Source organism: Pelagicoccus enzymogenes, from assembly GCF_014803405.1.
GTDB classification, from domain to species: Bacteria; Verrucomicrobiota; Verrucomicrobiia; order Opitutales; family Opitutaceae; genus Pelagicoccus; species Pelagicoccus enzymogenes.
The window spans coordinates 115,344-172,443 of sequence record NZ_JACYFG010000013.1 but is presented as its reverse complement, the minus strand read 5'-3'; the positions used below and the strand labels follow the sequence as shown (position 1 = coordinate 172,443).

Here is a 57,100-nt window from a genome sequence, read left to right as displayed (position 1 = left end):
TACGAGATAGTCGGTGCCTTCCTGCATGGAGCGGGCGAGGGTAAGGCGAATTTGGTTTTGGTTTTCGCCGACGAGTTCGGGAACTTCCGCAAGTGCCCACTGCACGTTGCTTCGATCCTCTCGGACTTCCAAGTTGCTTTCCCCCGCTTCGTTCAGGAGCGACCCCGGGTCGATCGTTTCGGTAAAGTTTAAGGTGATAGTGTAAGGTCCCGATGGAGTGTCATCGTCCAAGGCGACAATTCCATTGTCTCCGATGGATGTGTCGAGAGTTGGTCCAACGGTGTCTCGATTCGCTATGAAAGTTGCCAGGGCGCCTATGAGGGCCACGCCCGCTGCGGCAATCCCTACAGGAATCCAGATGCTGGGCTTCAAGCTCGCCAAGCGGCTGGCGACTGTGGGCTGATCGTTAAGGGTAGCGGGAATCTTGGGATCCTCGCAAAGATGGATACAGTTCTCTTCCTTCTCCTTTTCCGAGAGGGACACCAGCAGAGATGTTTGTCCGTCTTGCTTGCACAGGAAATACGCGTTTTGGCTATACTTAGGGTCGGGGAGCTTGAACTGGCTGCGCCATTCTCTCTCGGAGTTGCTGGAGCAATTTCCATCGTGAGCTCGACGATAGAAGTCCTCCGCTGCCGCTCGGAAAGCGCTGGCTAGCTTAGGTGGAAAACGTTTTGCCGGTTTCGTGTCTTCGATCGGTATCCGTTTTCCCGCTACAAGGAAGCCATTGGAAGTCGGACGCGCTACGAATTTGCTCAGCGGTTCGCCCGTCTCTTGGATGCGTTCGATGACTCGGTCCTGCGCGAGTCCCCAAGGAAGGCGACAGTTTCGTTCGAGGTGGCTGATAACCGTGTCGAGCGTGACCGACGTTTCCGGTTCGTACTCCACGCCGTGAAGGATGAGAAGCTTGCGGTCTTTTTTGGGACCGTAAGTCCAGTACGCGTCTTTCTCTTTTACTGGATCAGGGAGTCGAAAGTGTTCTCGCAGCTCGCGTTCGTAGGACGAAACGGTTGCTGCGTTGGCGTCGCGCAGGAGAAAAGCGTCAACCGCAGCGGTAAAGGCTTCGATCTCCGCGTCAGAGATGTATTTGAGGGGTGCGGGATCCTCGAGATCCAGTTCCGAGAAATCGTAGACCAAGGCGGGTTCTTGCTGGTCGCTCGGAGCGCGGGCGTCCGGCTTGCCGACCACTTCGGCTCTCGGTAGAAAGCGTGAAATCGGATCGGTGGAGTGGAAGACGGCCCTTACGATCTCGTATCGGAAGTAGTGGTTTCTTCCGTCGGAGGTTCGCAGCAGGAAATAGGGACGCTTGAGGGGGCGTTGGCTGGGGATTTCAATTGAGTCGGACATTTTAGGATAAGCTCGTGGGAAAGCTTCAGACGCTTGCTATTTCGAGGGATGGGTCGTCGAGCCAGAAGCTCTCCTCCAGTAGGGTGTTGAGCAGGAAGCGAACAGCGGCAGGATCGATTTCCGGGAAACGAGTGCTCGGGCTGACTTTAACGAGCTCGATGTATTCGCCTTTTCCTCTCTCCGAAACCCATCTGAGAGTCACGTCGGCGGTGTAAGGCTGCGCTCCCGGGTAGCGGCTTGGGTCTAGGCTGACTTCGTATACGGGATCGGGCTGGAGATCGCGCATGGTCTCGATCTGACGCCCGATGCGAATGTTGAGTGGAAAGTCGGCGAATGACTTCTCGAACTCAACTCGATCCTGCCCGCTTTGAGGGCGAGGTAACTCCGAAGGGCGGAAAAGTAGATTGTTCGAGTTGAAGAAATCACGAGGCAACATGTTCCGGCGAGCGAAGCCCCAACAAAATCTCCTCGAAAGTTCGGAACGATCCGCAGGCCTTATCGTAAATGTATTGAGGTTGCCATTACAAATATCCTGGAAGAGCGCAGCTCCAACGACGGTGCAGGTTTTCGCGTCGGTGATGCGATCCGAACCGAGACGCTTGAATGGATACCAATGTCCGGCGGGGAAAGACTTAACGTGTATGATCCGCTGGGGCAGGAGCGGGAACTTGCGCAACATCAATTCCCGGATCCGGGGCAGCTCGGATGGCTTTCCTGATACGATGACAAGATCGCAGCGGTGACGTCCAGCCAAGTCCGAGAGGGTATCCAGCAGACCGGAAAAGGTCCTGTCGATACAGCGGACCAGAGCGTCGCGGTCGATGGTGAGGCGAGCCCCCTCGACTGGAAAGGCGGGACCGCGCCAAAGGCGGCCGTTCACGCTTTTCACTTTGACCAGCCGGTCTACGAGCTTGTTGAAGTCTTCGACGAAACGAGGTTCGATGATGTCCTCGACGATCAGCGGACCCCAACCGTCCGTCTCTTTCGCTTCGGACAAGCGACCGAGCAGGGCATTCGCGAGCGGAATGAGGCAGAGGCGTAGGAAGCGAACCAGCTTGGACATCGCCTTCGCGTCCACGCCCATCAGATTGGCGTCGGTCGGCGTTTGGAACAGGTACCGAATCAGCTGTTCCGCATCGGTTATCTTTTCAAAGGCTTGGCTGCTGGAGTTCCGTAACCACGCTGGCACTACAAGCTCTTCGATTATGGTTTTGACCAGCATGTCGCCGGCGATGCGGCTGCCATGCCTGAAGCGAAGGTCTGGGATGAGCTCGAATTTCTGCTGCTGTCCAATGCCTGCAGGATGGTTTTCCGCGCGGTAGCGGTTGATCGCCATATCGGTGGTGCCTCCTCCGATATCGACGTTCATCACGGTTACGACGCGACCGTTTCCGTAGAGGTGGAGCCAGTCGCTGCAAGAGTTGCCGAGCGACGAGATGTCGGAATAAATGATGGGAAGCTGGCTGCATACCGCCTCGTCGAGTGGGGGATCGGCCAGTATGGGACGATCTCCTCCTTTTTCTCCGGTCCGTTCGGCGATCGGGTCCAGATTCTCGAAGCGAATCAGGCTAAAGAGATTGAGGGCTCGCTGCCATTGTTCGAGATAGCGGCTGCGTTCCTCGTCGGTCCAACCTGCTGGGTAGGAGACGCGAACTTTGCGAAGGCGTCGCGGACGCGGTTCGCGCTGGGAGGTGTGAATATAGCCCGGCGCATTGATCTGCCGGTATGCGGCTTCGATCACGGAGAGGGCGAACCAGCAAATTGCATCGCGACGCGGATAGGTCGGCGCCGTGCCTAAAAGGGGAACGCCGCGGAACCGTTCTTCGTCGGGAGGCGTTTCAACATTCCAGTCGAACTGGGACCCCTCCGGGTGCATGAAGCAACGAATCAAGCCGTTGAGTTCCTGGAAGCTGTTGTAGCCGTCCTCGGCTCCGTATCCGTTGGGAATTTGCATCCACACGGTTCCACCTCTTTCGGACAAGGGAACGCTGTCCCACGCGTACCGTTTGGGAGAGCTGAGGAAGAACTTTGCCATGCGGTCCAGATTCGCCCGAGCCAGTATTTGCTCGGCACCGTCAGAGTGTCGAGCGCCTCCGATAATGGCAGGAGAGAGTTCCGCGAAACCATGCGGAATGTAGACCTTCTTGACGTAGCCTTTCTTGCCGTTCCGGTTGGCGGGCGCCCAATAGACGGAAGTCTTTTTGGATTGGTCTTCAGGTTGTATCTTGGCGAACGGAGGCTCTGGCTCGAGATCTTGGAACAGGGTCTCGTGCAATATCATCCACGAATTGATGATTGCGTAGGGATCGTCGAGCAGTCCGCCTTGGTTGTCGATTTGGTACTCGTATGGCATGCCCCGCGGAGTGAAGCGCAGAGGGCGAACGCGGCGCTCGAAAGGCATTTCGAGGCCGGGATCCGGCGTTTCCAAGAGGAGCCCAACCGTGCGGGAATTGCCAAGATCGACGATCAGGTCGACATCGATGGGAAGCCGGCCGTGGCTTCTTTCCCACTGGACGACGAGATTGATGGGCAAGTCGAGGCCCTGCTGGTTCGGGAGCGATAGGAGAGGGATCTCGCGTCTGTTTCCGTACTCCTCTTCGATACTGAATTCGTCGTATGCCGCGTAGAAGGGGATGAATTCCTCTTCGTCGGGGGCGGATTCGTAGAGACGATCTTCCACGTCCACAAGGAGGCCCCGATAGGGCTCCCCGAGATTAGTCTCGACGGCAACGAACAGGACGGGCGTGTCGTTCTCGAAATCGAAGCGGTAGCGTATCCAAGGCGTAATCTCGGCCCATGGCTGCCAGCCTGCTCGGTTTTTTTCTACGAGCCGCGTAAGGAAGTCGTCAGGTCTCTCAGGAAGCAGCTCCTTGAGTGGTAGAACGCAGGTTTGAGGCCCTGTGTTGGGAAAGATCTCGATGCGGGTGGGAGCTTTGTCAGCCATTTGAGGGATTGGATTACCGAGCTGCTAGAGGAGGAGTTAAGATAGCCAGAAGTTCGGAGTCTCCTGGCTGGTCTGGCCGCGTTATGGGGATTAGGTCTCGCATGGCCAGTTGCTCGAGCACGCCACCTTTCCCCGCAAAAGGCTTGAGGAAAACGTGGTAGCGGGGGATGTCCCGACCCTTCAGATTCCACACGGCGCTGGGGCGCCCTTCGTCAAGGAGCGCGTCCATGGTCTCCGGTTCCTCGTCGAACTCAGCGAACGGGTCATTCGAGCGAATGCGTGTGAACAGGTTAGATAGAGCCACAGCGAGAAAACGTCGCAGGTCGACGGCAGTATCGCCGGCTTGCTGGTGCTGAACCATGTCGGACATCCAGCTTGTGAGTTCTCCGAGCTCGGTCTCAATTGACGCGACAAGCGCTTGCAGAAACTCGTTGCGCTCATCGCTTTGAGACAGTGAAACGGCCTTGAGTCCCTCCCGGGCCTCTTCGGGGAAGGTGCTGAGAGGGCGACTGGACTGGGTTCTAATCCATGCCTGAACCTGGTCGATGACGGTATCGAAGGTGATGATCTGCCCGTTGTTGTGGATGGGACGCAGCGCCTTGTTCTCGACGTCTAGGAGGAAGCGCAAGGCGGCCTCCATCGCCTCGATGGTGCTGGGCGACGCACCCTCTACGTTTCGTTCGATACGATCTCGAACGTCTAGGAGCACTCGTCTTCGGTCATCGGACTCTCGAACCTCAGGAACCAAGTCGGTAGTATTGACCAAGCTTTCCACTGCCTTGCGATAGCGGGCCAGCGTTTCGTTGAGGGTGAGTAAGCGAGGAGTGGATTCGGAATTTTCCGCTACGTCCTTGGCCTGGAGCGCCAGCTGGTGGAAAAAATACTCAGCACCGCCGGTTGCGATATCGTCCAGCATCGACTCGAAAGATGCGGAGCTAATCGGATTGGAAGCGAATTGGCGGGCGAAGGCGTTTTCCGCTTTCAGGAACTCGATCTGCGATGGGATCGAGTCGCGGGTGGCCTCGTTCATTTCGCCTCGCTTCGGGATGTAATAGTAGTTCATCGCGAAGGCAGTCGAAACCTCCGGATTTGATATTTGGCCGACTGGCTCCAGTTTCTTGGAGATGTTGGTGAAATCTTGCCGCGCTGAAAAGAACTCCGACCACCAGAGGAGCACGTAGTTGAGCGGCAGGGGACTTCTTCCCGTTTGGTTGCGGAAATAATCCGGGGCGCTCGCTTGCCACCAAGTGTTTATACCGGTGACCAACTCGTCTCCGTTGGGCTTATCTTTATCAATATCTTGGAAGATGTTGAAGATATCGATGTTCATTCGTTGGGCGTAGGTGCAGACGATTGAGCTCGTCTTGCCTCGCTTGAGCAATTTGCAGAAAAACTGGAAAGGGTCGTGTCCAGTATCGTGCGGCTCGGTTATATATTCGCGCCTCAGCTTTTTTTCGGCCAATATATCGAGATCTATCTTGTCGGCGGGCGATTCCTTGCCACCTCTTTCGACGCCGGGAAAGTCCAAGATGTCAGCAACCTCGACGAAAGACTTGAATGCGTTGTCAGATATGTGGTCCAGGTTTAAGGCGATTACCAGTTCCCAGACGAGTCCTTGTACGATTCCGAAGTCCTCGGGACCGCTCAGAAGCTTGTTAGGCAAAGAGGAGTCAGCTCCAATGACGATACAGTCGCCTCGGTCTCCCCATCGCAGCTCAGAGAGCAGCTGACGATAACGGGTCTCCTTTGGTTTTGGCTTTGCGGATGGGCGGGAGACGTAAATCTTGAAGGTCTCCATGTCCAAGAACAAGGCAGCAACCTCTATAGAACAGAGCACGGGCTTTTCGCCGAACGATTCGTTAAGCGAGTTGAGTCGCTTGTCCATCGCCAACGCGTAGTCGGTGACGACTTGATATCCGTCCCAAAGGACTTCGGCGAGAAAGGCGTTGGCCGCCTCCTCGGAGTAAACCAAGGCGTTTGCTTGCTCTCCGTCAGGTTGGGTTTGGCCGAGTATCCATTCGCAAATTTTGCTCCAAGCAAATTCTCCTGTCGCAAGCTGCCTGTACCGCGGTAGTCCAGCAAAAATCATATCGTTGACGAGACGACATAGCAAGTGAAGCCGCTCGAACGCGGCCCGGCTGATGCCAGGCTCTGTATCCACAACTTGGTTGGCATGCTTCTCGAAGCAGGAAAGGAAGTTGTCTTGGGTCCAAACCGTTTGGTACCGAGGCGCGGGACGGCCTTGGTCATCGACCTCAGGGGTTGGCTTCGGCCCCCAGCACTGGCTGTTGTATCCACGAGCGATGGACATCCAAAGCTCGAAGGACTTTACCAACTGCACTCCGATCGGGTACTGCGGGTCGGCGATGAAGAAGGCGGTGTCGTCTTGAGGGTCTAGGGTTCCTTTGACGAATCGGCTTAGGCATGCAGATGCGTCAAGGCCCGAGTTATAGGGATTTAGGACCAATCTATGCAGATCGCCGGGAGCTGACTTTGTAAGCGAGGGATGAATGAAGTAGGCTGGGGCGCCTCCAGGCCAGTGGAGCGCGGATTTCGTTCCGTCCTCTGCGGGATCGCCTGTATAGACTGCGTTCTGGTCGATGTAGGAGGCGACCGAAGTTGATTTACCAGTCTGTGATGGACCCCAAACCGCCGCGGCTGGGCGTTTCTGTTCGAACGAGGGAAGTATGTTTTCGACGCTGACGCGCAAGTCTCTCAATTCCCTGGCCCATCCGCCGCTCGGTAGTTGGAAGCGTCCTTTGCGCTTGCAGCCGTGTTCCCAATACCAGTTCTCCAAGTCGATGGCGAGGGATGCGAATTTGTGTGGAGATGTCGGAGCTTCCATTCGAGAGGGGTTTTAAAACCAAAATGACTTTTCGATCAAGGGGTAAGTGCTTTTTGTAATTAATTAAAGCCGAGAAGCTTAGGTCGTTGATTGAGGTGTTTTATCTGAGGCTTTATCCTTAACTCTTTCGTTCACGAAAGTTTAGTTCTCAAGAACTGCCGCGTTCGCGTCCAAAGGCTAGGGCTGCCAACCTCGACAAGGACGAGTGAAAGGTTGTCTCGCCCAGCGCGATCGAGCGCCTTGTTCATCAGGGCAAAGCCGAGGTCCTCGATGGTTGCTTGGGCGTACTTATTGAACGTGGACTCTATTTCCTCCCTGTAGAGGGAATCGCTCAAGCCGTCTGAGCATACGAGCCATCTGTCACCGTTTTTAGGATACAGAGCCTCGATGACGGGTTCTATCGGCTTGTCCGTGTTGCCTAGAACCCGGTCGATGTAGCTTCGGTAAGGGTGGATCTGGGCTTCTTCCTCCGATATTTTTCCCTCGGCTACCATTGTGGCAACGGGGGAGTGGTCTTTGCTTATTTGTTCCAAGTGGCCTGCCCTGAAGCGATAGCACCTACTGTCTCCGATGTGAAGCAGGTGCGTTGCGTGCAGGGTAAACAGAATTCCCGTGAAGGTTGTGGCCATTCCATCTTTGGACGGGTTTGCCAAGAATTCCTCGACGATTTTCTTGTGAGCCTCTTCCAGTGATTGAGCTAGCGTTTGCTCGAGCTCGTTTTGATCCCGGAGGCCTGAGCGTGATAACGTTTCCTTGACTGTTTTTATAGCGAGCTCGCTTGCCTCTTCACCGGCGGCGCAGCCTCCGACGCCGTCAGCCACTGCGGCGAGGAATGCGGCTTCTCCTGAGTCCGAGAGGGTTGCCTCCTCGATCTCCTCGAGTGCGAACGGGTTCCCGTTAATAGGGCCCCAGTGCAGAGAATCTTCGTTGTTGGAGCGGTAGTTGCCCTTGTGCGTTATGGCGATGCCGCGCAGTTTGCGATCCATTGTTCGGGGTCAATTCGGGGGACGAAGCACGATGCGAAGCCCGAACTGGTTTGCGTCCTTGTCTGTTTTTGTTCGATCGGACTTTCCGATGAGCCTGTAGGCTGGCCGCGTTGTCGTCGCTTGTTGCTTAAAGGAACCGCCTCTCAGATCTCCTTCGCTCGTCCATTCGAAAACATTGCCCAGCACGTCGTACAAACCCCATTCGTTTGGTGTCTTGCTCGCTACATTTGCGGTCGCAACCGTCATGTAGACCGCAAGCGGGTCTAAGTTGGGGTCCCTGCCTCGTTGAGTTATGTCATTGCCGTTATAGTATGTGCTTTGGGATCCCGCTCGTGCGGCATATTCCCATTCCACGTTGGTTGGCAAATCTGCGGTCCAGCCGTTGTAGCCGTGAGCCTGCAGGTGATCGTTCAACTTCTGGAGGAAGCCTTCAGGCCCTTTTATATCGCGATAGACCACTTGTTCGACGGGCCTGTTGTCTCCTAGGTAAAAGCTCGGGTTTGAGTTCATGATGGCTCGGTACTGAGCCTGCGTTACCTCGGTAACCGAGATATAAAATGCTTGATCGACTTCTATTTGCTTTAGGCTTTCAGCATGGGCAATGCGTCCAATCTCCGTGTCGGGAGAACCGATAGTAGCGATTCCAGGCTCTATATATGTGACTTCGAGTTGGTTGCCATTGGCGAGCGGAATCTGAAGTTTTCTAGGCGCTCTTTGTGCAGGGATCTGGATGACAGGCAGCTGGGATGGGGAGGTTTCTTCCAGAGAGAACTCAGTAGTTTCGTGGCCTGGCAGCTCCAATCTTAGATTCAATCTGCCAAAAGGTTGACTCTCATGGCTCCTGACGAAATCGAAGGTCCTATTGAGAGGGGTTTTTCCGATCGCCTGGTCTTCAAGGAAAACGGTAGCGCCGCTCGGATTGGAATAGATCGTAAACTCGTGCGATTCACGTACCTGAGTTGTCTTGAACCGGACCGGATGCTGTCCCGCATTTCCGGGAATAGTGAAGGTTACGGGTAGGTACTTGGGATGCTCAAACCGCATCGTGTAGTCAGACGAGGAGGAGGGAAGCTGGATCTCCGATGGGTGAGCGTATTCCAATTGGATGCCTTGGGGGCGAGGACTGAGCAAAACTAGCTTGCTGTCCGATGGTATCGAGGTTTCCAGCGAAACCCGTACCAAGGAGTTTGGGAGATTTGTACCGTCAGCTTCTGCCGCGTCGCTGGCCGCCGTGGAGCCTTTTCGCGGTTCTGGCGGCTCGCTTGCAACCTCCGGATTCTGGGCGTGATCGGCGAACTTCTCTCGTGCGCTGTCGATGTATGGCTGGGCGATAGGAAGCCAACTTTCGCTCGTGTAGTACGCGGCGGTGGCGATCGCTGACAGGCATAAAAGCGACAGCAGCGTTCGCATAGGCGTCTTTCGCTTTGGATTTGCGCTGATCTCCCTTATGTCGTTTTCGAGTTCGGCTATATTTTGATAGCGCGAGGAAATCTCGTCGGCTGTACAACGATCGAAAATGCTCTGCCATCGCGGGTCCAGCTCCGGCTTCTCTTTACGTAGAGATCTGACCATGCCGGTGGTGCGGCCCGTCAGCATGTCATATAGCATGATTCCGATCGCGTATATGTCGTTTCGCTTGTCGGATGGTTCTCCGCGAGTCACCTGTGGACTCATGTACCGCACCTTGCCGACAATGTTTGCGGCTCTACGACTGTTTTCGGCTGGCAGCGTTTCGGCGATTCCTACCTGGGACAGGGTGACCGATTTTTGGATCAGGCTTCTTGCGTAGTCTTCGCCAACGACCTCGGAAAGCCCGAAGTCGGAGACTTTCACCTTTCCGTCTTTGGTCAGGAGAATGTTGTTGGGGGAGAGGTCCCTGTGGATAGTCGTCTTGTGAGCTTCCTTTACTGCAGCTGCGATTTCGAGTAGGTAGCGCTGTGCTTCATCGGGAGGGAGGCCATTCGGATTGGCATCGATAACATCTTGGAGATCCCCTCCGTCGATGCATTCCATTACTAGGTAGAAGTCGTTGCCGTCTCTACCGAAGTCATGGGCCTGTACAATGTTCTGGTGCTGCAGGCGTCGCAATTTTCGGGCTTCTTCTCGAAACCTGTTCACGAAAGAAGAATCGTGGGCGAGGTGTTTTGGCAATAGCTTTACCGCAGCAGGCTCCTTCAGCTCCACATTGTGGGCGAGGTAAACCTCTCCCATTCCGCCTTGCCCCAGGAGTTTTGTTAGCTCGTAGTTTCCCAGGCGACGAGGAAGCTCCATCAACTCTTGGTTTCGTCCGAAGATGTCATTCATGGCTGTGATTAAAACTGAGCAGGTGTGGGGGGAATTGCTAACGCGCTACCCTTAGCAGGTCCCGTACTAGTACGGTATGTCAATGCTGATTTGCCCCAATTGCGTCTTGCCCTTGCCGAGGATGTCCTTTTTTCGTTGTTCGAGTCCCTTGAACCAATGAAAAAACTGATCCGGTTTGTCCTCCTCCTCTTGCTACCTGTGTCCGTTTTCGGGCGAGATGTCCTCATCGATACGGTTCCCCGTGGTGCCCGCATCGAGATTATAAATTTGGGTTCTACCCGCATTCGGGCCGGAGCCGTCTACACTGGTCCAGCTGAAATCGACTTTTCTCGTCGTTCGGAATTGTACCAGCTGGAAGTGTCCGCTCCCGGTTATCAAACAGAGCTCGTTACGTACGACTACAACGCTGGCAGCTCGATAAAGAGCATATCAGTCAGCTTGGAAAAGTTAACTGACACGAAGACGTTTCAGTTCAGCAGCGAACCTTCTGGCGCTGCTGTGACCATCGACGGGAAAGCAGTTGGAGTGACGCCCCTCAGCGTGAATCTAGATTTTAATCGCGAGGACAAGGATTCGCCTTGGTCGACCGCTAGGGCCACTATTTCGCTTAGAAACCACGAAACCAAATCGGTGAATTTGAGCGTCGAGAGCACCTCGAGCATTCCTTTGGCCCGCTTGGCTCTCTTAAAAGATAGAGGCACATTTACCATCAAGACAACATCAGGAGGCCGACCATTGCCTGGAGTTCCTCTCACGGTAGACGGCAACGTCGTTGGAGAAACGCCACTGCAGACTACTTTTGATTTTGAAAGATCTGCTGGAACCCAGCCGTGGTCTGTGATTGTAGCCGAACTCGGAATTCCGGAGGAGTTCATCTCCAAATCAATCAACATAACGCGAGACGGAGAGAAGGCTATCTCGGTTGATCTGGATCCAGTTACGGAGGTGCCGGTTACGCTCAATTTCCCGACAACCAGCTTCACGGTTAGAGGCCCGCAGCTATCGTTGGATACGACTCAACGATTGGGAATGCTCAACAGTCGTGATTTGAGCACGCCTTACAGCGATTTGAGAAAGGTGACTAACTTTACTCGCAGCAGCCCGATATTGACCGCTGTGAATTCCTTCGCTCTGACCCCAGATGGGCAGAGCATCATATATGCGGTTACGATGGAAAACGAAGACGGTTCCAATTACTCGAACCTTTTCATGAAGGCTGCGAATGACCAGTCGTTTTCTTTTCTTCAGATAACGAGAGGTAACCAATACTTCGATACGAATCCAAGTACTGGCGTCGATCCCTCGTCCAATCTCGTCGTCTTCCAGTCGAATCGATTAGGACGCAGGAATTCTTGGGATATCTCTGCGGTGCGCGTTCAAGACGGCCGAGTCGTGGGAGGAGTTCTCCAGCTAACGCATGAACCTAGGTTTAACTTCCGACCAACCATCGTCTCTGAGAATCGTCCTGCATTCTTTATTGGATACGACGATTTCCCCTCTGCGGAGCCGTATATCTCATCGATCCGGTTGGACGGCTCCTCGTACACGGTTCTGGGGGAAGTGGCAGAGGAAGTTGTCTACACGCAATCTGGCAAGCTCTTCCTCGTTCGTTCCGCAGCTGACACGGGCATAAAGCAGATATATAGTGTTACCACTGAAGGATTGGTCTTCTCTACGGTTATCAATGATTTCGAGTTTTCTCAGGCTCACTGCTTTAACCCTGCCATCAGTCCAGACGAGAGTAAGATGATCTTCGTCTCGGACTATGCTCGTGACATGCAGGATCGCCAGAACAACAACCTGTTCATTCTGGATTTCGAGTCGGGTCGCATACAGCAGATCACGGACAACGGTTCAGATGACATCGCCCCGCTTTGGTCACCGACGGATCCGAATGTCGTTTTCTTCCTCTCCAATCGGGAAGGGATCTACAACATTTGGCGCATGGAGCTCGTTGTGGGAAACTAGACGACAGCGCCGCATCAGCTTCGCTCCGGAGGTTTGATAACCGCAGTTACGACACGATGTCTCTGCTGCGGCAAAATGCCGTTCTTTCACGGCCTAGAGGCTCGTCATGCGCATCGTTAGTCCCCGAGACTATCGACTCGCAACGGGGTTCATTCCTCGAAGCTTGCTTCGTTGGTAATTCTTGCGATGAGCGTGTTGCTTCGTTCGGGTAAACCAAGCCCCGATACGTTTGTTTGCCGTGACGCCCGACTCGGTCTCTCAAGGATCGGCGGTGTCGACAGCTTGCTGCGGAATGGCAAACAAAGGGCGTGGATATTCTACTTCTGTGCGACTAATTTTCTGAGCTCTTAAAACACACAATTACAGTGTAAGTCCTTGATGATGCCTTTTAAATAAGGGCTCTGGTTTCTTCTGTTAGGGTTTGAAGCCCCACGAGGCTGCCAATTAGTAACTTGGGCCAAAGTCGGAAGTCGTCGCGAGCAGAGGGGGTATCAGGAGCAAGGGGAACAAGGTTTTTTCTGGCGATCAAGCCCAGCTGCTTATGTCTAGGCAGCTGTTCAAGTATGGCTCGCGTTCTGGATTCGCTCGAGGATTTCTTGAGCGGTCTCGTGGAAATTAGAGCTTGCGCGAAGCGTTTCGATAAGTCGGGTCCAAAAGCGAACTGCGGCTTTGGCGGCGGGTTGCCAATAGGGCAGCTCCTCGGGGCGTGGGAGGCGGACTTCGATTGGCTTTGTAGGGAGATCTCCACTACGCTGCGGGGCGTAGCGCATGGGTAGCATGTCGTAGATTGGGCAAAGCTCTAGCGGGAGCTGCGGAGTGAGGAAGACGCTGAGGTTTCCGAGGTGCATGTCCGAGTTGCCGATCAGGTGTCCGAAGTGTTCGTAGGTAGCGGCTCTGTCGGCGTCGGTTTGGCTGAGCCAGCCGTTTCGGACGAGCGCTTGGCAGCTGCGACACCAGCTTTGCTCGAGCTCCCCTCCGAGCCCAGCGATGAGCGAACGCAAGGAAAGGGTGCCGATGCGACCTTGGCGGCTGGAGCGGTCGAAGCGCTCGACCTCGAGGTAGGCGCGTTGCTCGGTTTGGATTAGCTGGGAGTTGGCTGCGGGCAGGCCGATGCGTGACAGCTCCTCCGCTGCGATGGCTTCTGCGGCAAGAAGCTCGCCCCAGCGTCGGCCGGCATCGGTTTGCAATGAGCCGGAAAACTTGACGATGGCGTGTTGGAAGGCTTCGCCGGGAAGGCGAATGCAGGCGGTAAACTTTGGCTGCTCGCCGCCAGCGGAAGAGTTGGGGAGTTCGCCGTTTTCGGTTATATGACGGGCAATCAGGTCGTATTGGGCAGTCCGTTCCGATTCGTCGATGAACTCCGCGCGGCTGCGCCGGTCCAGAAACGCATCGATCGCCTGGCCTCCCAGGATGAAGTTGCCAGGCGTGTCGTCGCCGTGGGCCAGTATCGCCTTGAGCGCTTCGTCGATGGTCCAGTTTTCGGGGTTGGTTCCGATGCCGAGGGCTGGACCGCAGGTATGAGCGAGCAAGCGTCCGAGGTAGCCTTGGGGACGCATGTCCTCGAGAAACCATGGCAGGTCGGGGAAGAGTTGCGGGTGGTCTTCGCCGTTCAGCAGGTAGCTGTAGTGATCGCTTTCCCAGTTCGGCTCGAGAAAGAATTCGCCTTGGTGAAGGGCGTGGAGGGTGCCTGCGACTCGGGCTTGGCCGTTGCTGTCGATTTGGTAGAGCTTCCAGTTGGATTCTTGTCCGTCGAGGGGGCGTGGCAAGGCGTAGCGAGCGCGCCGGGTTTGGCCGATGCGTAGGACCTTCGGGGAGGCGCTTAGCGCTCGGGATACGGTCGGCTGGCTGATGCCTAGTCGTAGAGCGATATCCGCTGCTGACATCGAACCCTGGAAAGCTAGCAGTCTCTCGATGGAATCTGTGTGTTTAGAGCTCAATTGAATAAAAAAATGAATAGTTTAAACTAAACATAGTCAAAGAGAAAAGGAAGGAGAGAGGGATAGGATTGAATAGAATAATAGGGACTTCGGCTCCTACGAAAGAGCATGAGTGGATGCTGGCAAGCGAACCCCACTCTAGCGGGCAAATGCCGGTGCGCGATCAGCGCGATTTGATCGGGGGCATGGAAAAAAATGGTTTTAGATTTTCAAAGGGCGAGGAGACGTAAATTTCTATGGGTTAAAGTCGTTATTCCGCAAAATTTCGTGGTTTAAGCTGGGCAGAGGCCTATCGCCGCCAATGGGATAGCCCGACTGGATGGAGCGAAAAGAAGACAGCTGGGGGCGCCGTCTTCTTCGCGCCTGGCTCATGGAAAGAACAAACCCATTACTTGCGTTTCACGTTGCCTTCGAGGCTGAGCTCGCCCGGTAGCGCGTTGGGTGACGCGACAGGGCGTCCTACGGAGCGAACGTCTTCTACAGTGTAGAAGGGACTTGGATCGAGTTTTCCCAGAAGGGCGACGAGTTTTGGCAGGCGCTTGCGTTCGGAGATGGCGATGACGACCCCGACGGCTCCGCGGGATCCATTCGCGTCGACGGTTGTGATGCCATAGCCGGCGTCGCTGAGCATGCGAGCGATTTCGCTGGCGTTGCCTTGGGCGATGATGCGTACGAGCTGATAGCCTAAGGCAAGGCGTTCTTCGATAACCATGCCCACGTAGGTGCCTGCGGAGAATCCGAAGGCGAATGCGAGGAAGCAGGCGATGTTGTTCAGGTTGTTCATGACCTGACTGATGGCGAGCAGCCAGATCACGACTTCGACGAAAGCGAAAAGAGGCACGATTTTTTTGAGTCCTCGAAAGATAAGGATGTGGCGCAGGGTCGCTAATGATACGTCGGCGAGACGTGCCAAGAATATGAGTAGGGGTATGACAACCCAGACCATGTAGTCGAAGTTTTGCATTTACGTTTTTGTATTGGAAAGTTGATACGAAGAAGGAGCGACTTTGGTGAGTCGCTCCCGTGTGCGTCCATAACGCGTTTCGTTTGCTCGAACCAAGCGTTCGCTTTTAGTCAGCTACGCTCCTTGCTAGGCGGGTAAGAGCTGGCGGAACGCTCGGGGCATTCTCGCGGACCGCCGCAAGCGATGGATGACCCGCTCGCGCTTGTGGCGGGCGAGGCGGACGCGGTGGCGGAGCTGGCGCTCCGCCTTGTCGAAGATCGCGTCCAGCGCTGCGTAGGCGTTTTCGGACTCTGCATTAGCAACGATGTCGGGACCGCGGAGCTCGATCAACGCGCGGGCTTGGAACCGCTTTTCTGAAGCCTTGCCGGAGTCGAGCGTGAGTTCCACACGGATGCGGATCATGTCCTCGTAATGATGGAAGAGTCTGCGAAACTTCATATGAACGAAGGATTTGATGGAGTCTGTAATTTCGAAGTGGTTACAACTGATGATGATTCTATTCATTTCGTTTATCATATGGTTGATGTTTACGGTTGGGTACGCGCAGCCGGCCGCATGCCTTGAACTGCGTACGTTTCGAGGTGATTGCCGTATCCTTAGGGTACGGTGGAAGGCTGGGCGAAATCCGTTTGGACGGTTCGCTTGCTTTGGTCCGGTAGTCTCTTTGCCTATATATAAACGCTGGATCGTGTCCGCCTATAGGGCTACCGGCTTAGCCGAGGTAGATGAGCGGTGTGTTTTGCCCTTTGGGCAATTTCAGTTGTTTATCAACTAATGCGAAACTCATGACGGTGCGAGTTGTACTCCTTGGTTCTAAACTTAGTCAAGGCTAGCGGAAATTGTTCCGTTGAATACGGGGTTTCGAAAATTCAAGTTTGCCCTGCAAAATCAGATTGAGGAGTTCCCGGAGGAGATGGGGCGACGATCGACTTGTGCAGCTCGGGGCTGCGTTCAAGGAAAGCTTTAGCGTAGGAGCAGATTGGGCGGACTTTGGTTCCGATGCTGTCGGAGTAGGCGACTGCCTGTTTCACGAGGTGCGCGGCGAGGCTTTGGCCGCGCAGGTGATCGGGAACGAAAACGTGCTCGATGCGAAGGATATCGCTTTCCCGCGAATACAAGAGGTAGGCTCCGTCGTCGGTGTAGAATTTGCAGGCTGCGGCGTCGTGGAGAACCGGTACGGGTGAGTTGTTCATTGTAGTGCTGTAGCGGGTGCTCTCTTGTTACGAGTGAGTCCTAGGTTTCGATTGCTGCCTTTGCTGTAAGTCCTGGAAAAGGTGGTTGCCGCTTCGACAGGGTGGGGAGGGCTTGAACGGAGGGAAGGCTCGCTTTCTGAGTGAAGAGCCTTCCCTCAATTGGTGAAGAGTTGGGTGAAGGCGTGTTCGGTGATCATGGCGGCGACGGGGTTCTTGACGCGGCGCTCGCCGGTGATGGCGTAGAAGTCGCTGCCGCACTCCTCGACCTTGGCGATGACCTTGAGTCCATAGTGCTTGAGGGCGGCTTGGTCGACTGCGGTGTGCACGGTGGTGAAGCCGAGGTCGCCTGCCGCGGCCACTTCCATGAGGGTGGAGTCTTCGAACTCGCCGACCAGGCGGGGGCGAATCTCATGTTGGTCGAACCAGGTCTCCAGCGCCCAACGCATGCCCATGTTTTCGCTTGGCAGGAGGGCGGGTGCATCGTGAAGCGATTGGGGGAAGTTGCGGGCGAGTTTGGTGGCCAGCTTGGGGCGGGCGCAGAAGGTGATCCCGGAGTGTCCGAGGCGATGGTTATATGTCTTTGCTTTATGGATACTCGTGGCCGGTTCGTCGGCGAGCACGAGATCGAGACGGTGAGCCTGCAACTGGTTTATCAGAACCGAGAGCTCCCCTTGGCGGGCGACGACTTGGGTGGGGCGGGAAAAATGGTAGGCTGGCTTGAGGCATTCGAAGGCGATGAGCTTGGAGAGCGAGTCGGTCATGCCCACGTTGAAGCGGATGGCGCGGTTGGAGGAGTCATTGCCAACCGCGTTCGAAAGTTCTCGGCCGATGGAGAATATCTCGTCCGCGTAGGTGAGGGCCAGTTGCCCTGCTTCGCTTAGGATCAAGTTGCGGCCGCTGCGATGAAACAGCTTCTCGCCTAGCGACTCCTCGAGCAGCCGGATTTGGGCGCTGATCGATGGCTGGGAGACGCCTAGCTCCTCGGCGGCCCGTCGGACGCTGCCGGTTTTCGCGACGGTCCAAAAGTAGCGCAGGTGGTGGTAGTTGAGGAAATCCATAGGATCGAAAATACATAGGATAAAGCTAATAATTCAATCGTTTAATAGACATAGACAAAATGCAGGTAGAAGCGTATCATTCAGAGCGTTTGAGATGAACACGAAGGGTAACATCACAGTTTGCGAGCCGTTCGCTGGGGCCTTTGGTAGGCGGACGGTAGAGCGCCGCGGGGCGGACAGGGGGTCGGCCTCAGGCGCTTCGCTTGTGATGGCTCGAAGGTTTCAGCCGCCGCTCGGACAGGCAAGGGGCTACGTGACTTTGCTGGATGCGGTCGCCTTGCGGATTCCGGGGCATGGGAGCGACGAGAGTCTGAATGACCTGCTTCCGGAAGCGAGCTTGCTATTGCTTGCCCTCACTGGAGTGAAGCTGCCACGGAAGGAACCCACCTAAGTCTCTAGCGCTTTCTTCCGGAGCGAAGCAGTTTAAAGCAGCTTTCGTTGCTTGCGAATGGTCGCAGCACATCCGCGTGAAAGGGCTGTTTTTTAGATCGGACGACCGCGTGCTTTGGGCGCTTAACTGAATTGTATATTTTTAATTGATTAACGGAACGCTATGAATAGTGGAAGAGTGAGGATCGAGGGATACGGAGTACGAGTATCCAGCTTGTTGAGACGTTTTGTGGAAGGGCGCTGCTCTCCCCTGTTCTCGAAAAATCGAAACCTCGGGCAATTGACCATCGAGATCTTCGGCAAGAGCGCGCTTCCGAACCGACCGTATCTTCGGGTTCGCGGCATCGCTTCGTTGAAGGATAAGGAAATTGAAGTCTTCGGCAGTGGAATGACTGCTTACCTTGGGCTCGCTTCCATGTTGAACAAGCTCGACGAGGCCTTGAGGGAGGCCCGTTGGGAGGACGATTTCAGCGCTAGCCGGCTCGCTGGCGCAATGCGCGCGGTTTTGCCTGCGAAAGCTTTCTCGCGCCCTGCGCTCGCTGGAGTTCGTTGAGCTCCTGGGCAAGATGGAGAGGGAATCCGTCTGATGGTTCGCGCAAGGCGAAGAGGCGAGAACGACGTAGGAAGCCAGCTTGATCCGCCATGGTTGGCTGGCTTCTGTCATGTGAAAAACAGTCACCGGTCCTCGGCGAGGACCGGTGACCCTTTTAATACGGAAAAATTTTGAACTTATTAATGCTATAAAGAAATGAAACAGAACCCTAGTATATACTTATCAAAAAGTGATCACGAAGCGTTGTCCTTGTTGCTGCGAGCTATCAAGCATCCGCAGGGGACGGCTTTGAAGCTGAAGGAGGAGATTTCGCGCGCGATCGTGTTGGGAGACTCTCAAGTGCCTACGGATTCGGTAGGGCTCAACAGCTCGGTCCACCTTGAGGATTTGGATTTGAACGAGGTGGAGACCTACGAGTTGACGATGCCAAGTCGGGCCAACCCGGACTTCAATCGCGTGTCGATTCTCGCTCCGTTAGGTGTTGCTTTGCTAGGGGTACGCGCGGGCGAGGACTTTATGTGGAGGACGCCGGGCGGGCTACGGCGCTTGCGAGTGGTGAGCGTTACTCGGGAGTCGAAGTCGAGCAAGGTGCACGGGCCTTACAGCTTGACCCAGTAGAACAATCTAGAAGGGCACACGGCGATGAAGAAGATTCAATACGGACGCACAAACTTGCGTGTTTCTCAACTTTGCCTCGGCACGGGACGGATCGGCTACTTGAGCGATCGGGCCTCTGCTTTCGAGGTGCTCGACACCTATGTCGAGCAGGGGGGGAACTTTATCCAGGCGACCTCGCACGCGTACCTTCCGTCGTTGGAGTGCAATCCCGAAAAATCCGAATCGCTGGTTGGCGAGTGGCTGAACGCGAATTCGAATTGCCGGGAGGAACTCGTAGTTTGCGCGCGAATACGGTGCCCGCAAGGCGCCAGCGGCCTCGAGCTCGAGCACTCAATCAGGGCGCAGATTGAGCTTTCCCTGAAACGTTTGGGAGCGCGCTACCTGGACATCGTACTCTTGGATTGGTCGACCGGCTTTTTTCCTACTTACGAAGTGATGTCAGTGCTGGAACGCCTCTCCGACCGGGGGCTGTTGCGCTACGTGGGATCGATCGGTTTTCCGTGTTGGAGAATCGCTGAATGGTTGGGCAGAGGAGCCCAGCCCTCGCGGATGAGGCTTGAGTCAGCCCACTTGGACGGACCTTTCACCCAATGTTGTTTGGAGGAACTGTCTCGCGAACATCGCGTGTCGTTAGTCGTTCGCTGGCCCTTTACGGATGGATATGAGCCGCTCTTCAGCACCGCCCGTCGGGTTTTTGGCAGGACCTCTTTCCAAGTGGGCATGGCCTGGCTTTTTTCGAAGGAGAGCATCTGTTCAGTCCAGTTCAGTCCCAAGGTGAAGTCGCAGCTAGATTCCGCGATCGAGGCATCCCGGGCTAGCCTGAGTTCCGAGGAGCTTTCGCGAATAGAGGCAGCCTATATAAACTGCGCTTTGCCTCCGCACTGTCCGATGTCCGGCGAGTTTCTGATGGGGGATGACAGCGCAGCGGAGGCTCAGGGCGGAGGCGGTCTGCGCGTTTGCTAGGAGGGAATTACTCATCCAAAAGTTGGGCCTGATTTCTTAAAAGGACATTGACATCCAGTTAGAAAGCGGGAGGCTGGTTTTATTAAGGACAAAGAGGTCCTATTAGAGAAGCTATTGCGTTATGAGTCACGTACCCAATGTATTTTCGCCGGAAGGCACACCGTTAATTGACCGTACGGTCGGGGAACTCGTTGCGGAGCGTCCGGGGCGTTCGCGCATTTTCCAGGGCCTCGGGATGGACTTTTGCTGCCAAGGCAACAAGACGTTGGCGCAGGCTTGCGAGAAGAAGGGCTTGAAGCCGGAGTTTGTCGCTCAATTGCTCGAGGAAGAGGGGAAGCAGAAGGCAAGCGAAGGAAGCAACCCGGCAAGCCTGCCGCCCGCGGAGCTTTGCAACTACATCGTGTCGACGCACCACCAGTTCTTGAGGGACGAGTTGCCGCGTCTGTTTGCGATGTCCCAGCGCGTGGCCCACGTGCACGGAGGGCATACGCCCTCACTTGTGGAGGTGTTCGAAGTGTTTGCGGGTCTGGCCAAGGAATTGGAGGACCACATGGGTAAGGAGGAAAAGGTGCTTTTCCCAGCGGTGGCGAAACTGGCAGCGGGAGAGGGCGCTGGACTTGATTCCCTGGATGGTCCGGTCGAGTGCATGTTGCACGAGCATGACGACGCGGGGGCTGCCTTGCCAAGTTGAGAGAGCTGACCAACGGTTTCACGCCCCCGCCGGAAGCCTGCAATACCTACCGCGCCTTGTTTGCTGGGCTAGCAGATTTGGAGGAGGACATGCACAAGCATATCCATCTGGAGAATTCGGTGCTCTTCCCGCAGGCCCTGCAAATGGCGGGCTAGCGATTTGAAATAGCGCAAAAATCCGGCAAGTTTCCGTTCGATGAATCTCTACGGTCTACTCATCGTTCTGCATCTGCTGGGAGCAAGCGTATGGGTGGGCGGGCACTTGGTGCTCGCCTGTTCTGTATTGCCGAAGGCACTACGAACGCGCGATGCTGACGCAGTGCGTCGCTACGAGGAGGGCTACGAGCGAGTCGGCATCCCCGCCTTGATTGTGCAAGTGTTCACGGGGATTTGGCTTTCCTACATGAAGTTGCCGGATCCCAGCATGTGGTTCGACTTCTCGAATCCCGTTGGACGTTTGATTGGCATTAAACTGATCCTGCTGGCTGCGACCATTGGCTTGGCGCTAGACGCTCGCTTGCGAATCATCCCCAAGCTGAAAAACGACAATCTGGTGTCTCTGGCGTGGCACATCGTCCCTGTGACTTTGGTTGCCGTGCTGTTCTTGGTCGTGGGCGCCTCTTTCCGAATCGGTTGGCTGTATTGAGGGGTGAATACGAGGAATCGCGTCTTCGGTACTGAATTTTTCTCTCCTGAATGTAGGCCTGCCGCTTGCGGCAAGCCGTGTTGCAGGAGAAAAAATGATTCAGATGCTGCGGCGTGCATCGAGCGGCAGCCCTACGATTGGTCCAACGCGGTGGAAGTCGCAACCAAGGGTTTCCTGTCATGCGACGCTCGACGTGTCGCTAGTTGAGGCTGGAGCGGGGAAGCAGGACCTTGTCTTCTGCAAGAATCTGCTCGTGCAGGTTGTCGGCGAGCTCGTCGAGTAGTCGATGGAAGCGGTGTGCGTCGGCGGTACCAGCGACTTCGGTAAGGTGGTTGGTGAGGGATTGGAGGTCGCTCAGCGACTCTTGCAAGGATTGGTGCTGGTATCGCAGGCGGTTGGATGTGGCTTTGTCGATGCGAGACGTACCCAAGGAGTGGTGACATTCACCGTAGACGTCTTCTTCGAGTATGTAGTGTTGCAGTAGCTCACGCACGAAGTCTTGCAGGGCAAGGCTGATTTCGTCGAAGAGAATGAGGGCGCTGGGGTCTATGGTGTAGGGGAGGCGGATGAAGGCTTGCTGCAGGTTCGTCAATTGGTCGTTCTCTAGTAGCCGATGGGCTCGTGTGACGTGTCGCGCCACTTTGTCGAGCGAACTGGTTCTGAGTCGGCGTAGGAGCTTGTGCGCGTTTCTTTGCATGATTGCTCGTGTGCTTGGGTTTAAGAAAGCTGAAGGTTGCCTTGGAACTCGTTCTCCGTCACCTTGCCCAGGGACCAGGAAAGTCGGTCTCCGTATTTTGAATGCAACTGCTGTCCCAGGGGCCCGGGGTGATGGTCGTTCACGAGGATGATCCAGTCGCCCGGCTCGAGAACCGAAAGGCGCTGGAAGACAAGGCAGTGCCGCTGGTCGCAGACGATTTCCCGCAAATCCAAGGTGGTCGTCTTTTGGGTCATGCGTCCAGTTTAGCGTAGGACGGTGCATCCGACTTTGACCTAGATCAAAGTGGGGGCTGTTTGCCGGAATTTAAGCGGTAGCCTGCTTCGGCTTGCGAGGGGCGCGGAGGGGAAGGTCGATTCCGAGGGGAACTGATTTGGAGCGCGTTTTGAGCAAGTCTGCTACCAAGGTGTTTTTGAAGGCGGCTTCGACGGTTTTGACCGCGTCGTTGAGGCCGCGATGCATGGGGCAAAGGCAGGTGCCGTGCTCCTTGAGCCCGAGGGGGCAGGAGTGAATGCGTTGGATCGGATCGACTGCGTTGATGACATCCAAGACGGTGAGCCCGTCAGGGGAGACGTTGAGACGAATGCCACCGCCGGTGCCGCGCTGGCTCTTGGTGATGCCGGACTTGGCGAGCAGTTGGAGCACTTTTGACTGGTAGTCGAGAGGGGTGCGAGTGCCTTCCGCTATCTGCCGGGTCGTTTGGGATTCGTCGGGAGTCTGCACCAGCCAGACGACGGCTCTGAGCGCATACTCGGCAGTATCGGAAATCACTTTCATAGTTGAAGTAAGTGGATGAGAATGTCCTGTTCGGCAAGTTATACTTTCGGGAGGCGGATTATGCCTTCGCCTCAATACGGAATGCAAGCTCCCGTCAGGGCGATGGGAAGGTAGCGAATGGTAGCGAAGAAGAGCCGCTTTGAGCTCTGCTCGCTTTTGCTACGACAGAAACGGAAGGCGGCGAGGGTGAGGTCGCTGCCAGCCAAGGTGGCGGCGATGAGCAGCGGCAGAGCGGCTAGCCCGAATCCATAGAGCACGATAGGGAGAGCGAGCAGGGCTAACGAATAGCCAAGGGTCCAGCGGGCAGTTTTGCGGCCGTCGTAGTCGCGGGTGGAAAGCAGCCGGAAGCCGGCGTTGCGGTAGTCAGCCCGGTAGCGCCAACCGATGGCGTAGAAGTGCGGCATTTGCCAGATGAGTATGATCAAGAACAGTGAAGTTCCGATGGGCGCCGTGGGATTGCCTGTGGCAGCAGTGCCGATCAGGGGCGGCAAGGCTCCTGAGAGGGCGCCGATCTCGGTGGCCCAGCGAGTGCGCCGTTTGAGGGGCGTGTATACGAAACCGTAGACCAGAATAGTGGTGAGGGCTAGGAAGGCGGAAATGGGCGAAACCATCGTGCCCAAAGTTAGGATACCGATGAATGACAAGCTGGCGCTGAACAATAGAGCTGAGCGGGGGCTGACCTGGCGGGCTGGCAGCGGACGTTGGCAAGTGCGTTCCATGCGGGCGTCGAGTTTGCGCTCGAGCCACTGATTGAGCGACAAGGCTCCGCCTGCGGAGCAGCTTACGCCGAAGAGAGTGACGCAGGCGTGCAGCAGTCCATGTCCATCGGCGGTGGCAACATAGGTGGCGATGGCGGTGAGTATTGTGAAAAAGGCGAGGCGCGGTTTGGTTAACGCGAAAAGGGCGCGTGCCGTTGCCGTCGCTTCGGCGGCGGAGCGTTTCGCTAGCGGAGCAACGGCTTGTTGAACGTAGTCGGGCTTCATGGATCCATTGTAGGCTAGGTCGGCCTGGTTTGCTTTGATGTACATCAAGTTAAGAGCGAGCCAGGTTTCGAGCGGTTTCTTTGACAAAGATCAAGGAACTCGATCCCGGACGCGTGTAAAGTTCCGCCGTTATGAGTTCGTTGCGCGCCGATTCCGTCCCTGCATCCGTCGAATTGAAAGCTGAAGCCATGGTTCAGGCTGACTGCGGTTGCGTGAACGCGGACGCGAGGCGGTGGAGCAGCTTAGCGGTTGGGAGCCTCGTGCTGGCGGGATTGCTGTCCTTGGCTGTAGTGGTAGGGAGACTACCGTTTATATCAAACTGGATAGCGGATCCCTTGTTCTTCAAGCGTTGCCTAGTCGTGCACGTGGACCTTTCGCTTTCCGTGTGGTTTTATGGGTTCATCGCGAGCCTGCTGGCGTTGCGGTTTCGCCGCGATAGCGGAATCCTTGGGCGGATCGGCTTCTACGTGGCGTCGCTGGGCGTAGCGGGTATGATTGCCGGTGGTTTGGCAAAAGGAGCCGAGCCGGTGCTTTCCAACTACATACCCGTGATCGACCATCCCCTTTTCCTAGGCGGTTTGGCAGCCTTCTTCGTAGGAGTGCTGTTTTGCTTCGGCTTGGAGCTCAGCCGATCAGGAAAAGATGCCGAGGGACCGATGACGCGGTCGGCTCGCATCGGGCTGCAAGCATCTGCCCTGCTCGTGACCGCGGCGGCGGTTACATGGGTTTCTGCGGTGTCAGGCATGCCGAAGGGAGTGGACACGACCACCTTTTACGAATTCAGCATCTGGGGGGCAGGGCATGTGCTGCAGGTGGCGAATGCAGCGGCCATGATGGCGGTTTGGCTATGGGTATTGGAAAAGGCGACGGGGCAGGCTCCATTGAGTCTTAAAGGCGTTACCGTCCTATTTTCGATTTTAGCGGTTCCTCACTTTTCGCTGCCTCTGCTAACTTATCGAGGCACCATGGACACTCTTTACCATGCGGGCGCCACGCAGCTGATGCGCTGGGGCATCTTTCCGGTAATGTTGACTTTGGTAGCGATCGGATCGCGGCACCTTTGGAAACATCGCAGTGAAATAAAGTCCCCTGCGGCTAAGGCTCTGCGGGCTGGATTCATAGCAAGCGTATCGCTATCGCTCCTCGGAGTCTGCCTAGGCCTCTGTATACGCGGATCGAATACGCTGGTGCCAGCCCATTACCATGCTTCGCTTGGTGGAGTGACCGTGGCGTTCATGACAGCAGCTTTCCTGATCGTTACTTTGGCTCGCAGAGGGGATAACTCCGCCGACAAGATTTGGAAAAGCGCTAGGCGGCAGTTGATCCTCTTCGCCGTCGGGCAGAGCGTCTTTGCCATCGGGTTTGGAATTGGAGGCGTCTATGGGCTGGGACGGAAAGCTTACGCCTCCGAGCAACACGTGCGTTCACTCGGAGAGTACGTGGGACTCTGGACCATGGGACTTGGCGGAATCGTGGCGATGGTGGCAGGCCTGTGGTTTTTGGCGTTGGTCCTACGAGAAATTTACGCCTGGTGGTTCGGACGGTCCGGCCAAAACAGAATTTCCTCAATAAATCCCGTATCAGAATTATGAGCACAAAAAAAGAACCGTTCCTGAAGCGGCTAATGGACAACCCGTGGCTACTGCTCGTGCTTGGAGTTGTTATTCCGTTTCTATCCTATACCGTTTGGGGTTGGATTGAAATCCTGCTGGTAAAGCCAGCTCAACTACCGTGAGCCAGGAGGTGATGCAATGAGCCTTACAGTTCCGGAAAAAGGTTGGTACAAGGCGCCGGAAGGCGCGGAGAAGCTGTGGATCGGACTGGCATTAGTCTGGTGCATGGTGATGAGCGTGATGATGCCGTACTGGCATTTTCGTGGAAAACAGAACAGTCGCGGCGAAGCCTACTCGGTGGAGCCGGCGGCGTTTATGGAGCGAACCACGACGTTCGTGGAGTCCGGTACGGTCGGGGATTGGAATGGTATCCCGATCGTGGAGCCACCTCCGGGCGGCGAAGCTTACTTGGCGGCGCGGATGTGGAGCTGGTATCCGGCTCTGAAACTGCGCAAAGGCGAGACCTATCGCTTGCACCTGTCGGCGCTCGATTTGAATCACGGCTTTTCCTTGCAGCCCTTGAACATGAATTTCCAGGTGCTGCCGGGCTACGACCATGTGCTGACAATTACGCCGACTTCGACCGGCGAGTTCACGATCGTGTGCAACGAGTTTTGCGGGATCGGTCACGACAAGATGATCGGCAAGATATTTGTGGAATGAGGGAGCGAAACTGTAAGGAGAATTGAATACGATGGCTACGAATTCTACATCTGAAACGCGCACTTGCGATACGACTGGCTTGCCGGTCTGTCTGACGGCGCAACTGTTTATCAAGCTCAGCGCGGTGTGCGCGGTGGTCTTTCTATTGCTCGGGGGCGTGGCGGCGATCTTGCTGGCCTTGACACGCTGGCAGACGATTCACTTGTTGCCCGTCGACTGGTTTTACCGGATCCTGACCTTCCATGGCCTGAACATGCTGATCTTTTGGATCCTCTTTTTCGAGGTAGCGGTCTTGTACTTTGCTTGTACTGTACCGCTGAAGGCGAAGCTGTTCTCTCGCAAGGTCGCGTGGGTCGGCTTTATCATGATGCTGGTCGGAGCGGTGATGGTCGACTACATCATTCTCAAGGGAAAAGCGGACGTCTTGATGACGAGCTATCTTCCCTTGCTGGCTCACCCGGCCTTTTATCTTGGAATTATCCTAGTCGCGGTGGGTACCTTGATCGGCGTATTTAACTTCTTCGCTACCTTGTATGTGGCGAAACGCGATAGGACCTACGAAGGTTCCGTGCCGTTGGTGACCTTTGGAGCGACCGCTGCTGCGATCATTGCAGTGGTGACGCTGCTTCATGGGGCGATCGTGATGATCCCGACCTTCACGTTTGCCATGGGTTGGACTCCTGAGCCAGACCCCATGTGGTACCGTACCATCTGGTGGGGACTGGGGCACCAATCCCAGCAGGTGAACGTCTGCGCCATGGTGGCCATTTGGTACTTGGTCGGCTACTTGGCGACAGGGGCTAAGCCTATCAACGAAACGGTGTGTCGCGGCGCCTTTGTGCTTTACATCCTGTTCATCAATCTTGCCTCCGCCCACCACTTGCTGGTGGACCCGGCGGTGGGAGCTACCTGGAAGATCTGGAATACGTCCTATGCTATGTACTTGGCTGTATTGGCATCGATGATACACGGATTTACCGTGCCTGCTTCCGTCGAGATGGCCATGCGCTACAAGGGGTATACCAAAGGCTTGTTCGGTTGGGTGACGAAACTGCCCTGGCGCAATCCCGCGTTCTCGGCGGCAGTACTGTCGGTGGTAATCTTCGGATTCATCGGAGGGATCACCGGCGTGACCCTTGGCACTCAGCAGATCAACATTATTGCCCACAATACCCTGCGCATCACAGGGCATTTCCACGCAACAGTGGTAGGAGGCACATCGCTCGCCTTCATGGGACTGACCTACTATGTGATCCCGCTGATCTTCCAACGCGACTTTATTGGGAAAGGCTGGGCCCGTATCCAGCCGTGGCTGTTTGGCGGAGGAATTCTGATGGTCTCATTGGGCATGTCCTTTGCCGGTTCCTTGGGCGTCCCGCGTCGCGACTACGACATCGAGCCAGCAGGCGTGTATGGGGCTTCCTCGCACCTTTTCCTCGGGATCATGGGCGTGGGTGCAATCATCGCGGTCTTGGCGTTGCTGATTTTCGTGCTGCTTTGCGTCGGGACCTTGTTGTTCGGCAAGAAAAATGCGGGACGTCCTATCTACGATTGGGGAACCGCAGTGGCTTTGCCCGGAGCGGACGAGAGCAAGGTTGACGCCCATTGGGGTATGAAGGGCACGATCGCTCTGACGGCAGTTTTCCTGATGTGTTTCGCAGTTTACTATTTCGCGAACTGGAAAGCCTTGGCCGACGTTTGGCCCGTGCAGTAAGACCGCAAAACAATATCGAAACTTCTTGGGCCCGCTCGTTTTCGGGCGGGCCTTTTTTTTCTGACTATGACGACACTTGCGATTGGAAGCCAAAGCCTGACCACGCGTAGGTTCTTTACAGATACAGGGTTTCCTCTGTTTCTGATGACCGCCACGGTGGTCTACGAGTTGTTTTTGTTGGCGATCGTTTTCGCGCCTGCTGAGTCCACGGCTTGGTGGGGCGGGTTCGCCGAGGAGTTCAAGCGTTGGTGCTTCAGCTACGACCCGCGAACGGGGGGGATGGAGTACGCATCGGTGGTGGTTATGTTGATAGAACCGCTTTTCATCGGAGTGATTGCGGCTTTCCTGTGGAGGAAAGGGCTGGCGGGATTACGTCACCGTCGGCTTTCTCGCCTAGACCGTTGGTCCATCGCTTCGGGGGTGGGAATCGGAGCTTTGGTGATTGCGGGCTTGTTTTTAGTGGGACGTCCGGACCCGGCGGACTCGGAAGCTCTACCCTTTCCGGGGAGTCGAATTCGGGTGAGTCTCTCGCCACCGGATTTCGTCTTGGTGGACCATCGTGGGAATTCCTTCAGCTTGGATCAGGCGAAAGGCAAGGTGGTCTTGCTCACTGGCGTGTACGCGATGTGCTCTGAAACCTGTCCGGATATCCTAATGCAGACCAAGGGCGTGCTGGACGCGCTGCCGGATAGCTTGAAGGACCAAGTCCAGGTGGTTGCCTTGTCGTTGAACCCCGAATACGATACGAGCAGTTTGATGGGGCGTGTGGCGGAAGGATACGGCTTTTCCTATCCCCAGTTTCGCTATCTCAACGGAGATCCCGGCATGATGGATCGTTTGCTGCAACGCTTTGGCTTCTCCCGAGCGGTTGATCCGCAGACTGGAGTGGTCAACCATGCGAGCTTGTTTCTCTTTCTGGACCGTGGCGGCAAGATCGCCTACCGGCTCGCCTTGGACGAACGCACCAAAGCATGGCTGAGCGAGGCGGTGCTGGATTTGGCGAACGAGTAGGATAGCGTTCGCTTGTTTGCTGCTGCTCTTGACGAGCATCAAGGAAGTGGAGGCGTGAAAGGGCTAGTATGGCTTCGATGGCTAAGATAGCTGAACAAATAGTGAGTGAGAAACCGCAGGCGGGGGCGCGTGGACAGGGGATTTTGTCGAAAGTCGATGCGGCTTGGGCTTGGTTGGATGGTTTCTTGGGGCGGTGGCTGCCAATAGAGTTGAACCCCTTGGCTCAAAGCGGGCGGGCTATCAACTTTTGCTTGCTGGTTGCTGTGGCTAGTGGGGTGCTGATGTTTATCTGGTACTCGCCCAGCGTGCAGTTCGCGTATCCGTCGCTCAAGGACATTGAGGGTCGCACGCTTGGCGGAGTGGTGCGGGGCGTGCATCGCTACAGCTCGGACATGATGATGCTGCTGCTTTTCGTGCACGCGTTTCGGATGTTCGTGGCGGGTAAGTTCTTTGGCGAACGGTGGCTCGCATGGGTGAGTGGAATTGGCTTGATGGCTCTGGTTTGGTTCATCGGCTGGACGGGCTATTGGTTGGTCTGGGATCAACCCGCCCAGCAGGTCGCGGTGGAATCGATGCGCTTCCTCGATGCCTTGCCGATTTTTGGCGAGCCCTTGGGACGTTCGTTCCTTGCGGATGCCTTGGTGCCGAGCTTGCTGTTCTTCGTGGTATTTTTTCTGCATATGCTGCTTCCCCTAGGAATAGCGATCGGGCTGGTGGTTCATTTGTTGCGGCTGAGTCGGGTGATGTTACTGCCGCAATGGCCGCTGGGGCTGAGCCTGACGATTGGGCTGATTGTTGCGGCTATCGTGTATCCAGCTCCCTTGGACAGCGCGGCCGCGATGGCGGAAAAGGCGGAGGCCTTTACGGTGGACGCTTGGTACATGGCGCCCTTGGCGTTGAGCCTGCGATTGCAGAGCGCGGGACTTTGGGTCACGATTGGAGGAGCGATCGGTCTAGGGGCTTTGGTTCCGTGGCTGTTTGGCAAGCGGAGGAAGAAAGAGAGCTACCAAGCCGTGGTGGAGGAGTCGCGCTGCCATTCCTGTTCGCAGTGCTCCCAGGACTGTCCCTATGACGCGATCACTTTGATCCCGCGTACCGACGGGAAAAACTTTCCGTCCGTCGCCTGGGTGGATCCGGCCCGCTGCGTGGGCTGCGGCGTTTGCAACGGTTCCTGCGATTCGGCTGGGGTGGGCTTGCAGTGGTTCAGCACCTTGAGCGAGGAGAAGCGAATTTTGAATACCGTGGCCCTTGCGAGAGAGAGCGGAGGAGGCGATTGGATTGCGTTCGTGGCGGGCGAAGTAGATGGCGGAATTGCCCAGTACCGGAAGCGGATTTGGGAAGAACGCCTTGCGGGCTATGAGGTTTTTGTGGTGCCGACCGCTTCTTGGGTTCGCTCCTCGCTGGTGGAACAACTGCTGAAGCGAGGAAGCAAAGGAGTGCTGGTCTTGCGCGACGGCCGAGCGGAGAGCGCCTCCCGCGACGGAGGCCAGTGGGTGGAGGATCGTCTGGAGCAACGTCGCAGTCCCGAGTTTCGGCCGAAGCGCGCTGGTGAAGGTGGCCGCTGGAAGGTATTGGACTACACTTCCGGCGATACGGAAAGAGTTGTTGGAGCTGCTACTGCGTTTCGAGGCGGTTCGGAGGCAGCCGCAGGAAGGCTTAGGCCTTCTTTCCTTGCGGGCGCCCTAGCCTTGATCGTATTGATGCTTGGGATACTTGCGGCAGCCGTGGGACCGAGCCATCTGCGGGTGACGAATCCCGCTTCGCCGGAGCCGGAGTTCGTTTTTTCGTTCAAGGCGTTTGGAGCCTACGAGGAAGTGGAAGTCTTGTCGGAGGAGGAGCAAGAAAAGTTGCCTGTCCACATGCGAGGACGCTCTGCAGTTAAGCCCAAGCGTGCGGATGTGCTAGTGACGCTGAGCTTGGATGGACAGGATTTGGGGCAGCGACGTTTTGCGGCGAAGGGCGTATCGAGCGACGGTCCTGCGATGGGGCAATGGCGTTTGCCTGTGGTACCGGGCCAGCGCCAAGTGCGGGTGGAAGTAACTCGAGGTGGCGAGGAGCCACTGCTCGCCTGGGAAGGGACGTTTTCCGCGAGAGAGCGGCATGTATCCGTTTTGACTTACGAAAAGGGAGAAGGGTTTGTCTTCCACGGAAAAGAGAGTGATTATGAAAAGAATGATAGATGAGAGAGATACAGAAGTAGAGCGGCTTGATGTGCGTCCTTTGTTGGCCCAAGGGGAATCGCCCTTGGGCGTGATCCTCGATGCGGTGCAGCGAGTTGGCACAGGGAAGAGCCTTTTGGTGGTGGCTCCTTTCGAGCCCTTTCCTCTTTACCAGTTGCTTGCGGAGCAGGGGTATGGCTACGAGGCTAAGATGACCGACGACGGGAGCTGGGAGATATTGTTTTCGCCAGTTTCAGGTTGAGTTCCTGCAGGCGGCCATGCCCTGAATTGCGGCGAATTTTCTCGTTGGCAAGCTTCTCGAATCGGTCGTGCGCAAGAGATTCGACGAAGCTTAGAGACGGTTTCGTTGGTATGACGCCATGCCGTGTTGCGGGAGATAAGAGCTATTGGGGCTCCTTGGCGTAACGCGAGCGATTGCCCTACGGATGGACTGTCTTGCTGCGTTTGCAGATGAATATTTTGCGGGGGGACGTAGGGGGGCAATTAGTGCTGGATCTTGGGCAGGAAGCATTCACGGTTTCGTGCATGTTGAGCTCTCTTAGCGAAATGCCATTCTATCTGCTGCGTATTGAGTTGCGTCATGCGCACCGTCCGATTTGGCGGGAAGTGGAAGTGCCTGCTGCGATTCCGCTTTCCGGTCTGCACGTGGTGATTCAGGCCGCCATGGGTTGGGATGATGCGCATTTACACGAGTTCGTTTTCAAAAAGCGTCGTTTCGCGGAGCCGAGGCAGGAGTACGGCGGTTTCGGCGACGACGCCGAGGATGAGAGCGATGTTGCTTTGGGAGACCTCTTGCAGAGGGTGCGGCAAAAGTTGCTTTACCGGTACGATTTTGGGGATTGCTGGGAGCATGACGTTATTTTCAAAAAGCGTGTGGGCGACAAGCCTCTGAGCGCGCTGCGTTGTGTGGCAGGAGAAGGTGCCTGTCCTTTGGAGGATTGTGGAGGCGTATGGGGGCATGAGTCGATTTGCGCGTTTCTGGATGGGAAAAGCGAGGCGTCAGCGGCCGAATACGAGGATTGGGTCCCGGTGGATTATGACCCGGATGCGTTTGATCTGGAGGAGGTAAACGCGACGCTGGGAGTCGCTGATGGTCCGTTTGACGGCGAGGTGATGGAAGAGGAATCTCCCGCTCCCAATCACCCTTATGAAGGGGCGGATGCTGAGACGATCGCAGCCTACCGCGCTGTATTGGAAGAAGGCTTGGCGTTGCGAGCGGCGGAGCCATGGAATTCTTTATGGGATCAGGATATCTTTTGTGTTGAGGATCCGGATACGGGAAGCGTTGACATTCTTTCGGTCCTGGGGGCAGGCGACGAAGTGTATTCGCTGCATGTGCATCGAGGCTTGGTGGGGTTGGAGTTTTGGAGGCAGGCGATGCTAGGCGAGCTACCTTCGGATTTTGACGCTACGGTTGGATTGTTGAACGTGTTAGAGGTGGAGTTCGTCAACAAGTCCGAGATGGAGGGGCCGGACTTTGACTTGTATGCTCTGACGGGATTTCCGGAACCGAAAAGGGGAAGGAAGCGTTGGATGCGTTTGCGGCGTCATCGCCCTAGGCAGCCTTGCTGGTTTCACCCTGCAGCGGAGCTTTCGGAGCTGCGGCGCGGAATTGGTCTGGCACGGCACTACGTGAGCCTGTTGAGAGAGTCTAAACGGCGTGCGGAGTTCGAGTACGATCGTCCTCACGAAAACGGAGGGCAGTTGCCTGGTACCTTACCGGGCTTAAGGCTGAAGCCGGGGACGTCGCCGGAGGTTTGGGAAAACTGGGAGCTGGCACGTATCTCGGTTGACTGGAGCAAAGTGCCGCCGCCACCGAGCATTTTCGAGCCTAGCGAGTTCGAGTGGGCTCAATGCGGAAGTTTTTCCGTTGTAGAAGAACGCTGGGAGATCGGGGCCATTTATCTGGCAAACGTCATGGGCGCCGACGGCCTTGTCCGGCCGCTTTTGGCAGCGGTCTTTGCCTTGGCCGAAGGGCAAGGGCCACCGGAGCCGTTACTTTCGGACGATCCTGAGGTGACTCCGTCTCAGGCGGTATGGAGCGTTTTCCAGAAATACGTTAATTCCAGGGAAGCCTTGCCTCGACAGCTTTTGGTGACGAGTGGCATCGCTGAGAAAACGTTTGCTCCGTTGCGGCGTTTTGGCGTGGAGATCGTCCGGGTGGAGCGACACGAGGCATTAGGTGGCTTGTTTGCGGCGATGGCGCGTTTTGGTTGAGGGCACCTAGGTTCATTGGTTGCTCATGAGAAACGTATCGCGCACCGACACGCGTTAGCAGTGGGCATTGTGGCGCGCCGCGAGCGCGTGATGCGATCCCGGCGCGGGGCCGTTTGCCACAGGATTGTTGTTTGCGCTTCTTGTAGCGATTGCCCTTGCAGTGCCCTAGAACTCGGTTTCGAGTCGTAGCCAGGCGGTGCGGCCGGGTTCGTTGACGCGGAAGGTTTGCGGGTAACCGGCTATTTGGGCGCCGCTGCGGGTGATGTGCTCGGCGTAGGTGGTGTCGAAGAGGTTGTCGATGCCGCCAGCGAGACTCCAGTTTTCGGACACTCGATAGCTGGCGTGCAGGGAGTGCACGTCGAAACCCTCGGAGGGGCCGGCGTCTTGCCCGGCGATATTTCCTTGGTCGAGGGCGAATCGGTCTTGGTTCGAGGTGAGACGTGAGAGCCAGCCGGCGGACCAGTTTTGGCGGCGGATGCCGGTTTCGAGCTTTAGCTCGAGCGGGGAGATCTGTGCGAGAGCACTGTGGTCGGTGTAATTGGTGCCGCGGGTGTAGGCGAGGGCGCCGCCGAGGTACCAGCCCTTGTCGTTTTGGTAGCGGGCTTCGAATTCGCCGCCGTAGGTGGTGGCCTCGATGTTGCGGGCTACGGTTGCCATGCGAGACAGGGAGGAGCCCGTCATCATCTTTGGATACTTCGACTGGATTAGGATGAAGTCGTCGTGCTTGGCGTAGAAGAGCGAGGCGGTGAGTGTGGTGTCGCCGTAGGTGGCGAGGTAACCGAGGTCGATCTGGGTGAGTCTTTCTGGGTTTGTATCGAAAGCGCTGATACTCATGGGGCTTTCTTTCGAGAAGAGTTCCCAGTAGTCGGGAAAACGTACGGAGCGACCGATGCCGATGGAGGCTTTGCCTCCGTTTTGGTCCAGATCGCTCTCGAATCGGAGGTATCCGCTGGCTAGGGTGTCGGAGCGTTTTTGCTTCGCGGTGGGATTGGCCATCCTGGAGTTGGCACCCATGCCGACCTGAACTGTGGAGCGGAGGTCGGTAGCCGTCCAGCGGTCGAGGCGGGTTCCGAAGGCGAGGGTGTTGTTCTGGCCGAGGTGGTAGTTAAATTCTGCGAAGGCACCGACTTGTTCGAATGCGGCGTCATCCGTGTAAGGAAGCGACGAATACGAGTCGACTGCCATGCCCATGGCGTTGCGGGTGCGGTGTTTGTTGTATTGGGTGTCGAGGCCGACTAAGGCGTCGAGGTCTTGCCAGCGATCGAATACGGCTGTGACGGAAGCCCCGTTGGTGAGACGCTCGGGGTTGGACACCATGGGCATGGACATCATCATGCTTGGGGTGAATTCCCGCAGGCTGTAGTTGTCCATGACGTGGTCGGCTACGTTGTGGTAGGCGATAGCTTCGATGGACCGTAGGGCTCCGTCAAACTGGTCGGCTGCGTAGCGCAGGGTGAAGGTTTCGCGATCGTAGGCGTCGCCGTCCATGCTGCGGTCTGCGTAGGCGGCTTGGGCGTCGGAAAGGCCGTAGGAGAGTTCGAGAGCCGCATTTTCGGACGGGGTCCAACCGAGGGTGGCTTGGGTGTTCCAGCGCTGGTATGCGGAGTTGACGCGATTGCCGGAGCCGTCGGTGTAGTCGTTCGCCTCGGCCCAGGAGCCTTGTATCCGGGCATAGAGGGCTTCGTTTCCTGCGAGGGCGTTTAGGGAGGTGTCGCGTCGGCTGTGTCCGGCGTAGACGAGTTGGGTTTCTAGCTGTGTATCCGAAGACGTGAGACGGGTGGGAGCGCGTTCGAAAAGAATGGATCCGGCGCTGGCTCCCGGGCCATGCCGTACGCTTTGGGGGCCTTTGAGGATGGTGACCTGATCGAAGGAGGAGGGGAAGACATAGGCGGTTGGAGGGTCCATGCGGTTGCCGCAACCTCCGAGGGTGGAAACGCCGTCGACGACGACGTTGAGGCGGGAGCCTGCCATGCCGCGAAAGGTGGGGTCGCCGTTGGCGCCGCCTTTGCGTGAGACGTTGATGCCGGCTACGTGGCGGAGGGAGTCGGCCCCGTCGTTGGCGGGAAGTGGCTGGATGGCCACGGTGGGATCAAAGCGGGTAGTGTAGGTGTTGAGGGCTTCGGTGGTGGTGACGACCAAGGGGTCGAGATCGACGGTCTTGGCTGTCGATGCGTCTTGGGCTGTGGCCGCGTTTAAGTAAGTGATGGAGGCCGCTAGGGTAGCGGCGGAAATTGGAAAGTGCTTCATGGTGGATTTCTATCCGCTTTGTACAGGCTCGCGTGTAGCTGACCGTGTTGACCGGTGCCACAGGCACATCTGCCGCACACGTTCGCGAGCGACTTCGAGATCTGAGAAATGAGTCCGAACAGCTCGGACGGGCGAGCGCTAATGGGCTCGGTTGCAAAGCGTATCGAAATGTGAATACGCTTCGTTCCAGTGCTCGAACAATAGCTCGAGCGTTCCAAAATGTATCAAACTAGCAGATACGCGATTTGGGAGGCGGTGGTTCTATTTCTCGAATAGGCGCCTGTGGTATCCTGCTAAGCGGGATCAGTCGGCGATGGAAAGTTGATTGGGGAGGAGCGACGAAAATGGTTTCTTGAGTCGGGGGCAACAAGACGACGCTGCTGAGGGATAATATTCGATCGGGAGATTCTTCGGCTTCTTCCCTGAGTTCGATGGACACTATGCAGAGGTCGCAGGGGGCGTCGCCGGAGAAGGTGCGCTCGATCGCTTCGATGGGGGAAAGGCTTTGCTGGTAACCTGCGTACATACTCGCCCACGCGACGCCTTGGATGGCAGCGATGTGGAAGCCGGTGCTTAGCAGCAAGCAAGCAGCGGCGGCGAGTATTTGTAGTTTGTGGAGCACGTTTTCGATTCGAGTGTGGCCTTCGTAAAGTGAAGTAAAGCTTGTTCGGCTTAAATCAAGAGCACTGAGCTTTTTGTCGTTCCGGGTAGGGTGCCAGTAGCGTCTGGATAAGCTCTGCGGCAGAGTAGGTGGATTTGCCCGAAGGGACGAAGGTGTGGATACGATCGGCGTCGCGGCCAGTGGTAAGGAGGGCAGGCTCGGTTTTGGACTTATGGATCTGCGGAAGCCCGATGGTGGACAAGAGGCCGTTGCAGACGCATTTTCGGCCCTTGGTTTCCTCGAGCGTTCCGCCTTTGGCGAGGTAGTCTTTCACCGGTTCGCCGGGGCATCGGTATCCGAGGGAGCCGTCTTCGCGACGGTAGGCGGTTCGTAAGTATCCGAGGTCGCAGACGCGGTTTCTCTCGGCGTAGACTTCGGGCACGGAAACGCTGCCTTCCATTTGGAGGACCTTGAAGGGGAAGCCGGTGGGGGACGCGAGCGGGTCGGTAAAGACTTCTATGGCGCCGCGTCGGCTTTTATCGAGGACTCTCGCTTTGATTTCTGGGGCGATGCCGGATTCCTCGCAAAAGGCGAAGGCGGTGCCGACCTGGATGCCGGCAGCTCCGAGCTCTTTGGCCTCGGCGAGTTTGCCGGGCCGACCGAAAGAACCTGCTAGCCAGAAGGGAAGACCGAGTTGGCGGATTTGCTCTAGATTCGCAGTATCGCGAGGACCGTAGATTGGTTCGCCGATTGTATCCAGGTTTAGGGGACCGCGTGGCGGCGCGTTGTGGCCTCCGGCTTCAACGCCTTCGACGACGAAGCCGTTGATCTGACTCTCGGATCGCTTGGCAAGCGTTTTGGCGAGGATGTCTGAGGAGACCACTGCCAGGAAAGCAGGACGTTTGAGAGGAGCCTCGGGAAGGTCGTATTCTGCTGGGTCGAGCGTGGCGTAGAAAGGTTGGTCGGGCAATGCGCCTTGAACGTCGATCTTGAGTTGAGCGGATTCTCGTTTAGCGAATTGGTCGAGCACGCGAGGAATGGAGCGTGGTATGCCTGCTCCCATGAGAATGTAGTCCACCCCTGCGAGCATGGCCCCAAAGAGCGAGGGCAAGGTTGGGATTTGGATCTTTTCGAGGAGGTTGAGTCCGACGAGGCCATCGTGTCCGCGTTTGGCGAGGTGTACCTCCACGAAGTTGGCAGCGATCGTAAGGTCGCTTGCGATGCGGTGTGCCAGATTGGGAAGCGGGTTGGAGCGAAAGCTGTCGCCGAGGTGCTTTCCTTGCGGATTGAAATAGCGTTCTATAACTTTGTGGGCAATCTCGGGGATGGGGAAGGCGGACAGCGCTTCTCGCATGAGACCGCCAGGGTCTCCCAGCTGTAGTCGGCGAGCGAGCACAGTGGGAAGGGCGGTGCCCGAAACCACGCCGAGTTGTCCGGCTTGAGAAACGGCTCTGGCGAGAGACCAGTTGGAGACGCCGACGCCCATGCCTCCTTGAATGATGGAGGGGAGAAAGGTTGCTTGGTGCATTCGAATTTCTGGATGGGCAACGGCGATTGGCGATAGGGCTATTTGACGGTGAGCGTGCCCTTCATGATGGCGTAGTGACCCGGAAAGGAGCAGATGAAAGGGTAGGAGCCGGGAGCGCTTGGGACCTTGAAGGTGAGGCTGTCGGACTCGCCAGCTCCGAGCATCTTGGTGTGCGCGATGACCTCGCTGGCTTCGGCTGGGATGTACTCGGGGGCGTGGCTGGAGGATTTCATGCCGAAGGCGTTGATGGCGGCGTTGTCCATCGGTTGAAGGAGAACCCAGTTGTGGGCCATGCTTTGCTTGGGCATGCGGCCGATATTGGAAAGCTGGATACGGATTTCTTCGCCGGGAGCCGCTTCGATGGAAGTGACGCTGAATTGCATGGAGTCGTTTGCGGTGATGGCGATGGTGCGCACGCCGTCGTCGCTCGGCGGCGGAGCGGCGTCTTGATTGCTGGCGTCGTTGCCGCAGGCTCCGAGGAAAAGGGCGAATGATGCGACAAGGGAAGTGATCGTGATGCGTTTCATGTGGGCGGCAGAATATCCGCAATCGCTTCGCGATTCCTTGATGTCGATCAAGGCGTGTCGGAATTATATCGATTAGTGTGGAGGCATGAACGCCTTTCAGCTGTTTGGAAATCTGAGGAAATGGGGGCTGGCCTGGCTCGCCCTAGGATGTTTGGGGTCCGTTATGGGGGCGGGCAGCGAGCGCGTCTTCGAGGTGCGAGGGATTGTAAGAGGCCCGGTATCTGAAGGAACCTTACTGGTGGAGCATCAAGACATTCCCGGCTTCATGCCAGCGATGACGATGCCTTTCTACTTGGGAGAAGGAGAACCGAAGGTAAGCCTAGCCTTGGGCGACGAGGTTCGTTTCCAGTTTGTAGTGGGAGAGGGAAGTTCTCGGGCGGAACGATTCGAGGTATTGGACGCGGCTAGGCGAAGTGGGAAAAGCGAAGCGATTGGGAAGACGTCTGGCTCTTGGTCTCGAGAAGGAACTCTGCTGCCTGCCTTTGAATTGCTGGACGAAAGTGGTCGTTCCGTTCGGGAATCCGAATTTGAGGGGCGCTACACGGTAGTGACTTTTATATTCACCCGTTGCCCGGTTCCGGAGTTTTGCCCCTTGTTGTCGAGCAAGTTCGCGCGGCTGCAGGGCTTGATCTTGCACGATCCAGAGTTCCAAAAACTGGATACGGAGGTAACGCTATTGAGCGTGAGTTTGGATCCGGAGTGGGACCGGCCTAATGTCTTGGCTGACTACGGGCGGCGAGTGGGGGCGAATCCCGACATTTGGCGTTTCGCGACAGGGGAGTCGAGTGAGGTGGCTCGGCTGGCGACTTTCGCTGGCTTGAGCTATTCAGGCGAGGGGACTGCGATCAGTCACGACTTGAGGACCCTGCTGGTTGGACCAGAGGGACGCTTGCTAGAGGTTTGGCCCGGAAACCGCTGGAAGCCAGAAATGGTGCTGGAGGCGATCCAAGCGCGCAAGGCAAGCGAGTAAGGGGCTTGGTTCCGCAGCTTAGCCATGAGGGAAAGAGCGTCCGTTCAGTCGGCGCTCTTTTTTGCTCATAACCAAAGGCATAGGAATCCGTGAATACCAAAGCTGTGTTTGCTGCCATGCCGCAACGTTCGAATCAGAGCAGACCTATTGCAACGCGGCTTGTCGCAAGCGGCAGCCCTACTGTTGGGAAATGAAGATTGGCGAACATCAGTCTCTACTGATTGTGGAATGAACCTATCTGTTTGCTTCTCGCGACGATTCGGCGCGCCTGGAAAACCTGCGCTAATAAAAGTCGTTAGGAGTTTGACTGTCTTGATCTGTATCAAGGTTTTCGGTTGAGGCCCCATATATTGTGGGTGTTTGGAAAATAACCCCAACATATAGGATTAAGCATACCGTGAATATTTCCGAACCTTCTCATGTCCCTTCAGAACCGATTGCTCGCTACCAGTTGTCCGAGCGCTTGCTGCGCCATCTCAAGGTGGCTTTGTCGGAGAGCGGAACGGCTTTCTCGCCGGAGCTCTACGCAAACATCGCCTCGCACATGGAGGCTGCCAACGAGCGAGGTGAATTGCCTAGCGAATACGCGTTAGCCGAGGAGGAATTGGCTCGCATGGGAATGGTGAAAGCCTTGAAGGCGTTTTGGACGGGGACCAAGGACGAGACTGTCGATTCGGTGAGCCGTCGCGCGGGGGAGAGGGATTCGCTCGTCAGCGTGAAGCAGTCGATCGAAGAGTACATCAACAAGGTCGACTGGCGGATCAACGCGAATGCAAATGTTGGATACAGCCATGCAGGATTGATCAACCAGTCGGCGGGGAAGCTGATCGCGAACTATTGGCTGGATCAGGTCTACTCCGAAGAAGAGGGGGAGGCCCACCGGAACGCGGACTACCATATCCACGATCTGGACAGCTTGTCCGGCTACTGCGCGGGGTGGAGCTTGCGGGTGTTGCTGGACGAAGGTTTCAACGGGGTGAGCGGCCGTGTCTCGAGTCGCCCGGCAAACCATTTCAACGAAGCCTTGGGGCAGATGGCTAATTTCTTGGGCATCTTGCAATCGGAGTGGGCGGGGGCACAGGCCTTTAGCAGCTTCGACACGTACTTAGCGCCGCTGTTGTTCAAGGACCAGTTGAGTTTTGGGGAAACGAAAAAAGCGATCCGCCGTTTCGTGTATAACCTCAATGTACCCGCTCGTTGGGGCCAAAGCCCATTCACCAACATCACGCTCGATTTTACTCCGCCGCAGGACTTGGCCGGGCAGCAGCCCAGTCGCAATTACCGCCACCTTCTCGAAGGGGTGGAGGACGCGGCACTGGAAGCTTTGGCTCGCGAGCGGGGCGTGGAGCGGCTAACGGATTTGCGCTACAAGCATTTCCAGAAGGAAATGGAGATGATCGATATTGCCTACTACGAGGTGATGACGGAAGGCGACAGTCAGGAGCAACCGTTTACTTTTCCGATTCCGACGGTAAATATTACTGAAGATTTCGACTGGGAATCTCCGGCTGCGGAGGCCTTATTCGACAACACGGCAAAAGTCGGAAACTCCTATTTCCAGAATTTTCTCGGGAGCCAATGGATGTACGACGAGGAGGGGAATAAGGTGCCCAACCCCGACGCTTACCAGCCCAATGCGGTTCGCAGCATGTGCTGTCGCTTGCAGCTCGACCTGCGGGAGCTCTTGAAGCGGGGGAACGGCCTGTTCGGTTCGGCGGAAATGACGGGGTCGATCGGCGTGGTGACGATCAACTTGGCTCGGCTCGGCTACAAGTTCCAAGGCGATTGGGATGGGCTCAAAGCAGAGGTGCTGCGCTTGATGGAATTGGCGAAGAGCACTCTGGAAAAAAAGCGCGGGTTCATCCAGTCCTTGTTCGACCGCGGCTTGTTTCCCTACAGCAAGCGCTACCTCGGACACTTCAGGAATCACTTCAGCACGATTGGTGTGAACGGCTTGAATGAGATGCTGCGTAACTATTCGGAGGACCGCTACGACATAGCGACCGAAACTGGAATCAAGATGAGTATCGACTTATTGGATATGATTCGCGAACGCATGAAGGTCTTTCAGGAGGAGACGGGCAACCTCTACAATCTGGAGGCGACTCCCGCTGAAGGAACGACTTATCGCTTTGCGAAGGAAGACAAGAAACGCTTTGCCGGGATCGTGCAGGCAGGCAGCGGCGAGAATATTTATTATACCAACAGCAGCCAGTTGCCCGCGGGATACACGGATGACCCGTTCTACGCCTTGGAAAAGCAGGATGCGCTGCAGAGCAAGTACACCGGCGGCACCGTGCTGCATCTCTACATGGACGAGCGGCTGGAAAATGGACGTTCCTGCAAAAGCTTCGTCAAGACGGCCCTCAGCAACTTCCGGCTACCGTACCTAACGGTCACGCCTGTCTTCTCAGTGTGCGAGGATCATGGATACTTGAACGGCGAGCAACCTTGCTGCCCGCAGTGCGGCCAAGATACTCAAGTTTGGACCCGCGTCATGGGATACCATCGCCCTGTCAGCAGCTTCAACCGCGGGAAGAAAGGCGAACATGGGGAACGGAAACACTTCTCCTTGAAGGCAAATCCGCACCTGCCGCTCTTCGAATAGGAAAAGGAAGAGATTAAACATTAGCGGACGGCAGCTCGTGGGAGCTGCCGTCCCATTTAGCATGTGTGTCCATATAACTGATACGTGGAAGAAACGTTTACCCTTGTCGGCGGTAACTCGGTTTAGCCTGCAGGACTTTCCTGGACGCTCGGCTTGCATTCTTTGGCTGAGCGGCTGCCAAATGCGTTGTTCGTATTGCCACAATCCAGAGCTGGCGCTCGGCAGGGGGGGCAGGATTTCGGTCGATGGAGTGCTTTCCTTTCTTGAGAGAAGGAAAGGTCAGCTTGATGGAGTGGTGCTTTCAGGTGGGGAGTGTCTGCTGAGTTCCTCCGTGTTGGAACTCGCTCGGGCTGTTAAGGCAATGGGCTATCTCCTAAAAGTGGATACGAATGGCGGCTATCCGGACCGTTTGGATACGCTTTTAAAGGAAGGGCTCGTGGACTATGTTGCGATGGATTTCAAGGCGCGGCCGGGAGACTACGAGCGGGTGACGGGCTGGGGCGATTTTGCGAAGTGGGAAGCTTGCTACGGGTTGCTGCAGGAAAGCGGAATCGACTGGGAGCTGCGCACCACGGTCCACAGCGACATCGTGGACGAGCAAGCGGTGGACGAGATGATGGATTTCTTGGAATCTCGAAGTTTCGGAAAGACGCTCTACTTGCAGTTGTTTCGCCAGGGGAAGACATTGGGAAACGTGGCGGATATGCGGAGACGTTTTGAGCTGGCTCGCCTGTGTCTGGATCGGAGCTACGAGGTTCGCTTCCGGAATTTCACGCAGGCCGAAGTGAATGCATTGGCCTGTGGTAGGCCGCTTGAGGTAAACGTGACTGGCTAGAGAGAGGCTCGCTCGGATTTCAGGGCAGCCGTTTTGGATTCGATCAAGGCCTCCAGCGTCTTTTCCTTGAACAGGGATTCGAGCGATTCGCTGATGGCGCTCAGGGAATTGTGCAAGGGATGCAGGCAAGTGTGGCTATGCTTTTGGCTTTTATAGCAACAGGGCAGCCCGTCGCACTTTTCGAAGATGCGGACTATTTCTATCAAGCAAATGTCGCTTGGATGGCGGGCGAGGGAGAATCCTCCGTGAGGTCCGTGGGCGCTTTGGGCGAATCCGGCTATGACGAGGGCGTTCATGGTTTTGGATACCGTTGGCTGGGGAAGCTGAATCCTGCGCGAAATCTCAGACGAGCTGAGCTTGGAATTCCTTTGGTGGTAAACTTCTGCAAGGCAGGTGAGGCAGGCGACGGCGTACTGGGAAAATTTTCCGAACTTAATCATGGGGCATGAGGTAGGAAGTGTTCCTTCGTGACAGGAGAGAACTGTGAGGCGAACGCGTGCGATAAGAAACGCTTACGTTCTGTATTATGGGTGCAATTAATCGCATTTCAGGGAGGGACGCGAGCCTCTTGCCCTCCGGTTTTTGATCTAGATCAAGGCTCGAGCGGAGATTTCGTCGTATTCTTTGTTACTCGCCGGAATAGCGGCCAACCCCATCCTCATATGAAACTATCGCATATCATAAACAAAGCCGTCGCGGCGGGAGTTTGCTCTCTCGCTAGTCTCGTGATGGCCCAAGACGAACTTCCTGTCGAAAACGCCGTTTTGACGCATGCTCCCAATGTGCCACCTCCCATCGAGCGCGACTATCCCGCGAAGGTGGTGGTGAACCTCGAAACGCTGGAGCTAAACGCTCGATTGGCGGATGGGGTTGAGTACACGTTTTGGACCTTCGGGGGAGAAGTACCCGGAATGTTTATACGCGTTCGCGAAGGCGACTTCGTGGAGTTTCACTTGAACAACCATCCTTCCAGCAAGATGCCGCACAATATCGACCTGCATGCGGTGACGGGCCCGGGCGGGGGTGCGGCGTCCTCCTTCACGGCGCCGGGGAAGACGACTCGCTTCACTTTTCAAGCCATCAATCCCGGGCTCTACGTTTACCACTGCGCTACGGCTCCGGTAGGCATGCACATCGCAAACGGCATGTATGGCTTGATCCTCGTTGAGCCAGAAGAAGGTCTGCCTCCGGTGGACAAGGAATACTATGTGATGCAAAGCGAATTTTATACCAAGGGCGCTTATGGAAACGAAGGATTGCAGCCCTTCAGCATGGAGAAAGCCCTGACGGAAACCCCTGACTACGTCGTGTTCAACGGCTCGGTCGGAGCGATGGTGGGAGACAACGCGATCACGGCCGAAGTGGGCGAGACCGTTCGCCTCTACGTCGGAAATGGCGGACCGAATCTCGTATCCAGTTTTCATGTCATCGGCGAAATCTTTGACAAGGTTTACGTGGAAGGCGGAACCAAGACGATCAACGAAAACGTGCAAACGACGCTGGTGCCCGCTGGTGGATCGGCGATGGTCGACTTCAAGCTCGAGACGACGGGAACCTATATTCTGGTCGACCACTCGATCTTCCGCGCCTTCAACAAGGGAGCTATCGGCATGCTGAAGGTCGGCGGAGAAGAGAACAAGGACATCTACTCCGGGAAGGAAGAAGAGGGCATCTACTTGCCCGAAGGCAGCAGTATCCAGAGTATCCCTGGCGCTGAGGCAGCTGCTCCTTTAGGCACCTTGAGTTTCGCCGAGAAGATGGAATCGGGAGAGCGGATCTACGCTTCCAACTGCGCGGCCTGTCACCAACCCGGCGGTGCTGGTATTACCGGAGCGTTTCCTCCTCTAGCTGACTCCTCCTATTTCAAGAACGACCCAAAGAAGGTGATCGATGTAGTGGTAAACGGTCTACAAGGTCCCATCGAGGTTAACGGAAAGAGCTACAATGGAGTGATGCCTGCGGTCAATTTGAACGACCAGCAAGTTGCTAGCGTGGTGACCTATGTGTTGAACAGCTTCGGCAACAAGCTAGGCGAGGTCACGGCGACAGATGTCATGGAAGTCAAGAGCGCTCACTAACAAGCCTACGAATTTATATCACGGATAAACAAGTCATAAGGCGGCCCTTGCGAGAGGGCCGCCTTTATCGTGCGAAAATCAGTGCGGTGGATTGGTGGTTGCGGGAGTGCCCTTGTCGCTTGATTGCTGAAAAGAGATTTAGGTTGTGTATTCGCGTGACAAGTACGCTCCCACGAATTGGATGATTAGGGCGCTGGTGGCGCGTGGTGCGCGAGCGGTCGAATCTCTGGCGAGATCCGCTACGCTGCCGAGCGAAGCGAAGTATGCGCTTTCTCGACGCTTAAAGCTCTCTTAGGTACGCGGACAATCCCTCGCGATCCTCGATGAGGATGTCGCGGGTGTTGACGGTTATGAGGCCCTCCTTGCGGAAGCGTGCAAAGGCGCGGGAAAGCGTTTCGCTGGTCACGCCGAGACGGCTGGCGAGGACTTTCTTGGAAAAGGGGAGGTTGACGATGTCGCTTTCGCTTTCGAGCTGGCGCAGCAGCCAGTTGGCGAGGCGGCACTCGATTTGCTTAAACTTGAGGTCCTCGATCATCTGCACGAGATGCTTCAAGTGTAAGCTCATGGAGGCGAGCATACTCATGGCCAGGTCTGGACGTTCCGCTATGAAGGAACGAAAGGACCTTTTGGATACGAGTATAACCTGGGTCGGCTCGAGAGCGGAAGCGGTCGCTGGATAGGTTTCCAAGGTCGAGAGGGTCGCTTCCGCGAAGCAGTCGTGGGGCCGGAAAAGGCTGATGACCTGCTCCTTCCCTTCGATGCTGATGCGGCTGAGGGATATCGAGCCGGTGTGGACGATGTAGAAGCCTTGCGCGACTTCGCCCTCGTGGAACAGGATCCCGTTCTTGGGCAGCTTCACGATGCGGCAGAGCTGCGCGAGTTTGCTGAGCGAAGGGGAGTCGAGCCGTTTGAAGAGTTCGGTTTGGCGCAGGCTGTGCGATATGGCGGTCAGGGCGGCCTGATTGCTGGGTTTTTCCTCGATGGCTGTGGAATGCGAGGTGATTGTTGGGGCGGGCATTGGGTTAGGAGTCGAGTTTTGCGAGTTTTTCGAGGGTGGGCTTATTGTCAGCACCGAGTCCGTTTTGCTGGTGCACGATTTCCCCCTTGGCATTCAGCAGGGTGATAATGTTGGAGTGCGTGTAGTCGCCGGTCGGCGTCTTCGCGTAGCGGACGCCGAGCAGATTCGCGAGCTCCAGAACGTCGCCAGGAGCGCCGTTCAGGAGCGTCCAGCGGGAGGTGTCGAGTTCCTGTTCAGACGCGTAGGCTGCGAGGCGCTCTGGAGTGTCGCGTGCTGGATCAATGGATACGATAAGAATCTTTGCCTCGGAGTCAGCGGGGAGCGAATATTCGATCGCTTTAAGGTCGGCAATGAGCCTCGGGCAGGCGTATTGGCAATTCGTATACGCGAGGGCGACGAATTGAGGGTGTCCGGCAAGGTCGGCTAGGACGATTTTATTACCGCTCTGGGTCTGCCATTCGGAGGTGACTTGGTAGAGGGAAAGTTCGGAAGGGGCGATCTTGGCGAGTGCTGCTTCCCATTTCTCTTGGGCGATGCGGCAGCATGAATGGTCGGCTTGCAGCTCGGGCGGTGCTTTGGGATGCATTGGGCAGCTCGCATTGAGCGCGAGGGGTGCAGCAAGGACGACGAGGAGGGTGGCGGGAGCGATGATTTTCATTTCGAGGCGGGGGTAAGAGGTTCGGGCAAGTCGCGGGCGCAACGGAAGCCAAGATTGTTGACGGAGTATTTCGCTTGGAGGCTGCTGCGGAACCCGTAGCGCATGAAAGCGGCGTAGTCCTTGAAGTCGGATGCGCCGACCGAGGCGCTGCCGCAGAAGAATTTTCGCTCGAGTCCGGTGTCGCCGCGGGATTCGCCGGTGGTGAGCGAGGTATTGAAGTCCTCTACCCATTCCCAGACGAGTCCGTGAAGGTCATAGATTCCGTGGACGTTACGAAAGCTACCCGGAGCTTGGTCCGCGTATCCAAGATTTGGACGTCCGTACCATTCGAGGATGCGTTGGTGGTAGCTGGGATCTTCCCGACCATTGGCGGAGGATTCGCTCGCGAGGGCTGCGTACTCCCATTCGGCCTGAGTGGGCAAGCGTTTGCCCGCCCAACTCGCGTAGGCTCGCGCGGCGTACCAGGATATGTTTACGACAGGATAGTCGGCATAGGGTTCGAGGGCGGCGCCGAGTCGTGTGTCGCTCTCCCAATGGTTCAAGTAGGTCTCGTCGGCGAAAAGAGGTGAAACGCGCGAGCGTTGCCAGCGGGGATTCTCGGTAACGAACGCGAGAAACTGGCGGTTCGATACGGGGTGCTCGTCGAGCTCGAAGCTGGCGACGTTCTGTCGTTTCGGCTGGTCGGGCGAAGTGAAGAGGGGTTCGTATTGCCCCTTGGGGATGAGACGCATGGGCGTTGAGTCTACCGGCGGCGAGGCAAAGGTCGCTGCGATGGTTACCATGTATCCAAAGATTAGTACGAGAGCTTTCATTGGCTTAGTGGCTGCAGGGTGTGTCGTCGGGATCGGGAGTCGCAGATTTGGGGGCGACCAGGAAGATCCATGAGAGGGCGACGGACAACCAGAGAGCCGCCGCTGCGTATTGCTCACCCGTTCGCCAAGCGGGACTGATGTCCATGAGCAAACGGCTGGCTGCTCCGCCGAGGAGTATAGCGATACCGATCAGAAGCGGTTTCGCGCTGCGGCGAGCATGCTTGAAGCTGCCGCTGTGTCCGAAGATGACGCGGCAAGATACGAGTAGGATTGAACCGGTAAGGCCCACGATGAAGAAGATATGCAAGGCGGCAACCCGGAGGTGCGGGTAAAGGGCGATGACAAGTAAGCTGGCGACGAGCGAGGCGCAGCAAAGGACTAGGTGGAGGCGTTGGCTGGTTGGGGACTTTGAACGCTTGAGCAAGGGCGTTTCAAAGGCGACGTACAGTCCGCAAGCGAGGGCGCGAATGGCGTAGGCTGCGCTGGCGTGGCCCTTGAGCTCTAGGGGGATGGTAGCGAGGAAAAGGAGTATGGTGGCTGCGGCCCAGGCGGAGCGTTTCAACCAGGGAATGCTGGGCAGCGGGTTTTCCGGGAAGTTCTGGGGATTGGGCGATCCAATGAGTTTTGGGAAAAAGAAAGCCCCAATACCAATGATGGGCAAGGCGGGAAAGGCTTGGAACAAGAGGACTCGAGAAAGGGTATAGCTCGTCGCTCCACCGTTTCCGTGGGAGAGTTGAAGAAGGCAGGTGGCTCCAACGAAGGCGCTGAGCAAGCCGGCGAGGCCGAGGAGGAATCCGGGAGGCGGGAGGTCTTGGCGCTTTGCGAAACCGTAGCCCGCGAAGGCGAAGAGCGACCCGAGTTGCAGAAGAAACGCCGTGTCGGCAATGACGTTGTTTAGGAGAGAGGCAAGTGCGGTCGCTAGGCTTAATCCAAGCTGAAGATGGACGAGGAGCTTGGTAGGGCTGGGGCACGACAGAAGGCGAGGGCCGGCGGTAAGGAGGAAACCGAGCACGAAGCTTCCCAGAAATCCGTAGCTCATCAGCCGAATGTGGGCGTCGAGCGGATAAAAGCGGATAAGGCCAATTTGGTAGAGCGGCCACAAGGCGACGCCTGCGATTCCCTGCGCCATCCCGAGGGGAAAGAAGATGCGGAATGGCTCCGCGACGGCCAATTCGCAGAAGCGAGGTTTTGTTAGGTTCGCTGGGCACTGGCTGTTTTCCATGAGGTTTGTCTCCTTGAAACCTTAAAATGGACAAAAACATCCAAATTAAAAGAAAAAAAGAGTTATTGGTAGTTAATTAGTCGTTTGAAGCCAGGAACCTCGGGAAGGGCGAATCAAGGCAGTCACGTTAAATTGTCTAATTTTAGTTCGAGGACGTTGCTTCAGAGTCAGATGGAAGCGGATTACTCCTAGGGCCTATCGCTCCGCAATCCGAAGTGCAGTGCACATCAAATTTTTCACAAACCAGCGCAGCGATAGGGGGCGAGGCTTTGGTCTCTTAAGCCCCATAGATTGAGGGTGCAAGTTTCGCTAGGCTTCCCGAGAAGAGTCTTCGATGCTCGACTCATGCTCTTGTACATTTCGGGCAACGTCGATTAAACTGTAGGTACCGTTGAAGGATTGTGCGTGCGTAATTTGGATGGAATTTTAAATCTTTTGATTCACACATTTACACACATTTACAGTGTAAGTCGTTGATATAGGTCTAAAAATAAGGTTTCTGGTTCCTTCTGTCGGGGTTCGAGTCCCTGCGAGGCTGCCACTTCAAGATAGGTGGCGACTGTCGGAAAACGGTTTGATCGCATCAATTCAATCCTTGCCGGACTGCCGGTGTTGAGAGTGAGCTTTTCTGTCCTTTCGCGGTGTACCGCCCTAGTTCGCAATCTCTGATTCTTGCAAAGTAAGCGGGCTTGAACATGTGCTTGGGAATGAGCACCCCCGAAAAAATGGAAACCTCAACGGCGGATTTGGATTGCGTACGCATTGTGGCGAGCTTCGAGGAGCTTCTGAACGCGGAGTTTGCGGGCCGCGTAAATGCGATTTGCTGGCAGCGGAGCCTGTCGGGGGATTTCGATCAAATCGTGAGCGCGATTGGTCCTCTGGATGAAATCACCGCTCTCGAGGAGGACGATTTGATGTCCTTGGAATTGAAGCCTGACGGTGAGGTGGCCCGTCAACGACTGATCGACGACTTGCGAATGATGCGCGGCGCGGGCCTGCAGCCGAGTTTGGATTGTATTCCTGCCTATTCGCGGAGCAACGCTGGCGAGTTGGTGCCGGTAGACGTGTATGATTTCCATGCGGATAGCGCCACGGTAGCAACGGACACTTTTTTGTGCAACTACACGGTTGCTTGCTCGGAGGGAATTCGCAATGCGGAGGCCGTTCGCTACGTGGATGACCCGGGCATTCGGAGTAAGCTGCTGCAGGAATATGGAGGTCCGGATGACGAGGGGTTCGCAGCCTTCTTAAGAGAGCGTTTCTACGACCTGCACTATGCGGCGCGAGAGGGAGGGAAACCGTATTCGTTCGGCTTTGGCAATCTGTGGCGGATCGCGACACAGTGCCCGGATAGTCCTGTGCCTCCGTGTATTCACCGTGCCCCTACGACTCGCGAAGGCGACGCTCCTCGGCTTCTATTGATAAGCTAGATTTCAAAATGAGGGGCTGAGTAGGGGCAGCGGCTGGAAAGGCGCGCCTGGGTTCGCCGAATTGGGTGAAGATGCGGCTTTACGGGGCGGCGCTTTCTTACAGGTTGGTGATGTGAAGTACCTTTCCCCGTTTTTATTTACAGTTTCAGTCTTGGTCTCTTCGACTGCGTTGAAGGCTGAGACCTTGTGGATCGCAGCCGAGGGCGGTGTTTACCGCAGCGAGCTTAACGAACAGTCAGGCGAATTGTCGGTTCCGGAGTTAGCCGCTGCTTTCGACTCGGGCAGCTTTTTGGCGATTCATCCCCATCTGGATGTACTTTACGCAAGCTACCGGGACGATTCGGGGGCGGGCTACGCCTCCTTGGTGCCGAGTGGCGATGCGGGGAGGTTGCAGCTCCAGAGCGTGCAACGGGTTTCATCGGGCAATGCCCATTTGTCGGTCAGCGAGAACGGTCGCTTGTTGGCGGGCGCTCACTATGGGGAAGGGGTGAACTATGTGTTGGAGTTGGAGGCGGATGGTGCGATTTCGGACCGCTGGACTCGTTTGGTTCAATCCGGCAGCGGTCCGGAGCGTCCGCAAACTCAGGCTCGGCCGCACTGGGTTACCTTTGCGAAGAAAGACAGCCTGCTGCATTCGGTGGACTTGGGCACGGACGAGATTTGGACGTACGGGGTGGGAAAGACCGCAAATTCGGTCCAGCTTTTGCACAAGGTCAAATTTCCGGCGGGAACGGGGCCGCGTCACATGGCTTTGGTTCCCGGTTCCAACACAGCCTACGTGAGCGGCGAACTAAACTTGGACGTTAATACCTTTTTCTATGACGAGCAGAGTGGGCGTTTCAGCCCCTTGCAGTACATTTCGACGGTGGAGGATCCCTTTCCAGACAAGCAGATCAGCTTGTCGGAAATTCAGGTCCACCCTAATGGGCGCTATGTTTACACTGCGGTGCGTGGCTTGGATCTAATCGTAACCTATTCGGTGGATCCCCAAACGGGCTTGTTGAGCCTGGTGGAGCGCAAGGATGCCCGGGTGCATTGGCCGCGGAACTTCACGGTCAGCGCCAGCGGAAAGTGGCTAATCGTGGCGGGGCAACGATCGCACGAACTGCGGGTCTTTGAAATCGATCCGGGCTCCGGTGAACTGAGTCCGACGGAATCGCGAATCGAGTTGCAGTCGCCGGTTTGCGTTCGGGCTTGGGATCGAATATAGTTTATATGGCGATACAGCTAGAAGACTTTGCCAAGCAAGTTTTGTTTGGCACGAGCATGGAGGAAAAGCTGAGCTTTCCGCGTGAGGAAATATTGGATACGAAACGGAGCGATCCCATAAAGACTCCGAAACAGCTCTCGCGGCCCAAGCACCTCGTGCTGCGCGAGGAGGGGGTCAAGGCGGGCCATCCAGCCCAATCGAAGTTGATTGACGAAAGGGAGCGCGGACGTCTGCTGCACTTTTTTGGCAACCATGAGTTGCTCGCGACTGAGTTGATGGCACTGGCAATCCTCAAGTTTCCGGAAGCCCCTGCCAGCTTTCGCCGGGGCTTGCTGGAAACGCTGAAAGACGAGCAGATGCATACGCAACTCTACATGCACCGCATGAAGCAGTGCGGGGTGGAGTTCGGCGAGCTGCCTCTGAGCGACTACTTTTGGCGCAGCGTTTCCTCGATGGAAGATCCGCTAGATTACGTGACTCGCCTTTCTCTCACCTTCGAGCAGGCGAATTTGGACTACTCACGCGAATACGGTAAGATCTTCGCATCGGTGGGTGATCGATCCACCGCGGGGATTTTGGACAAGATCTATCGGGATGAGATAGATCATGTTGGATTTGGATTGAAATGGTTCCGACGCTGGAAAGCGGAAGGCAAAACGGATTGGGAAGCCTTTCGGGAGCGCCTGGTCTTTCCGCTTTCTCCTGCGCGAGCGAAAGGGAATTTCTTTAACCGCGAGGGGCGGTCGGAGGCGGGGCTCGACGCATCCTTCATAAAGGACCTCGAGGTTTTCAGCCAGTCGCGCGGACGTACTCCCTACGTGTATTGGTTCAATCCAGACGCGGAGCGATTTGCTGCAAGGAATTCGAGTGAAGGAGTGGATGCAGGAACCTTTCCCGTGCAGAAGGACCTGGCTTTGTTGCCAGCTTTTGTTGCCAAGCGAGACGACATTTTGCTGCTACCTCGAATGCCTACTTCAGCTTTTTTGGGCGAACTCAAAGCGGCTGGCCTAGAACTGCCGGAGCTTAAAACTTACGAAAGCGAGGAAGAGGTTTCGGCTCCAAGTTTAGATCGGAAGCTCAGGGGACTGCGACCGTGGGCCTGGTCGCCCGATAGCGTGCTTTTTTTTGAGGAAAACTTTAGCAAACTCACGCGCTCTAAAAAACCGGATACGTTTTGGAACGAGGGAATACGCGCGCTGCATTCTAAAGCGTGGGCGGCAGCTTGGGCGAAGTCCTTGCTTGATCACATCCCGCATGAGGAGTGGCTCGCCCCAACATCGGCATTCGCGAAGCTTGCGGAAAACGCGCAGGGGCTGCAACGGATATGTGAGGGCTTTCGCAGTGCGGGCTGCAGCTCTCTGGCATTGAAGGCTCCTTTTGGCACGGCGGCTAATGGCATGCGTCGACTGGAGGCCGACGAATTGATTGACGAACGATTAACGCGTTGGTGCGAGCAAACCTTCGAGGAACAGGGGGGAGTTTTGGTAGAGCCTTGGTTGGACCGTGTATTCGACTTTTCGATTCAGTTAGAAATGGGCAAGGGAGGTTTGCGAGCTCTCGGTTACACGCGCTTGCTCAACAATGCTCGGGGGCAATTTCGAGGTATCGTTACGAACGGTTTTTGCCAAGGCCTCGATTCCGAGCTCGTGAAATTCCTGATGCAACGGGTGCAAGGGCGCCCGCGCCTATACCATTGGTACGAGAGTTTTGTTTTGCCGGAACTGGAGAAAGAGCTAGCGGCTGCTGGCTACGAGGGGCCGTTGGGCATCGATGCGTTCGTGTACCGTTCTTATGATGGCAGGTTGATGCTGAAGCCTGTAGTGGAAATAAACCTACGCTACACCATGGGGCGGATTGCCTTAGAGCTGGGGCAGCGAAATGCGGCAACCTCGGTTGGCTTTTTTGAAGTGGTGAGCAAGGCGCAGATAAAAAAGAGAACGGGACAAAGCTTGTCGGAATTTTGCGAACGGCAGACGGCGGCGTACCCGGTAAAGCTTTCTGAGGAGAAAAAACCGCGTATTGAAGAAGGAACGCTCGCTCTGAACGACCCGCAGCAGGCGCAGGGCTTTCTGGCGCTTTATCACGTGCGTCGCTCGTTCAAGGAACTCGCCTTATGAAGGAGGGACTGCAATCGCTGTGGGAAGGCCTGTTCCAAGCGGTTGAGCGTGAACCGCAGTGGATGATTTGGGCGGCCGTTGCAAGTGTGCTCACCTTTGTTGGCTCCTTGGTCGCGGTTCCGATCGTTGTCGTGAAGATGGATGCGGATTTTTTCGTGCGGGTCGGCACTGGGGCGAGGCGTTTGACACCTATACGAGCCGTAAGGCGGATCTGCAAAAATCTGCTGGGATGGATCCTGTTGCTGGCCGGAATCGCGATGCTGGTTCTGCCCGGGCAGGGATTGCTAACGATCGCTCTGGGAGTGGGGTTGGTCGACTTTCCGGGGAAGCGGCGGTTGCAGGCGAGAATTGTAAGGATTGAGAAGGTTTATCGTTCCATTAACTGGATACGGAAGAAAGCAGGGAAGCCACCCTTGAAAGTGCCCGAATAAGCATGATCTTCAAGCTTGGAGAAGAGGAGGCTATTTGGTGGGGGCAGGGCTGCGCGTTTCCTAGCGGGTTCGCAGCCTACTTGTCGCTCTTGCCGTCGAGGTATTTCCAAGCGCCTTTGTGGCGCTTGAATCGAGAGAGCTCGTGCAGCTCGTAGGGGCGGCCGTTGGCGAAGTACTCGGCGATGAATTCCACTTTTCCCGTTTTGTCCTCCTTGCCGCCGCGGCTGGTATTGAGGATGGTGAGGGAACTCCAGTTTACGTCGTTGATGCCGTCTTGCAGTTCGTTTTGGAGCTGTGGGTCGCGCGTATCGGGGTGAGTGGTTTCGACGAGGTAGGCGACGCGGCGATAGTAGTAGGCGCTGTAGCGGGAGCGCATGAGCTGCTCCGCGGTTTCGGGCTTGGCTTGGCCGTGGTGGAAGGGGCGGCAGCAGCTGCCGTAGGGATGTCCGCTGCCGCAGGGGCAAGGGGAGTTTTCGCGACGTTCCCTGAATTCGTACCGATTCTCACTCATCACTTGGGAAATGAGGGCAAGCGGAGCGGAAGGGAAGCTCGAAGTGGGGAAGGAGACTGAGCTTCTGCCTCCCGCTTCGCTTGGATCATTCTGTTTCGAAGAGACGGTTGAAAGTGTGTCGGAAGCGCCCCTTGCGTAATTCGACTTTTGAGTAGCTGGAAGTCTCTCCAGGGATGAACTGCAAGGTGATGTCCCTTTGGGAGGAAACGAAAAACAGTCCGCCAGCTGGCAGGTACTCGATGGGGTCGTCGTCGCCCTCCTGCCAGAAGTAGCTGCCGTCCTTTTCGAAGAAGCGTTTGTTGCGATGTCCCTCGTCGCCGTAGCGTCCGAAAAAGGGAGCGAATTTTTCGGGGTCAAAGCTCGTGGCAGGCTCGAGAACGACGAAGGGGTCCTTGGCATATTCTCTGTTCTTCGCCTTTTGATCGCGTGTCCACTCGATGCCGCGTTCGGTCTTGTCGCTGCCGAGGATCTTTCCGCGCGGCATTTGCGATTCGATGTACTTGCTGGCGAGCAGTTCGATGTCGCCCTCGTTGAAGGAGGCCTCGTTGGCGGAAAGAACTGACCAGTACAGCACTCCTTTGCGCAATCCCTCTACTGCGTCCTTGATGAGCGGCTTGAAGGTGGCGATGGCCGCGCGGGCCAAAGCCCGCTTAACGGGTCCGAGGTCTCCAGCGTCGAAGGCAAGTGGCAGCACCTCCTTGAGGACTTTGTTCAAGGTGTTCTTGGGGGGAAGGTAGAAGATCCAGCGAAACTCGTGGAAGTTCTGTTGCTTGAGTTCGTCGGCGGTCAGCTCGGAGAGACGCAAGTCGAAACGCTCGGGGTCGAAATCAAGTTCCCAAGCGAGCAAGTAAAGTTGGGCCGCCATGTGGGGCAATGGGATAGGGAAGGCGTCAATCAGCTTGTTGATATCGATGGGCATTTCCTCCTCGCCCTCGTCGTCACCCATGTCGAAGTCGATTTTCTCCCGCCATTTGGATACGGATTCCTCCAGCTCGTTTGCGATTTGACGTAGCTCGACGGGGGCTCCGTCCCGCTTGGCTTTGGCCATAAAGCTCTCCAGAAGGGTGATGGGGTGTGGTTCGCCGGATTTGCCGATGATCACGAGCCCGGGACCGGGCGACTTTTCTAGGGTGTCGTAGGCTACCTCCACGACTTTGTGGGCGAACTGGGTGGCGTAGCGGCGATCTCCGCCGGATCGGGCAAAGACAGTTATGGGGATTTCGTCGCCCACCACTTGGAAGGGCTCGAGCTCGTAGAAGTCCTCGAATACGAGATCGCTATTTTTCGGTTTGGCGGAGAGCACGCTGGAAAAGGCGAGCGCCAAAGCGGTAGAGAAGGAGCAAAGCAAGTGGATTGTTCGGTACATGGCTGGATGCTGTCTCGCGTGCTACACTGTTATGGGTATGGAGGTTGCGCGAAAAACGTCGAATTACGCGGCTCTTCTGTGCGAGTCGATTCGAGAAGCGACATGGGAAAAACGGTTCGACTTGCGGGTGCGCTTGCCGCTCTTTGAATTGATCTCAATCACCCCTATGAAAACAGTAAAGCTCGGGAACAGTTCACTCCATTCAACCCCGCTCGTGTACGGATGCATGCGAATTTCCGGCGACAACTCTTCGGATGCGCGCAAACGGGGAAAGGAGGCGATCTTGGCGGCCTACGAAGCGGGCTACAACCACTTCGACCATGCGGACATCTACGGCGGCGGCCTTTGCGAGGAACTCTTCGCGGAGGCGATGAAGGATCTCGCCATTACCCGCGAGAGTATCCTGCTCACCAGTAAGTGCGGCATTCGCTTCAAGGACACGCCCAGCCCGGGGCTGCCCGCTCGCTACGATTTCACCAAGTCCTACATCCTCGAGTGCGTTGAGGGATCCCTGAAACGACTGAACACCGACTACCTGGACCTGTTTCTCTTGCATCGACCCGACTACCTTTTCGATCCCGACGAAACGGCTGACGCCCTGCAGGAGCTGGTTTCATCTGGCAAGGTTCGCCACTGCGGAGTGAGCAATTTCAAGCCTTCGCAGTTGAGCCTCTTGCAATCTCGTTGCGAGCTGCCGTTGATCGTGAACCAGGTGGAGATCAATATCCATAATGTGGATGCGCTGATGGACGGAACCTTGGACCAATGCCAGGAGCGCGGAATCACGCCGCAGGCTTGGTGCCCCATTGGCGGAGTTGCTTATCCTGCATGGGGAAACACTTTCACGCCGGAGGACGAGGCGCGCATCGAGGCGGAGTTCGATCGACAAGCTGAGAAGTACGGAGTCGAAAACTGGATTGTCATGCTGGCTTGGATACTGCGGCACCCTTCAGGAATCGTTCCCATCGTTGGATCGACCACGCCGGAAAGGATTAGAGCGGCGAGACAGTCCTTGGAAATAAATTACGAGCGAGAGGATTGGTACCAGCTGCTCGAGGCGCGCAACGGCGAACCGGTACCTTGAGCGGGGGAGTCGGGCCTTGTTCTGGGGGGCGCCTCTCGCCAACGTAACCGGATACTAGGGCTGCTGTCGGTCTTGCGGCTTGGGAAGGCGGCAAGCGCTGCGCCTTGCGAGGTGGATTACTCGTAGTGGACCGTGGCCGCGCCTTTTCGATTGCCAAGGCGGCTTCGCCTAAGCAGTTCCTTGCCGTGGACTTTTATTTTGAATCGTACGCTGAACTCGGCTTGCAGAGAATGATGGTGGCTGACCAGCCGCGAACCGATGCCTTCGCCGCCGCCATAAAGGAGGCGATCAAGGGGGGCGAAACCGTGATAGACGTCGGCACGGGCTCCGGCTTGCTGGCCATGCTGGCGGCAAACGCGGGGGCCAAGAAAGTCTACGCTCTCGACCAGTCGGCAGTGGCGGCGGCGGCTAAAGAAACGGTCGAACGCAACGGCATGTCCGGCACCATCGATGTCGTGAACGCGAACGCGTCGAATTTCGATGTGGTGGAACCGGTCGATCTCATCGTCAGCGAATGGCTGGGACACTTCGGGTTCGCCGAAACCATGCTCGACGACGTGATCGCCTGTCG

50 protein-coding genes (2 of these 50 only partly in view) are annotated in these 57,100 nt (G+C 56.3%); 25 read left to right on the top strand and 25 right to left on the bottom strand.

The window, feature by feature from the left end:
- The 5 genes from IEN85_RS09840 to IEN85_RS09820 all read right to left on the bottom strand — a co-directional run.
- On the bottom strand, window positions 1-1,344 hold the beginning of the coding sequence (locus IEN85_RS09840; protein WP_191616917.1) for an Ig-like domain-containing domain. 1,374 nt of this gene lie to the left of the window's left edge; 1,344 of the gene's 2,718 nt are visible here — the first part of the coding sequence; it begins with the start codon at window positions 1,342-1,344; the stop codon falls past the left edge of the window.
- Window positions 1,345-1,369: 25 nt separating this feature from the next.
- Window positions 1,370-4,288 (bottom strand): virulence factor SrfB, encoded by a 2,919-nt coding sequence (locus IEN85_RS09835; protein ID WP_191616916.1) that lies wholly within the window; start codon window positions 4,286-4,288, stop codon window positions 1,370-1,372.
- A 13-nt stretch (window positions 4,289-4,301) separates the two neighbouring features.
- Window positions 4,302-7,133 (bottom strand): hypothetical protein, encoded by a 2,832-nt coding sequence (locus tag IEN85_RS09830; RefSeq protein ID WP_191616915.1) that lies wholly within the window; start codon window positions 7,131-7,133, stop codon window positions 4,302-4,304.
- 131 nt (window positions 7,134-7,264) lie between these two features.
- Window positions 7,265-8,119 carry a PP2C family protein-serine/threonine phosphatase gene (locus tag IEN85_RS09825; RefSeq protein ID WP_191616914.1) on the bottom strand — a complete coding sequence of 285 codons (855 nt, stop codon included), beginning with the start codon at window positions 8,117-8,119 and terminating at the stop codon, window positions 7,265-7,267.
- 9 nt (window positions 8,120-8,128) lie between these two features.
- Complete coding sequence (locus tag IEN85_RS09820) at window positions 8,129-10,423, bottom strand: protein kinase domain-containing protein (RefSeq protein WP_191616913.1); 2,295 nt, start codon at window positions 10,421-10,423, stop codon at window positions 8,129-8,131.
- A gap of 156 nt (window positions 10,424-10,579) precedes the next feature.
- On the opposite strand from IEN85_RS09820, the gene IEN85_RS09815 reads away from it, so the two are divergent.
- Window positions 10,580-12,391 carry a TolB family protein gene (locus tag IEN85_RS09815; RefSeq protein ID WP_191616912.1) on the top strand — a complete coding sequence of 604 codons (1,812 nt, stop codon included), beginning with the start codon at window positions 10,580-10,582 and terminating at the stop codon, window positions 12,389-12,391.
- Window positions 12,392-12,948: 557 nt separating this feature from the next.
- Here the strand turns inward: IEN85_RS09815 and yjjJ are convergent.
- The 5 genes from yjjJ to IEN85_RS09790 all read right to left on the bottom strand — a co-directional run bounded on the left by yjjJ (window position 12,949) and on the right by IEN85_RS09790 (window position 17,543).
- Window positions 12,949-14,328 (bottom strand): type II toxin-antitoxin system HipA family toxin YjjJ, encoded by a 1,380-nt coding sequence (gene yjjJ, locus IEN85_RS09810; RefSeq protein WP_191616911.1) that lies wholly within the window; start codon window positions 14,326-14,328, stop codon window positions 12,949-12,951.
- Window positions 14,329-14,716: 388 nt separating this feature from the next.
- Window positions 14,717-15,292, bottom strand: a complete 576-nt coding sequence (locus tag IEN85_RS09805; RefSeq protein ID WP_191616910.1) for a DUF2179 domain-containing protein — start codon at window positions 15,290-15,292, stop codon at window positions 14,717-14,719.
- A gap of 126 nt (window positions 15,293-15,418) precedes the next feature.
- Window positions 15,419-15,796 (bottom strand): ribosome hibernation-promoting factor, HPF/YfiA family, encoded by a 378-nt coding sequence (hpf, locus tag IEN85_RS09800; protein WP_191616909.1) that lies wholly within the window; start codon window positions 15,794-15,796, stop codon window positions 15,419-15,421.
- A gap of 365 nt (window positions 15,797-16,161) precedes the next feature.
- Window positions 16,162-16,485 (bottom strand): GNAT family N-acetyltransferase, encoded by a 324-nt coding sequence (locus IEN85_RS09795; RefSeq protein WP_191616908.1) that lies wholly within the window; start codon window positions 16,483-16,485, stop codon window positions 16,162-16,164.
- Between the two features lie 155 nt (window positions 16,486-16,640).
- Window positions 16,641-17,543 (bottom strand): LysR family transcriptional regulator, encoded by a 903-nt coding sequence (locus tag IEN85_RS09790; RefSeq protein WP_191616907.1) that lies wholly within the window; start codon window positions 17,541-17,543, stop codon window positions 16,641-16,643.
- A 208-nt stretch (window positions 17,544-17,751) separates the two neighbouring features.
- On the opposite strand from IEN85_RS09790, the gene IEN85_RS09785 reads away from it, so the two are divergent.
- The 7 genes from IEN85_RS09785 (at window position 17,752) to IEN85_RS09755 (ending at window position 21,403) form a co-directional block, all read left to right on the top strand.
- Complete coding sequence (locus IEN85_RS09785; protein ID WP_191616906.1) at window positions 17,752-17,934, top strand: hypothetical protein; 183 nt, start codon at window positions 17,752-17,754, stop codon at window positions 17,932-17,934.
- Window positions 17,935-18,096: 162 nt separating this feature from the next.
- The gene (locus IEN85_RS09780) at window positions 18,097-18,486 is read left to right on the top strand and encodes a hypothetical protein (RefSeq protein ID WP_191616905.1); all 390 of its coding nucleotides are present in this window, start codon (window positions 18,097-18,099) and stop codon (window positions 18,484-18,486) included.
- A 195-nt stretch (window positions 18,487-18,681) separates the two neighbouring features.
- Window positions 18,682-19,104 carry a GreA/GreB family elongation factor gene (locus tag IEN85_RS09775; RefSeq protein WP_191616904.1) on the top strand — a complete coding sequence of 141 codons (423 nt, stop codon included), beginning with the start codon at window positions 18,682-18,684 and terminating at the stop codon, window positions 19,102-19,104.
- A 24-nt stretch (window positions 19,105-19,128) separates the two neighbouring features.
- Window positions 19,129-20,067, top strand: a complete 939-nt coding sequence (locus tag IEN85_RS09770) for an aldo/keto reductase (RefSeq protein ID WP_191616903.1) — start codon at window positions 19,129-19,131, stop codon at window positions 20,065-20,067.
- A gap of 121 nt (window positions 20,068-20,188) precedes the next feature.
- Window positions 20,189-20,758 carry a DUF542 domain-containing protein gene (locus tag IEN85_RS09765; protein ID WP_191616902.1) on the top strand — a complete coding sequence of 190 codons (570 nt, stop codon included), beginning with the start codon at window positions 20,189-20,191 and terminating at the stop codon, window positions 20,756-20,758.
- Window positions 20,755-20,913, top strand: coding sequence for a hemerythrin domain-containing protein (locus tag IEN85_RS24890; protein WP_191616901.1), 159 nt, complete (start codon window positions 20,755-20,757; stop codon window positions 20,911-20,913). The genes IEN85_RS09765 and IEN85_RS24890 overlap by 4 nt, the downstream gene beginning before the upstream one ends.
- A gap of 40 nt (window positions 20,914-20,953) precedes the next feature.
- On the top strand, window positions 20,954-21,403 hold the full coding sequence (locus IEN85_RS09755) for a CopD family protein (RefSeq protein WP_191616900.1): 450 nt from the start codon (window positions 20,954-20,956) through the stop codon (window positions 21,401-21,403).
- 199 nt (window positions 21,404-21,602) lie between these two features.
- On the opposite strand, the gene IEN85_RS09750 is transcribed toward IEN85_RS09755, so the two are convergent.
- From IEN85_RS09750 to cyoE, 4 genes are all read right to left on the bottom strand, one after another.
- Complete coding sequence (locus IEN85_RS09750) at window positions 21,603-22,100, bottom strand: hemerythrin domain-containing protein (protein ID WP_191616899.1); 498 nt, start codon at window positions 22,098-22,100, stop codon at window positions 21,603-21,605.
- A 20-nt stretch (window positions 22,101-22,120) separates the two neighbouring features.
- Window positions 22,121-22,354 carry a DUF2249 domain-containing protein gene (locus tag IEN85_RS09745; RefSeq protein WP_191616898.1) on the bottom strand — a complete coding sequence of 78 codons (234 nt, stop codon included), beginning with the start codon at window positions 22,352-22,354 and terminating at the stop codon, window positions 22,121-22,123.
- A 70-nt stretch (window positions 22,355-22,424) separates the two neighbouring features.
- Window positions 22,425-22,895 (bottom strand): RrF2 family transcriptional regulator, encoded by a 471-nt coding sequence (locus tag IEN85_RS09740; protein ID WP_224772545.1) that lies wholly within the window; start codon window positions 22,893-22,895, stop codon window positions 22,425-22,427.
- Window positions 22,896-22,966: 71 nt separating this feature from the next.
- Window positions 22,967-23,965 carry a heme o synthase gene (gene cyoE / locus IEN85_RS09735; protein ID WP_191616897.1) on the bottom strand — a complete coding sequence of 333 codons (999 nt, stop codon included), beginning with the start codon at window positions 23,963-23,965 and terminating at the stop codon, window positions 22,967-22,969.
- Window positions 23,966-24,009: 44 nt separating this feature from the next.
- On the opposite strand from cyoE, the gene IEN85_RS09730 reads away from it, so the two are divergent.
- From IEN85_RS09730 to IEN85_RS09700, 7 genes are all read left to right on the top strand, one after another.
- Entirely contained in the window at window positions 24,010-25,470 is a 1,461-nt protein-coding gene (locus IEN85_RS09730; RefSeq protein WP_191616896.1) for a hypothetical protein, read from the top strand.
- Between the two features lie 159 nt (window positions 25,471-25,629).
- Window positions 25,630-26,154, top strand: a complete 525-nt coding sequence (locus IEN85_RS09725; protein WP_191616895.1) for a cupredoxin domain-containing protein — start codon at window positions 25,630-25,632, stop codon at window positions 26,152-26,154.
- Between the two features lie 31 nt (window positions 26,155-26,185).
- Window positions 26,186-27,868 (top strand): cbb3-type cytochrome c oxidase subunit I, encoded by a 1,683-nt coding sequence (locus IEN85_RS09720; protein ID WP_191616894.1) that lies wholly within the window; start codon window positions 26,186-26,188, stop codon window positions 27,866-27,868.
- 66 nt (window positions 27,869-27,934) lie between these two features.
- The gene (locus IEN85_RS09715; RefSeq protein WP_191616893.1) at window positions 27,935-28,879 is read left to right on the top strand and encodes an SCO family protein; all 945 of its coding nucleotides are present in this window, start codon (window positions 27,935-27,937) and stop codon (window positions 28,877-28,879) included.
- A 101-nt stretch (window positions 28,880-28,980) separates the two neighbouring features.
- Window positions 28,981-31,062, top strand: coding sequence for a cytochrome b N-terminal domain-containing protein (locus IEN85_RS09710; protein ID WP_191616892.1), 2,082 nt, complete (start codon window positions 28,981-28,983; stop codon window positions 31,060-31,062).
- Window positions 31,043-31,300: a DUF2249 domain-containing protein gene (locus IEN85_RS09705; RefSeq protein ID WP_191616891.1), complete on the top strand. Its 258-nt coding sequence runs from the start codon at window positions 31,043-31,045 to the stop codon at window positions 31,298-31,300. Before IEN85_RS09710 ends, IEN85_RS09705 begins: the two co-directional genes overlap by 20 nt.
- Window positions 31,301-31,605: 305 nt before the next feature.
- On the top strand, window positions 31,606-33,276 hold the full coding sequence (locus tag IEN85_RS09700) for a plasmid pRiA4b ORF-3 family protein (RefSeq protein ID WP_191616890.1): 1,671 nt from the start codon (window positions 31,606-31,608) through the stop codon (window positions 33,274-33,276).
- A gap of 165 nt (window positions 33,277-33,441) precedes the next feature.
- On the opposite strand, the gene IEN85_RS09695 is transcribed toward IEN85_RS09700, so the two are convergent.
- The 4 genes from IEN85_RS09695 to azu form a co-directional block, all read right to left on the bottom strand.
- Window positions 33,442-35,523: a TonB-dependent copper receptor gene (locus IEN85_RS09695; protein ID WP_191616889.1), complete on the bottom strand. Its 2,082-nt coding sequence runs from the start codon at window positions 35,521-35,523 to the stop codon at window positions 33,442-33,444.
- 229 nt (window positions 35,524-35,752) lie between these two features.
- Window positions 35,753-36,145: a hypothetical protein gene (locus IEN85_RS09690; protein WP_191616888.1), complete on the bottom strand. Its 393-nt coding sequence runs from the start codon at window positions 36,143-36,145 to the stop codon at window positions 35,753-35,755.
- 55 nt (window positions 36,146-36,200) lie between these two features.
- Complete coding sequence (locus tag IEN85_RS09685) at window positions 36,201-37,652, bottom strand: nitronate monooxygenase (protein ID WP_191616887.1); 1,452 nt, start codon at window positions 37,650-37,652, stop codon at window positions 36,201-36,203.
- Between the two features lie 38 nt (window positions 37,653-37,690).
- Window positions 37,691-38,179, bottom strand: coding sequence for an azurin (azu, locus tag IEN85_RS09680; protein WP_191616886.1), 489 nt, complete (start codon window positions 38,177-38,179; stop codon window positions 37,691-37,693).
- An 85-nt stretch (window positions 38,180-38,264) separates the two neighbouring features.
- Between azu and IEN85_RS09675 the strand changes: the two genes are divergently transcribed.
- From IEN85_RS09675 to IEN85_RS09665, 3 genes are all read left to right on the top strand, one after another.
- The gene (locus tag IEN85_RS09675; protein WP_191616885.1) at window positions 38,265-39,149 is read left to right on the top strand and encodes an SCO family protein; all 885 of its coding nucleotides are present in this window, start codon (window positions 38,265-38,267) and stop codon (window positions 39,147-39,149) included.
- A gap of 403 nt (window positions 39,150-39,552) precedes the next feature.
- Window positions 39,553-41,757: a ribonucleoside triphosphate reductase gene (locus IEN85_RS09670; RefSeq protein WP_425503166.1), complete on the top strand. Its 2,205-nt coding sequence runs from the start codon at window positions 39,553-39,555 to the stop codon at window positions 41,755-41,757.
- A 61-nt stretch (window positions 41,758-41,818) separates the two neighbouring features.
- Entirely contained in the window at window positions 41,819-42,592 is a 774-nt protein-coding gene (locus IEN85_RS09665; protein ID WP_224772543.1) for an anaerobic ribonucleoside-triphosphate reductase activating protein, read from the top strand.
- Here IEN85_RS09665 and IEN85_RS09660 read toward each other — a convergent pair.
- Window positions 42,589-43,032, bottom strand: a complete 444-nt coding sequence (locus IEN85_RS09660) for an RrF2 family transcriptional regulator (RefSeq protein WP_191616883.1) — start codon at window positions 43,030-43,032, stop codon at window positions 42,589-42,591. The genes IEN85_RS09665 and IEN85_RS09660 overlap by 4 nt on opposite strands.
- Before the next feature lie 288 nt (window positions 43,033-43,320).
- Between IEN85_RS09660 and nirK the strand changes: the two genes are divergently transcribed.
- Window positions 43,321-44,670, top strand: coding sequence for a copper-containing nitrite reductase (nirK, locus tag IEN85_RS09655; protein ID WP_343222481.1), 1,350 nt, complete (start codon window positions 43,321-43,323; stop codon window positions 44,668-44,670).
- A 280-nt stretch (window positions 44,671-44,950) separates the two neighbouring features.
- Here the strand turns inward: nirK and IEN85_RS09650 are convergent, their stop codons facing one another.
- From IEN85_RS09650 to IEN85_RS09635, 4 genes are read right to left on the bottom strand one after another with little or no spacing between them, the layout of a single operon-like run.
- Window positions 44,951-45,688, bottom strand: coding sequence for a Crp/Fnr family transcriptional regulator (locus tag IEN85_RS09650; protein ID WP_191616881.1), 738 nt, complete (start codon window positions 45,686-45,688; stop codon window positions 44,951-44,953).
- Between the two features lie 4 nt (window positions 45,689-45,692).
- Window positions 45,693-46,346, bottom strand: a complete 654-nt coding sequence (locus IEN85_RS09645) for an SCO family protein (RefSeq protein ID WP_191616880.1) — start codon at window positions 46,344-46,346, stop codon at window positions 45,693-45,695.
- Entirely contained in the window at window positions 46,343-47,158 is an 816-nt protein-coding gene (locus IEN85_RS09640) for a formylglycine-generating enzyme family protein (RefSeq protein ID WP_224772542.1), read from the bottom strand. Before IEN85_RS09640 ends, IEN85_RS09645 begins: the two co-directional genes overlap by 4 nt.
- Window positions 47,159-47,162: 4 nt before the next feature.
- Window positions 47,163-48,380: an NnrS family protein gene (locus IEN85_RS09635; RefSeq protein ID WP_191616879.1), complete on the bottom strand. Its 1,218-nt coding sequence runs from the start codon at window positions 48,378-48,380 to the stop codon at window positions 47,163-47,165.
- A gap of 707 nt (window positions 48,381-49,087) precedes the next feature.
- Between IEN85_RS09635 and IEN85_RS09630 the strand changes: the two genes are divergently transcribed.
- The 4 genes from IEN85_RS09630 to IEN85_RS09615 all read left to right on the top strand — a co-directional run bounded on the left by IEN85_RS09630 (window position 49,088) and on the right by IEN85_RS09615 (window position 53,568).
- Window positions 49,088-49,810 (top strand): hypothetical protein, encoded by a 723-nt coding sequence (locus IEN85_RS09630; protein ID WP_224772541.1) that lies wholly within the window; start codon window positions 49,088-49,090, stop codon window positions 49,808-49,810.
- Between the two features lie 112 nt (window positions 49,811-49,922).
- Complete coding sequence (locus IEN85_RS09625) at window positions 49,923-51,020, top strand: lactonase family protein (RefSeq protein WP_318186602.1); 1,098 nt, start codon at window positions 49,923-49,925, stop codon at window positions 51,018-51,020.
- A gap of 5 nt (window positions 51,021-51,025) precedes the next feature.
- Window positions 51,026-53,137: a DUF455 family protein gene (locus IEN85_RS09620; protein WP_191616877.1), complete on the top strand. Its 2,112-nt coding sequence runs from the start codon at window positions 51,026-51,028 to the stop codon at window positions 53,135-53,137.
- A complete protein-coding gene (locus IEN85_RS09615) occupies window positions 53,134-53,568 on the top strand; it encodes a PGPGW domain-containing protein (RefSeq protein WP_191616876.1) in 435 nt (144 codons plus the stop codon). The genes IEN85_RS09620 and IEN85_RS09615 overlap by 4 nt, the downstream gene beginning before the upstream one ends.
- A gap of 76 nt (window positions 53,569-53,644) precedes the next feature.
- On the opposite strand, the gene IEN85_RS09610 is transcribed toward IEN85_RS09615, so the two are convergent.
- Both IEN85_RS09610 and IEN85_RS09605 read right to left on the bottom strand, forming a co-directional pair.
- Entirely contained in the window at window positions 53,645-54,079 is a 435-nt protein-coding gene (locus IEN85_RS09610) for a YchJ family protein (protein ID WP_191616875.1), read from the bottom strand.
- Between the two features lie 85 nt (window positions 54,080-54,164).
- Entirely contained in the window at window positions 54,165-55,445 is a 1,281-nt protein-coding gene (locus tag IEN85_RS09605) for a hypothetical protein (protein ID WP_191616874.1), read from the bottom strand.
- 166 nt (window positions 55,446-55,611) lie between these two features.
- On the opposite strand from IEN85_RS09605, the gene IEN85_RS09600 reads away from it, so the two are divergent.
- Entirely contained in the window at window positions 55,612-56,529 is a 918-nt protein-coding gene (locus IEN85_RS09600; protein WP_191616873.1) for an aldo/keto reductase, read from the top strand.
- Between the two features lie 125 nt (window positions 56,530-56,654).
- Window positions 56,655-57,100, top strand: partial view of a 50S ribosomal protein L11 methyltransferase gene (locus tag IEN85_RS09595; protein WP_191616872.1) — the beginning only. 550 nt of this gene lie beyond the right edge of the window; only the first 446 of its 996 coding nucleotides appear in the window; its start codon is at window positions 56,655-56,657; the stop codon falls past the right edge of the window.

What these genes read in the sequence shown, in the direction of transcription:
- IEN85_RS09835 (WP_191616916.1), bottom strand. Translation starts at nt 4,288, where the DNA reads ATGGCTGACAAAGCTCCCACCCGCATCGAGATCTTTCCCAACACAGGG.
- IEN85_RS09830 (WP_191616915.1), bottom strand. Translation starts at nt 7,133, where the DNA reads ATGGAAGCTCCGACATCTCCACACAAATTCGCATCCCTCGCCATCGAC.
- IEN85_RS09825 (WP_191616914.1), bottom strand. Translation starts at nt 8,119, where the DNA reads ATGGATCGCAAACTGCGCGGCATCGCCATAACGCACAAGGGCAACTAC.
- IEN85_RS09820 (WP_191616913.1), bottom strand. Translation starts at nt 10,423, where the DNA reads ATGAATGACATCTTCGGACGAAACCAAGAGTTGATGGAGCTTCCTCGT.
- IEN85_RS09815 (WP_191616912.1), top strand. Translation starts at nt 10,580, where the DNA reads ATGAAAAAACTGATCCGGTTTGTCCTCCTCCTCTTGCTACCTGTGTCC.
- IEN85_RS09805 (WP_191616910.1), bottom strand. Translation starts at nt 15,292, where the DNA reads ATGCAAAACTTCGACTACATGGTCTGGGTTGTCATACCCCTACTCATA.
- hpf (WP_191616909.1), bottom strand. Translation starts at nt 15,796, where the DNA reads ATGAATAGAATCATCATCAGTTGTAACCACTTCGAAATTACAGACTCC.
- IEN85_RS09795 (WP_191616908.1), bottom strand. Translation starts at nt 16,485, where the DNA reads ATGAACAACTCACCCGTACCGGTTCTCCACGACGCCGCAGCCTGCAAA.
- IEN85_RS09790 (WP_191616907.1), bottom strand. Translation starts at nt 17,543, where the DNA reads ATGGATTTCCTCAACTACCACCACCTGCGCTACTTTTGGACCGTCGCG.
- IEN85_RS09785 (WP_191616906.1), top strand. Translation starts at nt 17,752, where the DNA reads ATGGCTCGAAGGTTTCAGCCGCCGCTCGGACAGGCAAGGGGCTACGTG.
- IEN85_RS09780 (WP_191616905.1), top strand. Translation starts at nt 18,097, where the DNA reads ATGAATAGTGGAAGAGTGAGGATCGAGGGATACGGAGTACGAGTATCC.
- IEN85_RS09775 (WP_191616904.1), top strand. Translation starts at nt 18,682, where the DNA reads ATGAAACAGAACCCTAGTATATACTTATCAAAAAGTGATCACGAAGCG.
- IEN85_RS09770 (WP_191616903.1), top strand. Translation starts at nt 19,129, where the DNA reads ATGAAGAAGATTCAATACGGACGCACAAACTTGCGTGTTTCTCAACTT.
- IEN85_RS09765 (WP_191616902.1), top strand. Translation starts at nt 20,189, where the DNA reads ATGAGTCACGTACCCAATGTATTTTCGCCGGAAGGCACACCGTTAATT.
- IEN85_RS09755 (WP_191616900.1), top strand. Translation starts at nt 20,954, where the DNA reads ATGAATCTCTACGGTCTACTCATCGTTCTGCATCTGCTGGGAGCAAGC.
- IEN85_RS09750 (WP_191616899.1), bottom strand. Translation starts at nt 22,100, where the DNA reads ATGCAAAGAAACGCGCACAAGCTCCTACGCCGACTCAGAACCAGTTCG.
- IEN85_RS09745 (WP_191616898.1), bottom strand. Translation starts at nt 22,354, where the DNA reads ATGACCCAAAAGACGACCACCTTGGATTTGCGGGAAATCGTCTGCGAC.
- IEN85_RS09740 (WP_224772545.1), bottom strand. Translation starts at nt 22,895, where the DNA reads ATGAAAGTGATTTCCGATACTGCCGAGTATGCGCTCAGAGCCGTCGTC.
- IEN85_RS09730 (WP_191616896.1), top strand. Translation starts at nt 24,010, where the DNA reads ATGAGTTCGTTGCGCGCCGATTCCGTCCCTGCATCCGTCGAATTGAAA.
- IEN85_RS09725 (WP_191616895.1), top strand. Translation starts at nt 25,630, where the DNA reads ATGAGCCTTACAGTTCCGGAAAAAGGTTGGTACAAGGCGCCGGAAGGC.
- IEN85_RS09720 (WP_191616894.1), top strand. Translation starts at nt 26,186, where the DNA reads ATGGCTACGAATTCTACATCTGAAACGCGCACTTGCGATACGACTGGC.
- IEN85_RS09715 (WP_191616893.1), top strand. Translation starts at nt 27,935, where the DNA reads ATGACGACACTTGCGATTGGAAGCCAAAGCCTGACCACGCGTAGGTTC.
- IEN85_RS09705 (WP_191616891.1), top strand. Translation starts at nt 31,043, where the DNA reads ATGAAAAGAATGATAGATGAGAGAGATACAGAAGTAGAGCGGCTTGAT.
- IEN85_RS09700 (WP_191616890.1), top strand. Translation starts at nt 31,606, where the DNA reads ATGCCATTCTATCTGCTGCGTATTGAGTTGCGTCATGCGCACCGTCCG.
- IEN85_RS09695 (WP_191616889.1), bottom strand. Translation starts at nt 35,523, where the DNA reads ATGAAGCACTTTCCAATTTCCGCCGCTACCCTAGCGGCCTCCATCACT.
- IEN85_RS09685 (WP_191616887.1), bottom strand. Translation starts at nt 37,652, where the DNA reads ATGCACCAAGCAACCTTTCTCCCCTCCATCATTCAAGGAGGCATGGGC.
- azu (WP_191616886.1), bottom strand. Translation starts at nt 38,179, where the DNA reads ATGAAACGCATCACGATCACTTCCCTTGTCGCATCATTCGCCCTTTTC.
- IEN85_RS09675 (WP_191616885.1), top strand. Translation starts at nt 38,265, where the DNA reads ATGAACGCCTTTCAGCTGTTTGGAAATCTGAGGAAATGGGGGCTGGCC.
- IEN85_RS09665 (WP_224772543.1), top strand. Translation starts at nt 41,819, where the DNA reads ATGTGTGTCCATATAACTGATACGTGGAAGAAACGTTTACCCTTGTCG.
- IEN85_RS09660 (WP_191616883.1), bottom strand. Translation starts at nt 43,032, where the DNA reads ATGATTAAGTTCGGAAAATTTTCCCAGTACGCCGTCGCCTGCCTCACC.
- nirK (WP_343222481.1), top strand. Translation starts at nt 43,321, where the DNA reads ATGGCCCAAGACGAACTTCCTGTCGAAAACGCCGTTTTGACGCATGCT.
- IEN85_RS09650 (WP_191616881.1), bottom strand. Translation starts at nt 45,688, where the DNA reads ATGCCCGCCCCAACAATCACCTCGCATTCCACAGCCATCGAGGAAAAA.
- IEN85_RS09645 (WP_191616880.1), bottom strand. Translation starts at nt 46,346, where the DNA reads ATGAAAATCATCGCTCCCGCCACCCTCCTCGTCGTCCTTGCTGCACCC.
- IEN85_RS09640 (WP_224772542.1), bottom strand. Translation starts at nt 47,158, where the DNA reads ATGAAAGCTCTCGTACTAATCTTTGGATACATGGTAACCATCGCAGCG.
- IEN85_RS09635 (WP_191616879.1), bottom strand. Translation starts at nt 48,380, where the DNA reads ATGGAAAACAGCCAGTGCCCAGCGAACCTAACAAAACCTCGCTTCTGC.
- IEN85_RS09630 (WP_224772541.1), top strand. Translation starts at nt 49,088, where the DNA reads ATGAGCACCCCCGAAAAAATGGAAACCTCAACGGCGGATTTGGATTGC.
- IEN85_RS09620 (WP_191616877.1), top strand. Translation starts at nt 51,026, where the DNA reads ATGGCGATACAGCTAGAAGACTTTGCCAAGCAAGTTTTGTTTGGCACG.
- IEN85_RS09615 (WP_191616876.1), top strand. Translation starts at nt 53,134, where the DNA reads ATGAAGGAGGGACTGCAATCGCTGTGGGAAGGCCTGTTCCAAGCGGTT.
- IEN85_RS09610 (WP_191616875.1), bottom strand. Translation starts at nt 54,079, where the DNA reads ATGAGTGAGAATCGGTACGAATTCAGGGAACGTCGCGAAAACTCCCCT.
- IEN85_RS09605 (WP_191616874.1), bottom strand. Translation starts at nt 55,445, where the DNA reads ATGTACCGAACAATCCACTTGCTTTGCTCCTTCTCTACCGCTTTGGCG.
- IEN85_RS09600 (WP_191616873.1), top strand. Translation starts at nt 55,612, where the DNA reads ATGAAAACAGTAAAGCTCGGGAACAGTTCACTCCATTCAACCCCGCTC.